We start from the raw sequence: 57671 nt of genomic DNA, 5'->3' as shown, positions 1-57671 counted from the left end.
CCGGTGACCTCGATGCGCAGTTGCGCATGGCGCTGATTTACGGAGAGCAGAAGGAATTCACGAAAGCCATCAACCAATTGACCGAGATCTTGAAGGCCAAGCCGGCTGAACTTAAAGTGCGAGATTACCTCGGGTACTTGTACGAAGAGACGAAGGATTTCCCAAAGGCGATGGAAGCCTATCGCTATAACGTGCATCTCGATCCGAAGTTTGCCGACAGCCATATACATCTGGGCGTGCTTCTCTATCGGCTCAAACAGTTTCCGGAGGCGGTGACTCATCTCGATGAAGCCGTCCGCCTCACGCCGAAACAACCTGAGCCCCATATCGTCCTCGGGTTGGCTCATTTTCAGAACGAGCAATTCGAAAAGGCTTCACAGGCGTTTGAGGAGGGAATTCGGCACAATCCGAAGAATGCCGATCTTCATTTCAACCTCGGCACGGCCTACGACAAACTGAATCGGTTTGACGACGTGGTACGTGCCATGGAAACCGCCCTTTCCCTCGACCCCCATCACGCCGATGCCTTGAACTATCTCGGCTACAGTTATGCGGAGCGCGGCATCAAGATCGATCAAGCCTTGTCTCTGACGAAACGGGCGGTGGCGCTCAAGCCGGAGAACGGCTACTACGTCGATAGTCTGGGATGGGCCTTTTACAAGTCCGGCATGCTGGCCGAGGCGCTCGCGGAAATCAAGAAAGCCGTGGCGTTGGTCGGCGATGATCCCGTCATCTACGAGCATTTGGGTGAAGTGTACTTGAAACAGCAGAAGGTCTCCGATGCGCGTGACGCGTGGCTCCACTCACTGGAGATCGACCCATCCAATGAAAAGCTGCTCCAACGCTTCCGCGAGCAGGGCCTGGCCAACCCAGCCTATGAAGATCGGATCCAGCAAGCCAAGCGCCGCGTGGCGGAGAAGACGCCGAGTCCACCGGTCGCCACTCCCTAAAACTCCACTCCTGAACCATTCACCAGTCACCTTATCCAGCGTCGGTCGGTTCTCATGCCGGAAGACTCGATTAGCTAGCGAAAAGTGTCAATTCTCGGCGATCCGGAGCAGATTTCGGAGGGAACGTGGGCCCCTCCAGGACCAATCACGTGCCGATTTCTCGTAAGTTGTTGCATCATCGATGATCTTTGGTAGGCTAGCCTCTGTCATTGATCGGCACCAAACCTGCTTAAGGGACCGGTAGGCGGCAACACAGGCGCCGCAGGTTATGAAAGGGGCCGTCAGTGAACCATCAACAAGGAGGCAGGACGATGTTGAAGGCAATGCGGAAACAAGAGGGGTTCACCCTCATTGAGTTGATGATCGTTGTGGCGATCATCGGGATCTTGGCGGCCATCGCCATTCCCAACTTCATTCAGTACCAGATGCGGTCTCGGACGTCGGAGGCCAAGACCAACCTGAGCGCGATCAAGACGGCGGAATTGGCTTTCCAGGCAGAAACCCGCTGCTTCTTGACATCAAGCGAAGTCGTGCCGACTGGAGGTGTGCCCAACAATGGTGCGCTGGTTGCTTGGAACGGTGCGGCGGCAACTGCCACTCAGAAGTGTTTCGATAACGCCGGTGCGGCAATTACAAACGTGGGTGTGTTTAACGACATTGGGTTCATCCCTGCTGGCCAAGTTCGGTATCAATACTCGCTGGGTGCCAATGCACTTGCAACAGCGGCCAACGCTGTCGTGAAGGGTACTTGCCCTGCGGTCGGTAACGCTAACACAGCTCCAGCGCTTGGCTTCATCGCTCGTGCAACTGGCGATCTTGATGGCGATGCAGCGGGTAACGCTGCCTTGCAGGGCATCTATGCCGTGCCAGAAAACGCCAATGTCGCTCAATGTAATTTGAGTGACAACGTGTTCTAAGGCCGGTTCGCGTAAGCACCGGGCTTATGTTGCCAGCCAGGGTTGGGAATGCCCTAACCCTGGCTGATGCATTTCAGAGGGGAACGCTTGATCTATCTGAACTTGAGGTTGCTCGGACAGAGTATCCGTCACTATATCCTGTAGATCGCATTGAATCAGCCAATGGGCATGACCGATAACACCGTTCCTAGCTACAGACATCAATCTTTCATCGTAGTATGCCTCATTACTCTACTAGGCCTTGTTGTCCTACTGCAACAGACGATTGATCAACGTGGAGATGAAGACAAAGAGAGAATCGAACAGCTCCGGCTTCTTCCACGTGGAGAAATTCTCAAGCCAACGCTCTTGGGGTACCATCATCTCGGCGCCGATCTCATCTGGCTCCGCGCTATTCAAGTCCTCGGCGACAAAGTGGTCCGAGATCAAGACTATCAATGGCTTTACCATGCACTGGATGTTGTCACAACCCTCGATCCCCAGTATCTTTATGCCTATGATGTCGGCGGCACTGTGTTGGCTGAACTCGCAGGCCGCTACGACCTCAGTAATCAGATTCTTGAAAAGGGGCTGAAGCCGAATCCCCCATCTTGGCGCCTACCGTTTTTGCTGGGATTCAACCATTTTTTTCATCTTGGTCAGCCTCGCCAGGCGGCAGATTACATGGCTCGTGCTGCCGGGGCTCGCGGGATGCTCCATGAAGGGCCTCCGCCTCCGTATATTCCAAGACTTGCTTCACGCCTTTACGCACAGGGGAAGAGTCCAGAGGTCGCTATCGAATTTCTTGAGGCGATGTTGTTGCAGACCACTGAGCCACTGATTCGAGAGCAGTTGCAGCGCCGAATCCGTCGAGTTGGGTTAGAGCGGGATTTACAGATGATCGAGGGTGCCGTTCAACGGTACGAACAGGCGCAACGAAAGAAGCCGTCGTCGCTCGATGAACTTGTTGCAAGTGGTCTCCTCCGTACAATCCCAGAGGAACCTTACGGCGGACGCTACCTATTCAATACCGCGACTGGCGAAGTATTTAGCAGCACACATACCGAGCGCATGCGCGCATATCGTCAATCAGACAGCATGGTTCGAAAGGGAGATGTGGAATAGGTGCAGACATGAACGGACCAACAGAATCAATTCTCAAAGCACAGGGACTGAGTAAGATCTTTAAGGTAGGATTCTGGGGGCGTTCTGCCACGGCTGTCCAAAACCTTGACCTTGACGTTCAGAAAGGTGAGGTCTTCGGCTTCTTGGGTCCCAATGGGGCTGGTAAGACAACGACGATTAAGATGCTGATGGGACTAATCTATCCTACGAGCGGCCAGGCTTGGCTCTTTGGTCGCTCTATCAGGGATAAAGAATCTAAAGCACGACTTGGATTTTTGCCAGAATCCCCTTATTTTTATGATTATCTCACTAGCCTTGAGTTTCTCAAATTCTATGGCCATCTCTTCGGGATTCGAGGTGCGGCGTTAGAGAAACGTATCGATGAATTGTTGGAGTTAGTCGGCATGTCCCATGCCCGCCATCTTCAGTTACGAAAATTTTCGAAAGGGATGTTGCAGCGCGTAGGGATTGCTCAGGCGCTCATCAACGACCCGGAGTTGGTAGTGTTGGATGAGCCGATGTCTGGCCTTGATCCGATCGGACGCAAAGAGATTAGGGATTTGATCCTGCGTCTGAAAGAATCCGGGAAGACGATCTTCTTCAGTTCCCACATCCTGCACGATGCCGAACTCCTTTGCGATCGGGTGGCCATTATTCTCAAGGGTAAACTTGTTGCTTGCGGACGCGTCAGTGAACTGATCGATGAAGGTGCGACCCACTCGGTAGAAGTTGTGGCTGAGGGGCTAGGGTCGGAGGGGGTGGCGCGTCTACGTCAACTGGCTGATCGCATCATTGTGCAAGGTACTCAGGTCCTGGCAGTACTGCCCAACCGCCAGCAAGTAGGGGCTACTCTTGACATCATTCGAGGAGCCAAAGCGACGCTGGTTTCACTCACCCCACAGAAAGGATCACTTGAAGATTTGTTCATTCGAGAGGTTAAGAGCAAACAGCCTGAGTTGAGGGAAGCCGTATGAGAATCCTCTCCATCGCTATGAACACGTTCCGGGAAAATCTACGTGAGAAACTGCTGTACAATTTATTATTTTTTGCTCTGCTCATGATCGGGAGTTCGGTGTTACTTTCAACCTTGACCTTGGGTGACTGGAACCGCTTGATCCTTGATTTAGGAATATCCAGCATCAATTTCTTCGGCGTCCTGATCGCCATCTTTGTCGGGATCGGACTGGTGAGTAAAGAAATCGAGAAGAAAACCATCTTTACGATCGTCTCGAAACCGGTGCCTCGTTATGAATTTCTGCTGGGGAAATATGTTGGGCTGGTCGGGACGTTGTTGATCAATACAGCCATTATGGTTGTGGGGCTCCTGCTTGTCCTGTACTACCGAGAAGTGGCCGTCAATATGATGTTGTTCAAGGCGTTGTTGCTCATCTTCCTCGAGTTTATGGTGATCACTGCGGTGGCGATACTTTTTTCTACATTTACTAGCGCCACGTTGAGCGCCATTTTTACTCTAGCGGCATATGGGATTGGTCATTTATCCGGTGATCTCAAGGTCTTTGGAGAAAAAATGGACGCAATAGGTCAGGCGGTGCTCAATGTCGTTTACTATGTGCTTCCGAACCTCGAACGATTCAACCTCAAAGGACATGTCATCCACCATCTCGATTTCGGCATGACTGACATGGCCCTCACCTTGGCCTATGGGTTGACCTACGCGGCGTTCCTGCTCCTTCTGGCGAGCGTGATCTTCCAACGGCGGGATTTCCAGTAATAGATCGAGAAGCCCTTCCTCAGCGGTTACGTGTATGGTTGGCGCGAGGAAGGCAACAACTGTCTTCTGAAGATCGGGTAGGGATGGCTGTTGAAAAACTAATATAGGAGCCCTCGAACGGAATGACGATAGATTGCAGGGTGGTCAAAAAGGCCGTCCAGCAAGGCCGCAGCGAGCGAAGAGGCGAAGCATACTTCGTTCCGTATGTTGAGCCCTCTGAGCGACGCGAGAACGAAGCTGGAGGACTTTTTCAGCATCCTGCTAGCTGGTGATGGCGCCTTCTGATGCTGACGAGACGTGCCGGGCATACTTTCCCATCACGCCTGAAGTGTAGCGAGGGACAGGCAGTTTAACCTTCTTGAGCCGAGTAGCGATTTCCTTCTGCGAGATGGCCACGTCCAGTCGGCGTTTGGGAATATCGAACGTGATCGTATCTCCGCTCCTGATTGCCGCGATCGGTCCACCTTTGGCCGCTTCCGGGGCCACGTGCCCGGCCATCAGGCCACGTGTCGCGCCGGAGAATCGACCGTCGGTGAGCAGTGCCACGGAATCACCAAGTCCGGCACCGACGATGGCCGCCGTCACGCCCAACATCTCGCGCATCCCTGGTCCTCCTGACGGACCTTCGTACCGAATGACGACGACATCACCGGACTTGATTTGCCCTGCTTGAACCGCCACGAACGCGTCTTCCTCTCGATCAAAGACTTTTGCCGGTCCTTGGAACTTATTCATCGAGTGGCCGGCCACCTTCACTACGCAGCCTTCCGGCGCGAGATTACCTTTTAGGATAACGAGTCCACCCGTCGGTTTGATGGGGTGGGTGAGGGGACGCAAAACTTGTTGTCCCGGCGTTTCACGGGCGCCGGAGGCTTCTTCACCGATCGTTCGACCGGTGACGGTCGGTTGATTGCCATGGAGGAGTCCCGCATCGAGCAATCGCTTGGCCACGAGAGTTGTGCCTCCTGCGGCATAGAGATCGGCTGCAGCAAAGCGGCCCCCTGGTTTGAGGTCGGCCAATAGAGGGACCTTGCGATTGATCTTGTCGAAGTCGTCGATGCTCAACTTGATCCCGGACTCACGGGCGATGGCGAGGAGATGCAGGACCGCGTTCGTCGAGCCGCCGGTCGTGGCCACGGCAGCGATGGCGTTCTCCAATGACTTTCTGGTGATAATCCGGCGAGGGCGCAGATCCTGCTTCACGAGCTCCATCACCATCTTGCCGCACTCAAACGCGACATCGTCTTTCCGACCGTCCATGGCGGGCACTCCATTGCGACCCATCGGCGATATGCCGAGGAACTCAAACGCAATGGCCATGGTATTGGCTGTAAACTGGCCTCCGCAGGCTCCAGGCCCTGGACAGGCGTGATCTTCCAAGTCCTTCAGTTCGGCGTCGGTCATCTTTCCCGCCGCATGTTTGCCGACCGCTTCAAAGACATCCTGAATCGTCACATCATGTCCCTGAAACTGCCCCGGCATGATCGAGCCGCCATACAGCATCAGCGACGGTACGTTTAATCGGGCGAGCGCCATGACGGTTCCGGGGATCGTTTTATCGCAACCCGACAGCGCGACGACGGCATCGAACAAGTGTCCCCGCGCGACGAGTTCAATCGAATCCGCGATCACTTCGCGGCTGATCAGCGACGCGCGCATTCCTTCGGTGCCCATCGAGATCCCATCGGACACCGCGATGGTGTTGTACTCGATTGGGGTTCCGCCGGCTGCTCGGATCCCTGCCTTCACTCGTTCGGAAAGCCGCCGTAAATGAAAATTGCACGGCATGATCTCGATCCAGGTATTGGCCACGCCAACGAGAGGTTTGGACAAATCATCGTCCGTGAATCCGACGGCTTTTAACATCGCTCGTGCCGGGGCACGTCCCGCCCCGACGAGCAGATCATGACTCTGTAGGCGCGTTTCTTTTTTCATAAGCCTTCGTCGGTCCTCTTACTGCACGGACATGTTGCTTGGTGGAGTGGGGGGTACGGCCTCATGGGGGTTTTTGCCCTGCGGCTTACCGCCATGGGGATAGGCACCGTGAGGATTGGCGCCGTATGGCATGGCGCCTCCATGATGTCCCCCGGAACCTTTATGCTGTTCCATCACCTTGTCGTGCTCGGACTTTTCCTTGGCCCGTTGTTCCGGAGTGAGCAAGCCCATGACCTCGCGACGTGTTTTGATCGACGTCATCCGTAGCCCGACTTGCAGATCTTCACTTTGCTTCAGCTTGGCTTCGATCGCGGCGAGATCCGACTGCTCATTATCGGTCAGCGCCTTCAGTTCGCGCTCTGCGATTTGGATATCGGCTTCGGCGTTGATACGGGCTTTGTCAAGGTTGAGCTGAACGTCTTTCAGTTTGGTGACTTGATCGGCGGTGAGTCCAATGTCCTTCTCATGTTTCAGGAGGTGTCGGATCAGGTGCCCGGTTCCGCTGTGCATCATCCCTTTACCAAAACCATGTCCTCCTCCAGCAGCGCCGTGGATGCCTCCTCCATACCCATAGCTCGGATCATTTGCCGAAAGATTTGGTACACCTATCGCCAATAGACATGCCGACGCGACGGCAAAAGCCGCTGTCGTCTTGGATAGAAATGTCATGAATTCCTCCTTGGTTGAGAGGCCCCGAAGTCAAAGCTTGCCATAGCAGTGTTTGCAACGCAAGCGAGCAGTCGTCCGGACATCGGTTGTATTGAGTTCAACGCCGCTGGGCGTGATAGAGAAGTTCCATGCGAGGATCTGGATGCCGTTGCTTGCTCAAACGTTCGTACAACGCCCGTTCGTCATCGCTGATACCGGGTGGCACGACGATTTGTAATGTCAGGAACAGATCGCCATGCCCACCCGTGGCAGAGGGAAGACCCTTTCCTTTCAGTCGTAGTTTCCCATCGGCCTTGCTGCCCGAGGGAACTTTGACCTTCACCGGTTCAGTCAAGGTCGGTGCGGTCACCTCAGCCCCCAAAACGATTTCCCAAGGGTAGACGGGCAGGGTGACATGCAAATCAGAGCCCTGCCGGTGAAAGATAGGATCGGAAGGAATGACCACATGGAGATAGAGGTCTCCGCGTTTCCCGCCATGTTGCCCTGGCTGTCCTTTTCCGGCCACACGGACCCGGGTTCCATCTTGCACTCCCGCGGGAATGCGCACTTCAATGGTCTTGTATTCGGTCGTCATTCCGGTTCCCTGGCAGGTCGTACAGGTTCGGCCTCGCACGGTACCATTCCCTAAACAAGTTGAACAGGTTCGAGGTTCCCGCAGGTTCACGCGCTTGGTGACACCTGTTAGCACTTCGCGCAGCCCCAACCGGACTTCGGTCTCGATATCCTCTCCCGACATGCCGGATGCACCGTGCCCGGCCCCGCCGCGCTCGCGTTTGCGATTCCCAAAGAGGCTCTCAAAAAAATCGGAGAAGGGCTCGCTTGCGGATTCTCCGCCTTGACTACCATAGCCGCCTTCGAAGCCCCAAGGCCCTCCAAATCCCTGTGACTTGGCCTGCTGACGAGCGTTCTCGAAAGCCTGTGCGCGATCCCAGTCGGTCCCGTATTGGTCGTATTTCTTTCGCTTTTCCGGATCGGTCAGGACCTCCTGGGCCTCGTTCAGTTCTTTAAATTTCTTCTCCATCTCAGCTTTCTTTGAGCCTGTATGGAGATCGGGATGGTATTGACGGGCCAAGCGTCGAAAGGCTTTTTTGATGTCGTCGGCAGAAGCAGTTCGAGGGATACCGAGAATCTGATAGTAATCGCGTGGGGGAGTTGCCATACGTGATACGAGATGCGAAACGTGATGGTAAGCATCAGCTTACGGAGTGTAGAAACGGTTTGCAAGGGCCGAATGGGTCAATGAGCGGTCGAAGTCTTGGCGCGGGCCATGAGTTTACAGTAGGAGCAGGTATCGGCTGTGGTGGGTTGGCCACAAGAGCGGCATGGATGGAGCGTGGCCTGGTCTTTTTCAGTCATGCTCGTGGTGGCAGAAACTTTCTTGCGCTGTTTTTCCAGAAAGCCCCAATAGAAGTACTGCTTGGTTCCTGGGGATTCGGTCTCCAGACGGTTCAGGACTTCCTTGTAGAGCAGCGTGCGGGCACCCTGAGCCATGGGGCATTCGTCCACGATGTATTCGATCTTGTTCAGTACGCAGTATGCCGCGAGTTCCCGCTCCGTCAGTCGATAGAGTGGTTTTACTTTCTTGGCGAAGCCTTCCACTGAAGCAGGGAGATTTGGGCTCTGCTTGTCGAGATAGTCTTCTTGCCAATGCAGTACGTTGCCAAGGAGGCGAGCCGCTTCATCGTCGAGGTTATGGCCGGTCGCCATCACATCGTAGTCCTGCTCGATCGCGATGCGGTTAAACTGGTAGCGTTTGAGCGTTCCACATGTACTGCACGTCGGGCGATGGACGATCAACGACAATTCTTTGATGCCGGCGCCTTCTTCCTGTTCGACTGTGTGGGTGTGCAGTGTCGCGCCAAGCGGTGACGCAACGTTCATCGCATAGCGGCGAACCTTTTCTTGCGAGCGATCCGAATACCCGGCGATGCCGAGGTTGACGTAGAGCGCATCAGCCTTGTAGCCGAGCTTCAAGAGAATGTCCCAAAGCGCCAGACTGTCCTTTCCGCCGGAGACTGCGACGAGGATCCGGTCATCTTTTTCAAGCATCCTCAGCGATTTAATCGCTTTAATCACTTGATCATGAATAAAGTTGTTAAAGCAGCCCTTGCAGAACGCCGCATTATGACGCGGCAACTTAAACACGGCTTTGGTTTTACATCTCGTACAATTCATTGTTCAGTTCCGAGTTCCGATCATACGAGTGTGTCAAGATGATTGCAAACTGACTTTATTTGTCGGGCCACCTGCTGAATAGAAGCGCCGACCGATTCATCGGCACTGCGGCAAGGTGGAGAGCGTCAGACAAACGGATTGAGTTAAGTGGTGGATGGAGTGAGACAATGGATCCTACGCACTTCAAGTTCCGCGTGATGTTTGACCAGGGCAGGGTAATAGGCTATGAATGAGACAGCAGGCAATCGGCGGCGAGGCTGAACCTAAGCCGATGAAGCAAGCAATGAAAGTTTACATAATATGTCTTATCAGACTATAACGCTCGAGCTGCTTGGCCGCATCCATAAAGAACTCTCGCTTACCGGACATGCGTTCTACGAGACCATTCTGGCTATTGCGGAGCTGGTTAATCGAAAGGTTCAGGTTATTCGCCTGCATTGGCAGGCGTCGACCCTGCTCCAACGTATCGACGATATCACGGCCACGGTTGGCGAGCAGATCGTCGCGCAGATCTCTGATCGACTACGATATCCAAACCCATCCGATTCCGTCGTGGGTGTCATCGACGACACGTTGAACAGAGCCCTCGCTCGTATTCAGGACTTGAAACAAGCATTGACTGGAGTTGAGGCTGAAATTCGTGGGCTCAAAACTGAGGCGGTTCATCAAGATCTGCTCTCCCTCCAACATGACTTGGCGCTTCGTTCCGGCGGAATCGAACGGTTGACCGTCGTTCGTGGTGCTGCCGCTGTCGGGCAGGCACTCAGTGCGCTCCCGCAGCGGACTTCCGTCTACGTCGCCACGGTCTTGCGAGGTCCATTTCTATTGGCTCCAACCAACGATCTTGTGTTCCGGCCCGACGATATCGTCGTCTTGATCGGTACTCAAGCGGAGCTCAACCAATTTGTGGCATGGTTTACAGGCCAACGTCCTCTCACCGCTTTGGCGAAGCCTGCGCCGGAGAGTAGGCACACCGACCGAGATCGGATACAATAAGATTCGATGTTAGCTCCGAGATCCGCTTTAGTCCGTGTTCTTTCGAGCGCGCTCACCACATTCTCTTTCTTTGTTGTCTCGTTTGCCGACAGCAGTTTGTCCGGGGCTGTCTCGGCCGACTCGCCCGGCATTCGCATGCTGGAAGAGATCCAAACCGTGATTACCGAACTCGCTGAGCAGGCCAAACCTTCTGTCGTCAATCTTTTCCCCATCACCAGCGCCGGGCGATTACGGGAAGGGGGCGGCGACCGCGCGCCAAATGCGTCAGGTTCCGGCTCGGGGCTGATCGTGGATGAAGAAGGCCATATCGTCACGAACAACCATGTGATCGGTGATGCGACGGAAATCGAAGTGCGGTTCTCCGACAAGACCAAGCTGATCGCGCATGTAATCGGCAAGGATCCGGACACCGATTTAGCGGTGCTCAAAGTGACCACGGATCATCCCCTGCCCAGCGCCCGGTTCGGCGACTCAGCCGGCGTCAAGGTCGGCCAATGGGTATTGGCCGTTGGCAATCCGTTCGGACTAGATCGGACCGTCACGCTCGGTGTGGTCAGTGGCATTGGTCGCGAGAACATCAATCTCTCTCGGTACGAGAACTTCATTCAGACCGATGCCTCGATCAACCCGGGCAATTCCGGGGGACCGCTATTTAATCTCCGAGGTGAAGTGATCGGGATCAATACGGCGATCATCAATTTTGCACAAGGCATCGGTTTCGCCATTCCCTCAAACATGGCCAAGCAGGTCATCGAACAGTTATTGGCCAAGGGCAAAGTTGTGCGAGGCTGGCTCGGTGTGGGAATTCAACCGTTGACGACCGAGTTAGCGAAAAAATTCGGGGTGGCTGAAGGGGAAGGGGTTCTCGTGAATGAAGTCTTCGAGACAGATCCCGCGGCCTTGGCGGGAATCAAGCCGGGGGACGTCATCGTCCGTATCGATGGCGCCGTCGTCGATTCACCGAGTAAGTTGTCTCGTTTGATTGCGACGAGTCCTCCCGGTGTGGCCTCGAAGATTGAGGTCGTCCGGGATCTGAAACACCTGACGATCGATGTGCCGCTTACAGAGCGTCGCGAGGCGGCCGTCAGTGCATCGTTCCCTCGACCGGAGGAGAAGTTCGACGTCAAACTTGGTCTTGATGTCCAAGACGTGACCCCTACCTTAGCGGAGCGGTTCAAGCTTCGTGAGTCGAAAGGCGTGCTGATCGCGAAGGTTGAGCCCAACAGTTTGGCTCACACGGAGGGCCTTCGGGAAGGCGATCTCATCAAGGAGGTTAACCGGAAAGAAGTGTCTTCTGTAGGAGAATTTACCGCCGCCATCACGCGATCAAGGCGCGGAGATACCCTTTTGCTCCGCGTGCTGCGGGAAAACAGAGCATTTTATGTCGTGCTCAAAGCCTCCGACTGACCGTCTCAGTGGGTTGTGGCGGCTTGTCCTTCCGCCTTGTGCCGCTCGACGACCCTGGCAGCCAGTTCTTTCGGCACCTCATCGTACTGGGCGAACTCCATGACATAGCTGCCACGTCCTCCGGTCATGGCGTTGAGGGCTGTCGCATATCGAAGCAGCTCGGCCAGCGGAACCAGCGCTTTGATCTGTTCGGCATGGTCCTGCGCGTTGACGGCTATGATTCGACCCCGTCGGGCGTTCAAGTCTCCCATGACCGCTCCAACCGTTTCGGTCGGCGTGTCGATTTCAACCGTCATCACAGGCTCAAGTAACACTGGATGTGCGGTTTCCATAGCCTTCTTGAACGCCATCGATCCCGCGATTTTGAACGACATCTCCGACGAATCGACCACATGATAGGATCCGTCATAGACGGCCACCTGCACATCGACGACTGGAAACCCGCCCAACGGTCCTTCATGCATGGCTTCAATGACTCCTTTTTCCACGGCGGGGATGAAATTTCTCGGAATCGCTCCTCCGACCACGCGATTCTCAAACACGTAGCCTTTGCCGCGGGGAAGGGGCGCCACTTCAAGCCAGCAATCACCGTATTGCCCATGGCCGCCGGTTTGTTTCTTATACTTGCCCTGTGCCTGAGTTTTTGCCTTGAGCGTTTCTCGGTACGGGACCTTCGGGGTGTGAAGCGTGACATCAGCTCCGAACTTTCGATGGAGTTTCTCGAGGGCTAAATCGATATGGAATTGTCCCATACCGCTGAGCACCATCTCTTTGGTTTCGGCGTTGCGTGCGAACTCCAAGGTTGGGTCTTCTTCGATGAGCTTGTGAAGGCCCAGGCTTATTTTATCGATATCCGCCTTAGACTTGGCCTCGATCGCGAATGACAGGATCGGTTTTGATAGGCTCAGCATGGGATAGCAGATGGGGGCAGTCTCCTGACAGAGCGTGTCACCGGTATGCGTGTCCTTAAGTTTCCCGATCGCCACGATGTCCCCTCCTTTTGCGGAGTCGATGGCCACATGACGTTTGCCCAAGACCGTGTAAAAATGGCCGAGCTTTTCCCGCACCTGTTTTGAGGCATTTAGCACCGTGGCATCGGCATGGACCGTTCCCGACAACACACGGCAATAGGATAGCCGACCGACGAAGGGGTCGATGATAGTCTTGAAGACGTAGGCCGAAAACGGTTCCTGCGCACTCCCCTTCCGTTCACACCCTTCGTGAGTGTCCGGATGGATACCGTGCCATGGATGGGTCACGCCACGCTCGGAGGGTGACGGTAGCAACGTAACGATGGCGTCCAATAGGGACCACACTCCGACGTTTTGCGTGGCGGATCCACCATACACAGGGAGAAATTGTCTTGTCTGGATAACGTGTCGAAGTCCTTCCAGAAGGTCTTCTTGGCTCAAGTCTCCTTGACGTAAGTAGGTCTCCAACAAGGCTTCCCTACTTTCGGCGACCGCCTCCACGAGTTGCTTGCGCGTTCCACTGAGAATGCTTTCCAGGTCGTTTGAAATAGGGGCGTGTTCGACTTTCGCAGAACTCTGCCCGGATCGCACAAGCTTCTCATGCCGCACATCCACCACGCCGTCCAAACCCACCCCAGGGTGGAGAGGCACCGTCATTGGTATTGGAGTACAGCCAAGCTGCTTGCGGCAAGTCTCCAGCGCGTTCTCGAACAATGCGCCTTCCTTATCAAGTCCATTGACGAACAGGAGACACGGAAGGTCCAGCTCTTTGATCCTCGCCCACAGCCGCGCCAGCTCCGTCCTCACCCCCATATTTCCGCTCAGTAGAAGGATGACCGCATCGACGGCCTGTAATGCGGCGAGCGGTTCGCCGAGAAGATCAAGGGCACCGGGAGTGTCGATCAGAGTGATGTTGGCATGATTCCACGTGAATTGAAGGAGGCTGGTACTGGTCGACGTGCGATGACGAAGTTCTTCCGGTTCAAAATCAGAAACGGTGGTACCCTGTGTCACGGAACCGAGCATGGGAACGGCTCCGCCGACGTACAGCAAGGCCTCACTGAGCGAGGTCTTGCCCGTACCGGCGCTGGATACGATCGCCACGTTTCTGACGGGTTCCACACGGGGGGTTGTTTCCATGGTCTACCCTCCTTATAGGATATGGGGTTTACGCCATTCGTTTCCTCATATTTCTCATGCCGGTGTTTCTGGTCAATATCACCTTAGGAGTCGCCGGATTCATTTCGCTGCCCTATCAGCCATCCTTCGTCGGCAAAGCTGACGTACCGACCGTCTCCAATGATCACGTGGTCCAATACGCGAATTCCCAGCAGATTACCGGCAGTCACGAGTCGATCGGTCAGTCGCCGATCCTCCGGGCTTGGTGTCGGATCTCCGCTGGGATGATTGTGCAGGAAGATGACGGCGGCTGCTGATTCACGAACAGCGAGCGAGAAGACTTCGCGTGGATGCACGATGCTGAGCGTGAGGCTTCCTTCCGAAACCGTGATCTCTTTGATCACTGTATTTTTGGCGTCCAACAACACGACCTTGAAGAGTTCATGTTTCACATCACGGAGCGCAGGGTGAAAATGTTTGAACAGTTGCGCACTCGATGAAATACGCGTTCCAGTGGACATTGGGACAGCGAGAGACCGTCTTCCTATCGCCAACGCCGCCTTGAGTTGAGCCGCTTTGGCCGGGCCGACGCCCGGGATGGCGCAGAGTTCCTCAATACCGCATGCCGCCAGTCCTCCCAGTCCACCTACCAGATCGAGGAGTTCGATAGCCACCTGCACGGCGGAGGAATCCCGCCGGCCGGTTCTTAACAAAATGGCGAGAAGGTGGGCATCGGATAAGGCCTCCGATCCTTTAGCAAGGAGACGTTCACGGGGGCGTTCCGTCTTTGGCCAGGATACGATGCCTTTTTGCCGCCCTTTGCTTATCATGAAACATCCTTGGCGTGACAAAAAATTGACGGCCCGGACTCTTTTGTACTGACGAACAAGAAGAAATTACCAGCCTAAGGCAAATACGTAATTCATAACCCATTGAAATGCTGGACTATGACAAATTGGTGCAGCTTTTGCTTGACATTGTCAACAGCTGTGAACGTAGCCACCTTGGGAGGGATCAATGGAATGTCCGAAGTGCAAGGGGATGATGATGTTGGAACGGTTTTCAGATTTCTTTCTCGTGTTTTATGCATGGAAATGCATCAATTGCGGTGCCATCATTGACCGCACCATCTCTAACAACCGCAGAAAGAGCCTGGCTGCCCGTGAATCTCAAACCGTCACGGCTCGGTAAAATCATCATCGTCAGACAAGGAGCCCTGACCTTCTCATGAGGTCCCTGTCGGATCCTAAGGTGAGGGTGTCTAGCCGAACGTACAAGAAGAGACAAGAGTATTATAATCTTCCGCTGCAAGACGGTCAAAATGAGGAGCGCCAAAGCTCCTTCCGCAGTTTAAATTTTACTTGGCCTACCGTTCCCCTTTTCCTTTACATTTCTTGACCCCTTCAAAAACGCTATGTTAGAGTTCCGCACCTAGTCGATGTTGTCTGGTATGCGTGTGATCGCCGGTATCCACCGTGGTCGCCGACTCTACGGGCCAAATAAGCTTGCTCTTCGCCCAACCTCTGATCGGGTTCGTGAAGCGCTGTTCTCAATTCTTGGCCATCGCCTGGCAAATAGCCGATTTTTGGACCTGTATGCAGGGACTGGAGCGGTGGGGATTGAAGCCATAAGTCGTGGAGCCAGGCACGTGACCTTCGTGGAGTCGAACCGACAAGCATTGACGTTGCTGCAGCAAAACCTGGCGCTCTGCCATCTCGGTGATGAAATAGTTGTATCAGGTCGGACCGTCCAACAGTTTCTGAACCATTCTGATCAATGGAATGGTCCCTATGACATCATCTTTGCTGATCCGCCCTATGCCGAGGCGCCGGAGTTTCCGGCATTGCTCGCTGAACTACGGAGCGATGAGTTGTTTGCGTCGGACTCGTGGCTGGTCATCGAACATGCGACAAAGGCTGTTTTGCCGATGTCGATGGGATGCACTCGATTCTTACGGCGGTATCGCTATGGCGATACCGCTTTATCCCTCTACTTCCGTTCCGACGCAGCACAGGCATGAAAATCGGTATCTGTCCAGGCACCTTTGATCCTATTACGCACGGCCATACTGACATCATTACGCGCAGCCTGCGCGTATTTGATAAGGTGGTCGTGGCCGTCGCTCCAAATCCTTCCAAACACCCACTCTTCAATTTGGCAGAGCGACTTGATATGGTACAGCTGGTCATGAAGGACGTCGGTCAAGTGGAGGTGACTTCGTTTGATGGATTGTTGGTCGACTATGTCGAGAGATCAGGAGCCCATGCGATTATCAGAGGCTTGCGCGCTATTTCTGATTTTGAACATGAGTTTCAGATGGCGCTTGTCAATCGAAAGTTAGCGAAGACGGTGGAAACTGTTTTTTTGATGCCTAGCGAAGAGTACTCATATCTGTCCTCGACGATCATCAAAGACGTGGCCCAACACGGTGGAAATTTGACGGGGTTCCTTCATCCTGAAGTAGCACGCCGTTTACAAGAGCGTGTTCGGAGTCTCAAATCATGAAACTGGCCGCCCGGGTTAGCCGTATTGCTCCCTCCCCCACCCTCGCAATGGCCGCTACAGCCAAGGCCATGGTCGCACAAGGGATTGATGTAGTAGATTTTTCAACGGGCGAACCGGACTTTGATACACCGGAACCGGTCAAAGCTGCGGCGGAAGCGGCAATACGTGAGGGGTTTACAAAGTACACGCCTTCGTCCGGAATCGATGAGTTACGAGGAGCCATTGCCGACAAACTCCAGTCTGAACTCGGGATTCGGTATGAGAAGTCTCAAGTCCTGGTCTCCTGCGGAGCGAAACACTCGCTCTACAATTTAGCAGAAGCTTTTCTTGAAGTCGGTGATGAGATTATCATTCCGATTCCCTATTGGGTCTCTTACTCGGATCAGGCGCTTCTCAATGATGCGAAACCGGTGCTGCTACCAACCAAGGAGGAGGACGGTTACACAGTCCATACATCAGAGTTGGAACGACTCATTACGCCGAGAACCAAAGCCATCATTGTGAATAGTCCGTGCAACCCGACTGGTGCAACCTACGATCGCGTGGCGCTGGAACAGATTGCCGCGGTTGCGGTCCGACACGACCTCTTGGTCGTTTCGGATGAGATTTATGAAAAGGTGTTGTACGATGGGGCGAGGCATCTCAGTATTGCTTCATTGGGATCGGAGATCGCTGCGCGAACCGTCATTATCAATGGAGTTTCAAAGTCTTATGCCATGACCGGATGGCGAATTGGGTACGCGGCCGGTCCGAAGGACCTCATTACTGCTATGGCCAATATCCAAAGCCAAAGCACGTCGAATCCATGCTCGATCTCGCAGAAGGCTGCCCTTGCCGCGTTACGCCTGGGTGAACCCTTCACTCGCAAGATGGTGGACGAGTTTTCCCGCCGCCGGACCACCATCGTCGAGGGATTGAACAAGATTCCCGGTGTGTCATGCCGAATGCCAAGTGGGGCCTTCTACGCCTTTCCGAATATCAAAGGCTTGTTGGGGAAACGCGGGCCTTCCGGGGTGATAAAGACTCCGAACGATCTTGCCCAGTATCTCTTGAACGAAGCGAGAATTGCAGTCGTTCCAGGTGAACCCTTTGGAAGCTCGGAGCATCTCCGGCTGTCCTACGCCACCAGTATGGTGAACATCACTCGTGGGCTTGAGCGACTTCAGCAAGCGTTTGCGAAATTGGTGTAACGGAGGACTCACTCAGCGAGCCGTATGTAACGATAGAAGGGAGGAATACGGTGCCGATTTACGAATATCAGTGCGACAGCTGCTCGTATCGTTTTGAAGTCAAGCAGAGCATCAAGGATGATCCACTTTCGACCTGCGAAAGGTGCGGGAAGGCGGTCAGGCGGCTGATTTCATCGCCGGGGATCATGTTTAAAGGGAGTGGTTGGTACGTAACCGATTATTCCGATAAACTCAAACCGCCGTCGGCGGCCGGAAGCGAAAGCAGCCCGACGAAGGCGGAAGAGAAGAAGGAATCAACTTCCGCAGCGCCTGCGGCATCTTCGACTGCTCCTGCGACACCAGCAGCCTCCACCAGTTCGTCACCCGCCTCATCCAGTTCGACGACCTCCTCCTCTTCATAGCCTGCTTATCGAACACCGACTGCCTTGGGAACCGACGCTCTGGCGCCGCTCTTGGCGGATGGTTTTCCCGCGGTCTTCACAGTCGGCTTCGTCTTTGTTTTATGCGGCGATGCGTTCGAACCCATCGCCTTCAACGCCCTGGCTCGGGCTGTGTCCAACTGATTTTGGAGGCTAGTGATCATCCCCGTTTTTTCCCGGTTGAGGCGGGTAAGTTCATCGATTTGCCCCTGCACATCTAGTTTGGCCCTGGTTAAATCGATGACTTGAGCTTGGAGCTGAGCCTTCTCGATCGTCAGGGTTTGTATGTCGGATCGCAATTGTTCGATCTCAGCCTGCAAGGCGGGAGGCCAATAATCACATCCCACAAGGGCCAGTGGGAAGCTAAAGGCGATTACAGTACCGAGTAACCGCATCGAGTGGCTTGTCATGGCCCTCTCCTTCCATCGGTTCGATCAATTCCCCATCGTATGTTCGGTGTAGAGGTTGCGCGTCGCCGGTCTTTTGTTCGCACCCTATTGAGATAAGGTATTCTAACAGATCCGATGAATTGGCTACGAAAAAGATCGGCCCTGGCTGTTTGGATCTAGGCGGTGCGATGGAGGAAAGCACGCCCTTTGCGTGGGCGAGTCTTCCCGATGCGATTGTGGATGTATCTCAGATTATGCCTTGAGTGCCCGATGTGCGATGTCGGTCCGGAAGTGGCATCCCTCAAAAGAGATTGCCTTCGCGACTCGATAGGCCTCGCGTTGTGCCTCGGATAACGTGTGTCCTCGACCGAGAACACCGAGGACGCGGCCTCCCGCTGTCACGATATCCTTGCCTTGCCGGCCGGTACCTGCATGAAAGACGACGGGAAAGGGTGACGTTGTCCCATCTGTGGGGAGTCCTGAAATTACCATCCCAGACTGGTAAGGTCCAGGATAACCCCCTGAGGCCATCACGACACAAACTGCGGCGTCCTGATGCCATTCAACTGTGAGGTGGTCAAGCCGATGATCGACGACGGCGTCAATGACATCGAGGAAATCGGTCTTGAGCAAGGGCAGCACAACTTGTGTCTCGGGATCGCCCATACGAGCGTTGAATTCGAGCACGTAGGGCGTCCCCTTCACGACCATGAGTCCTGCGTAAAGGACACCTTGAAACGGCGAGCCGAGCCGTGCCATGGCATCCACCATCGGCTGCAAGATTTCATGACGGACTCGCTCCTGGATCTCCACGGTCCCTAGCGGTGCCGGGCAGTAGGCTCCCATCCCGCCGGTATTTAAACCTGTGTCACCATCGCCAACCCGCTTATGATCTTGCGCCGGCGGCATCGGTACCACGGTATTGCCGTCGGTAAATGCCATGATCGTCAGCTCTTCTCCATCGAGAAATTCTTCGATCAGCACCTGTTTGCCGGCTTGGCCGAACACCGCCTTTTCCATCGAATCCACGACAGCTTGCCTTGCCTGCTCGCGAGTGGTCGCGATGATGACGCCCTTTCCTTGAGCCAGCCCGTCCGCTTTGATCACAACCGGCAATGCATGGCCTTCGGCATAGGCCAGTGCATCAGAAGTTTTTTCGAAACTCTTGGCGTGAGCCGTCCGAACCTTCGCTTGTGCCATGATCTCCTTGGAGAAGATCTTGCTGGCTTCCAGGCGGGCGGCGTTCCGGGTCGGTCCAAACGTCCTGAGCCGTGCCTTGCGGAATTCGTCAACAAGACCCGCCGCAAGAGGCGCTTCAGGTCCGATTATCGTCACATCGATCTTTTGTTGGAGCGCGAAGTCTTTCAGGCTGACAATGTCGTCCGATTTGATGGGGATACATGTCGCCGATGACGCAATCCCCGCATTGCCTGGGGCACAATAGAGGACTGGTTTGCGAGGACTCTGCGCGAGCTTCCACACCATCGCATGCTCACGCCCTCCACTGCCGACAACGAGGATGTTCACGTATAGACCTTTCCTTGATGGGCCTAGACGGCGGGAACGTACACTGGTCCGGCGATGTCAGACCGAGGCTAAGGTTGAGGCTGAGATAAGCGACACATCTTGATGCGCTGCTTTTGGCCTGAACCTCCACTCGGGCTCAGTGCCTAAAATGCCGCATGCCTGTCAGAATCATCGCCATCCCATGTTCATCCGCGGCCTTGACGACTTCCGCATCGCGGATCGATCCCCCCGGTTGAATGACGGCTGTGATGCCGACCTCGGCTGCAGCATCGAGGCCGTCGCGGAACGGGAAGAACGCGTCCGAAGCCATGACGCACCCCTTGACCGGCATTTGCGCCTTCATGGCCGCCAATTTGACGGAGTCCACTCGGCTCATCTGTCCCGCCCCGATGCCGACGGTCTGGCCCGGCATCGCATAGATGATGGCGTTGGACTTCACATGCTTGCAGACCTTCCATGCGAAGGCACAAGCGGCGTATTCATCATTCGTCGGTTTACGGATTGTCGGCACGGTCAGTGCGCGAAGGTCCGCCAAGACACCGAGATCGCGATCCTGTACGATGAGACCTCCCACGAGTTTCTTCAGATCGAGCCCGTCCTGCTTCACCTTCGTCAACGCTCCCACGTCCAATAACCGTAAATCCTTCTTCCGCTTCAACTCGGCTAATGCGTCTTCCGCGAATCCCGGAGCGATGACCACTTCGACGAACGTGGACGTGATTTCCTTGGCGGCCGCCAAATCCACCGGCCGGTTGAAGGCGATCACTCCGCCGAACGCTGATACGGGATCGGTCTCTCTCGCCTTGACATAGGCCTCCACCGGTGTCGCTCCGAGCGCCGCCCCGCAGGGATTGTTATGTTTGATGATCGCGACGGCCGTCTCCTCATATTCCTTCACCAACTCGAGAGCGGAATTCGCATCGAGAAAGTTGTTGTAGGACATCGCCTTGCCATGCAGGATCTTGCCGCGAGAAACCGATGGCTCTTTACTGTCCAACTCCCGGTAGAAAGCACCTTGCTGATGAGGGTTTTCTCCGTAGCGGAGCGTCTCCGCCAACTCAAATTGCAGGGACAATACCTTCGGGAACTTGACTTCCCCGCCTCGCGCGTGCTTTTCCAGGTAGCTGGCGATCAGTGCATCGTAGCGCGCCGTATGCTGGAACACTTTCATCGCCAGTTCGCGGCGCAGCGCCGGCGTGGTCATGTTGGTTTTCACAGCCTCCAGCACTCTGGCATAATCGGCCGGATCGACCACCACCAAGACATCGTCATGATTCTTCGCGGCGGAGCGCAGCATGGACGGGCCGCCGATATCGATATTTTCAATGGCGTCCTCGAAGCGGCAATCAGGCTTCGCGATCGTGGCTTCAAAGGGGTAGAGATTGACGACGACGACATCGATCGGACCGATTCCATGTTGCGTCATCTGTGCGACATGCGCCGGCAGCGAACGCCGGCCCAGCAAGCCGCCGTGGATCTTGGGGTGGAGCGTTTTTACACGACCATCCAGAATCTCCGGCGACCCGGTATAGGCCGCGACATCCGTAACGTTCACGCCGGCGTCGCGAAGCGCTTTCGCCGTTCCTCCCGTGGACAAAATTTCCGCGCCCAGCGCTTCCAGCCCCTTCGCCATTTCGATGATTCCGGTCTTATCTGAAACACTGATCAACGCCCGCTTGATGCCGGCCATGTGAGTACTCCTTAGAATCGTATGTGAGGTGGAAGAATTCCGTCGACCACGAAAGGCGAGCGAAGGATAACAAAATGAGTCGGGTAAGTTCAAGGCGACATCTTACTGACCGCCTCATCAGGGAGAGACTTGAAGTCAATCCATCGGTGGCGGCCGAGGCAGTCAGATTGGCGGTTTCTTCGCTCGGCCTGTTTTTGTCCATCGCTATGAGTCAGAGGCATCAGCCGGTCCCAACCAACGTGTCATTGACGTTGGCGCTGCCATTCGAGTAATGTTTCCTCGGCGATGCGGTGAGGAGTCCCCATGCATTCCCCTACATAACCATTCACTATGGAGGTGCGCTATGCTGGCTGGTCGATTGGTGAAACTGATCGAGAAAAATTCCGAACAGCTTGCTCGAGAACTCAGCGAGAAAGTGTGGAACTCTCCACGTTGTAGCGACCTCCGTAAAGTCCCACCAGATGAACTCCGCGCCCGTACCCGCGAGATCTACCAGAATCTGAATAACTGGCTGATGGACATGACCGAAGCGGAAGTCGAGCAGCGTTACACGGAGCTTGGCGCGCGCCGCGCGACGCAAGGTGTGGCGTACAGCCACTTTCTCTGGGCCATCACCGCTACGAAGGAGCACATGTGCGCCTTCGTCCAACGGGAAGGCTTATCCGATAGCGCCATCGAACTGCACGGGGAGTTGGAGCTGATGCATCTGCTCAACCAATTCTTCGACCGCGCTTTGTACTTCACCGCCGTAGGCTACGAGCGGGAGCGAACCCGAATCGGAACAAATTTAAGAAGACGCAAGGATGACGTCCAGAAGGTATACCTCTAATGTCTTCTGGAGGGAAAATTCGTACCGTCCTGTCTACTGACGGGCTCACCGCATGAGGGTGGGCCCATACTTACGTCCTCCTACCCGTATCGTTCTCTCCACTGTTTCAGAGCTTTGAGCACGGAATCTACATCCCTTCCTTTCTCCGTCAAGAACAGGCCACTCCGGTGGATGGTCGCTGCGGGTGACGGGTGATCGGTGCTCGGCTATATCGGAAACGATTCCCAACGCATGTTGTCTTCACCCACCCACTTCACCAATCCGCGCCCAGCCGGTCAATGACGATGCGATGCACCACGGCGTATTTTCCAAGTGTTGAGAGATACACTGCTGCCTCCGCCACATCGAATGGATCGATCTTTTCACTGCGCTCGATGTCTGCCGGAGAGGCATCCACCAACTCGTCCGCCACTGCCGCTGGACAAATGGCGCTGACCTTGATGTGATGGTGACGACCTTCGTCAGCCAATGATTCGGTCAGCGCCATAATGCCGTGTTTCGATGCACTGTAGGTTCCGGTGCCCGCCCAAGCTTGCAACCCGGCCACGCTCGACATGTTGATGATCACACCGCCGCCCTGCCGTTTCATCTGTCGGAAGCCAGCCCGGCAGCAAAAGAACGTGCCGCGCAAGTTGATGTTCATCACATCATCGAATGCCTGCGTACTCGTCTCAGCTAGACGCCCTCCTCCGCCGATACCGGCGTTGTTGACGAGAATATCGATCCGGCCATAGTGGGCTACCGTCTGCGAGATCAGCCGTTCTACCTGCTGCTCGTCGGCCACATTGGTTTGCATAGCCAAGGCTTCTCCGCCATGTTGCCGTATCTGTTCAACTGTCTGCCGACAGAACGCCATTCGTCGAGCGGCAACGATCACCTTCGCCCCTTCCTGGCCGAACCGAAGGGCGATGGCCTTACCGATTCCGCTACTGCTGCCCGTGATAATCGCAACTTTGTCCTTAAGTCGCGATGGACCTGGCATACTTTCTGTCATAACGTTATACCGTAACGGACTTTCAGCACTTCTCGTCGTGCCATGCCGCCAGCGCTAATCTCGGTCTTCTTTTATTACCCATGTTATCCATCAGACAGAGGCCAACCGTAGACCGACTTCATCGAGATGTCTCAGTAGGTCCGCCGGATCGTGGTACACGCGGTAGGCGCCCGCCCGTTCCAATTCCTCTTGTCCATAGCCGCCCGATAAGAGGCCGATCGAAAGAGCAGAGGCACGACGAGCCGCCAACAAATCCCATACGCTGTCGCCCACGATCACACAACGACTCATCGGCACTTTCAACCGTTTCCCTGCCTCTAAAAAGAGGTCGGGGTCAGGTTTGGCGAACCGGACATCGTCCCGCGTGACAATCGGCACATCAGAATGGAGTTTCAAAAGAGTAAGCGCGTGGCGGGCATTCTCCAGGCGCCCACTCGTCGCGATGGCATACGGAATGCCGTGACGTGCCAATGTAGCCAGAAGATCGTGCGTGCCGGGTAAGACTCGCAGGGAGGGTGCCTGCCTGGCATAAGCATCACGGTGAACGTGCTGGATGTGCCTGGCTTCTGTTTCGGACAGCGGTCGGCCGGCCTCACGCAACAGTGCGGAAAGCATCAAGCCGCCGCTCATGCCGATCTGGCGATGAATGCGCCAGACGGGCAGCTCGATATCCGCCGCCTGTGTCGCCTCCCTCCAGGCCAATACATGTTGATACACGCTGTCCACCAGTGTTCCATCCAGATCGAAAAGGAACGCCAGGACATCGGGATCGGAACGAACAATCATCATGATCAGCGTTCGAGCTTGGCATCCATCGTGATCGTCGCGTTCAAGAGTCGAGAGATCGGACAACCGGTCTTCGCCGCTTCGGTCGCTTTGTTCCACGCCGCCTCATCGGCGTTGGGCACCTTGCCTCTGACGTCCAAGAGAATGGTGGTCACGGTCCACCCGGCCTCCACCTTATCGAAGGTGACGGTGGCCGTCGTGTGGAGCTTCTCTGGTTTCAGGCCGGCTTCTCCCAACTGGACCGAGAGCGCCATGGTGAAACAGCCGGCATGGGCGGCAGCGATCAGTTCTTCGGGATTCGTTCCTTTGCCGTTCTCGAATCTCGTCGAAAACGAATAGGGAGTTTGGGATAGGACACCGCTCTCAGTCGACACCGTGCCTTTACCGCTCTTGAGATCACCTTGCCATATCGCCGATCCCGTACGTTTCATAATACCCTCCATACATTGATATTGAACCGATACCAAGTAGCGAATAGATCGCTCCTACGGATCTCCGTATCAGCGACGTGCCATTATGTGTAGGTGATGGGGTGAACAGAGCTAGGGAATATCCGAGGCGTGATCGTCAGCTGGAAAATGCGAAGAGCCTGCACCAGAATCTCTGGACCGTCGAACTTCTACGCTCAATCGATTCATTTTTGGACAAGGTCTTCGAGCTGAATGAGAAAGGGTCTCTGGCCCGGAAGGATCTTTCGATGGGCAGTGGGGAGATCGAACCAATCAGCGCGGTCAACCTCACGGAATTCTTGATGCATACCTGACTTCGGTGGCCATTCCATCCGAAAACTGTTGCTCCGAATTGATCGTGCATCGACTTCCCCCTCAACGGCCCAAGCGGAAATGACTTTTCCACTCGGTTGACGCAAGGGGCTCAGGGGAACTGTCTCACCGGAAATTCCAAAACCGGTTTCTTCATGAAATTCTCGCTTGGCAGCCTCCAGCGCATCGGTCCCTTCATCATACTCGCCTTTCGGAATCGACCAGGCTCCATCATCTTTCTTCGCCCAGAAGGGACCACCGGGATGAACCAGCAGGACGTGGATAGTCTTGTGCCGTATTCGATAAAGCAGAATCCCGGCGCTTAGTTCTTTCCCCATGCCACGGCTTACGCCGAATCGTACGTCATGTCAGTAAGAAAATTCGACGTTGAACGAGTGGCGCTTATGCGGCCATCTGGGCAGAGGATGGACGATCCCGATTCTGACGGGTCCGCAGGCGCAAACTCAAAGCAATCATGAAGCCGCCGAATACCATCGCATAGGTCCCGAGATACCAGACTAATCCGATGGTACCGGCATCAGGAAAAAATGCGAGAAGAAAGCCCAGGACTATGGACAGGATGCCTGAAAGGGCTAACAGCCATTCACCCTCGATTTCTTTACGCAGCTTTACCGCAGCCGCGACCTCTAATCCCCCCGTGATGAGCGCCCAAGCCGACACCACGTAGACTAATGCGAGCGCCGTGATGCCGGGCCATACAAAGCTGATGATAGCCGCACCGATTCCAGCGATGCCCGACAGCAACAGCGCCCACCATGGTTTTTGCCGGGTCGTTTGCCGCCATGCGGCTACGAGGTTGAAGAGTCCGTCCAAAAAGGCATAGGCGCCGAACAGATAGACGAGCGCCAGCAAGGTGGAAAGCGGCATGAAGAACGCGACGACACCGAGGAGAATACCAAGCAATCCCCGGAGCGTCATCGCCCACCATCGCATCGGAAGTTTATCCAGCTCTTTTTCAGATGGAATCGCAGTCGGTATAACCATACGAGAAGGATATCGCTCCTCCCTTGGGGATAAGACAGGGAGATTCCCCAGGTTGGTCGTACTTCTGTAGAAAAGATATTGGACGGAGGGCATCGGCCAAGTTCCTCATCGAGTCGTAAAGATAGTCAATATATTCTCTACTTCACCGCTCGGCTGGCCAAATTTCACCCTAGTACATGCCTCATCAAGTGTGGTACGGTCACTTCGCACCCCAGTCGCCGTAACCATCTACAGCGGACTGAGCTCATGAGGCATGCGGGTATTCTCACGGGCGGTATGGTGGTATTGATGCCCCACGTCGGGACCTGCATCCCCATCATTGTGCCCCTTCACCTCGAACTCACGACTTCGTTGACTGTGACCGGTTCTGGTTCGGCATGTTCTTCGCAAAAATGTCAACCAAACCTTCAATGAGATGCCGTAAAAACGTGTGATGCAAGGATGTTAACATCATGAGCAAAATGAGCAGGTGGCTGCAGCCTCCGTCCAAGGATTCTCTGGAACAACAATACCAAGAGCTGGCCAATCTCTTGCGGGCCAAGGAACGGCTGCTCGAGACGACGTCTCATGACTTGAAGGTGAAGACTGCAGCGATGCAGGTGCTCGAACAGAAAGTCATGTCGTCCGAGACCCAGTTCTCTTCAGCCCAACGGGAGTTGACTGCTCGTGGCGAACAATTGAAGGCGCTCGAAGCAGAACTGGCTCTACGGTCAAGACGAGTGGCCGACCTGGAGGCTGAAGGCGTGGCGGCACGTCAACATGCAAGCGAGCTCAATGCGATCATCGCCACTCAAGGGGATGACCTTCGCGGGGCCCAACAGGCCCGTGAAGTCCTCAAGGAGGAAATCCGGGTGTTGCGCGACCATGTCACGCAACTCAACGAGGGCCTGGCCGACCGGGACCAAGTCCGAGCCCGCATGGAAAAACTAGAATCGGCACAAGATCGCGTGCATCTGCTAGAGGTCGAACTGAGCGATCGAGAAGCGGCCCATCGCCGTAGGATTCAGCAACTCGAACAGGTTCTTGCGGAACGTGACCGGCGCATCGGTGAGTTCGATGCCGCCGCCGCGGCGCAGCTGGATGAGCTCCGTGGGGCGCAACAGGCCTCTCAGACCGCCGAGCAGGCCCGCGAAGTCCTCAAGGAAGAGATCCGGGTGTTGCGCGACCACATCGCCCAACTCAACGAGGGTCTCGCGGACCGGGAGCACCTTCGTGCTCAGGCGAAACAGCTGGAGGCAGTGCAAATCCGCGTCAATCAGCTGCACGTCGAACTGAGTGATCGGGAGTCGGCTCATCGCAGCGCAATTCAGCAGCTCGAACAGGCCCTTGCGGAGCGCGACCGGCGCATCGGCGAGTTCGATGTGGTCGCGGCTGCGCAGATGAACGAACTTCGCGGGGCCCAACAGGCCGGCGAGGTCCTCAAGGAAGAAATCCGGGTCCTGCGCGACCATATCACGCAACTCAACGAAGGCCTGGCCGACCGGGACCAAGTTCGAGCCCGCATGGAGAAACTGGAATCGGCACAAGATCGTGTCCATCGGCTGGAGATCGAACTGAGTGATCGGGAGTCGGCTCATCGCAGCGCAATTCAGCAGCTCGAACAGGCCCTTGCGGAGCGCGACCGGCGCATCGGCGAGTTCAATGCCGCCGCCGCGGCGCAGCTGGATGAGGTCCGTGGAGCACAGCAGGCCTGTCACACTGCCGAGCAGGCTCGCGAGGTTCTCAAAGAAGAAATCCGGGTGCTGCGCGACCATATCGCCCAGCTCAACGAGAACCTGGCGGACCGGGATCGGCTCCGGACCCAGGTGAAGAAACTGGAATCCGTGCAAGCCCGGGTCCATCAGCTGGAAGTCGAACTGAGCGATCGGGAGGCGGCTCATCGCGGTACGATTCAGCAGCTTGAACAAGCCCTTACGGAGCGCGACCGGCGCATCGAGGAACTGATGCCGGTTACGTATCTCCTTCGCGAAAAGGAGGCAACGATCAAAGAATGGGAACGCACTCACGCGCGCACCGTGCAAGAGTTGGAAGCCGAGACGGCGAAACTGCAGGAACAATGGACGGCACAGGAACAACTCCGCGCGCAGCATGAGCTTGACGAGCAACATCTGCAAGAACGAGATGAACAGATTGCACATCTCCAGCGCGAGCTGCACGACCTCCAAGCGGAACGTCACGCCTTACAAACGGAAGTCCAGTGTATTCCGGGGAAAGACGAGCAGATCGATCGTCTGCAAAAGCGACTCAAGGAACTGCGGACCTCACTTCGCGCGACGCCGGCTTCTGCAACCGTCCTGTCTCATAAGCCTCGCCAGAATGGAGCTGGATCGGATGCTCCTGTCAGACCGCCGAAAGTCGGTAAGAGCGTACCGGAAGACGATCTCAAAAAGATCTATGGGATCGGGCCGGGGTTTGCACAGACTCTTCAGAAGCTGGGCACCCGCACCTTCATCCAGATCGCCCGTTGGAAACCGGAAGATATCGAGAAGATCGCCAAGAAGCTCGATACGGATCCCGACCGCATCAAACGGGAGAATTGGATTGCCGACGCCAAGAAGCAACATTACCGAAAGTATGGGGAACGGATCTAGCCATCTCATTAATGCACCTTGTGTCCGGTGTCCCGCTGAGTGACTCCCCCACCCTGTCCCGTGACGTTCATCGACCATCCCATGTGCCTTGGCCGATCAAGCCAAATGAGTTGGCGTGAAATCTTGTTGAGATGCGAATATCTCTGTGGATGTGTCTTGATCGAACAACCTTGAGGAACCAACGGAGCTGCGTCACCCCTGGTCTGCTTGATCGCCCACTCATACCCTAGTACAGATGGCGTCAAATATGGTACCGTGGCGCCTCGCGAGCCGGTAACCACGTCATCTATACCAAGTTGATCCCATGAAGCGTGCGTGGATTCTCAGCGGAGGTGCAGTGGCGCTGATCCTGCTCGCCCTGGTGTGCATTCCACGGCATCTCGCCTCATGGTCGCGGTCCACCGCCGTGACCCCCGCCTCATTCCATGCCAGTTTTGAACAGGGCCGGTTGGTCTTTCGCGGCTCGTTGCCCAATGAGCGCAGCAGGGCCACGATTCTTGAGCAGGCGAATATTCTCTCGGCAAAGACACGAACGCGTGTAGTCGACCAGTTCATCGTCGATAAGCAGGTCACGGCGGCCGCCTGGGTCGACACCGTTCCACAGATCTTGCCGATCTTGGGCCTGATGATCGAGCGCGGGTCCATCATGATCGACGGACGGTCGCTGGTCGTGATCGGCCAAGTGGCCGGTCATCGCGAGAAAGCCGATGTCCTAAAGGCTCTGGCTCCGGCGATACGCGCAGGTTTAAAGATTGAAGATCGTGTGCAGGTGGCATCGGCGACCGCGTCGGCATCCGCCGTTGTTCCTCTGTCGGCGCTCCAACTGTCGCTGAACCAAGTTCTGGCAAAATCACCCCTCGAGTTTGAGCCCAATAGTGCCAGGATCACGACCAACGGACAGGCGGTCCTGGACCAAATCATCGTTCTCTTGCGGAAGGCTCCCCACGCGCCGATTGAGATCGCAAGCCATACCGACGCTGTTGGTCAGACGGAACTCAACGTCCAACTGAGCCTGCATCGCGCCGAAGCCGTCAAGCAGTACTTGACACGTCATGGGCTCACGAATCCGGTGACCGCAATCGGCGCCGGTTCGATGCACCAGCCCTCACCGGGGAGGCAGGAAACCGGTCTCCCACATAATCAACGGATCGAATTGCTGATGTAAGGAGTGGAGAACGTATGATCACGCTGATCAGCCAGATGGTCGGATGCCTCCTCACCGCGGCAGGTATCGGTGTCGCGGTCGGCTGGTTGTTGCGGTATCACCTCAAGAATTCGCCGGATCAACAAAGCCCGGACCTGGCCAATCTGTTGCGGACCAAGGAACAGATGTTGGAAGCGACCTCGCATGATTTGAAGGTCAAGATCTCCATGGTGCAGATCCTCGAGCAGAAGCTCCATTCATCCGAGGCGCTGTACTCCTCGGTCCAACGGGAGCTCACCGCACGCGGCGAACGGCTGAAGGTGCTCGAAACAGAACTGGCCGGGAGGTCGAAACAACTGACGGACTCGGAGGCTCAAGGAGCGTCCGCACGCCGGAGCGTGAGTGAGATGGAGTCCATCGTGGCGGCACAGGCGGAAGAGCTGCGCGGGGCGCAACAGGCCTGCCGGACTTCGGACCAAACCCGCGAGGTGCTGGAGCAGGAAATTCGGGTCTTGCGCGAACATATCGCTCAGCTCAACGAGAACCTGGCGGACCGGGACCGGCTCCGGGCGCAGGTGGAGAAGCTCGAGTGGGCGCAGGGCCGCGTGCATGAACTGGAAGTCGAACTAAGTGACCGGGAGGCCGCCCATCGCGGCACGATCCATCAGCTCGAACAGTCCATCACCGAACGAGACCACCGCATCGGCGAGTTCGATGCCATCGTGGCGGCGCATGAGGAAGAGCTGCGCGGGGCGCAACAGGCCTGTCGGACTTCGGACCAAACCCGCGAGGTGCTGGAGCAGGAAATTCGGGTCTTGCGCGAACATATCGCTCAGCTTAACGAGAACCTGGCGGACCGGGACCGGCTCCGGGCGCAGGTGGAGAAACTCGAGTGGGCGCAAAGCCGCGTGCATGAACTGGAAGTCGAACTGAGTGACCGGGAGGCCGCCCATCGCGGCACGATCCATCAGCTCGAACAGTCCGTCACGGAACGAGACCACCGTATTGAAGAGCTGGTGCCGGTCACGCATCTTCTGCGTGAGAAGGAATCAGAGGTCAAACAATGGGAGCGAACACACGCACGCACCGTTCAAGAACACGAAGTCGAGGTCGCGAAGCTTCGCGACCAATGTGCGGCCCAGGAACAACTTCATGCGCAGCATCTTCGGGATGAGGAACAGTTGCGGGAACGGGACGAACAAATCGCCGCTCTCCACCGTCAACTGGGAGACCTTGAGGTCGAACGTGAAGGTCTACGGCAAGAGGTGCAGGCTATTCCAGGAAAAGATGAACAAATCGACCGTCTGCAAAAGCGGCTCCGAGAGCTGCGAGCGTCACTTCGTGCCACCGCAGCCCCGACAACCGTAGGACCTCGTCAGTCCGGCCAGAATGGAGGTGAACGGAGTGTTCAGGCAGGATCGTCCAAGACCAGTAAAGAGATGCAGGAGGACGATCTCAAAAAGATCTATGGGATCGGGCCGGTGTTTGCACAGACACTCCAGAAGCTGGGCACCCGCACCTTCATCCAGATCGCCCGCTGGAAACCGGAAGACATCGAGAAGATCGCCAAGAAGCTCGATACGGATCCCGACCGCATCAAACGGGAGAATTGGATTGCCGATGCCAAGAAACAACACTACCGAAAGTATGGGGAGCGGCTCTAGCAGGATGCTGAAAAAGTCCGCCAGCTTTGTTTTCCCGGAGTATGATTCGCCTCTTTACTCGCGGTGGCCTCGCTGGACGGCCATTATGAGCATCCTGTCTGACTGTTTGGTGTCGTCTCACACATCAAGATTCATGATGGCTTGAGGAGTCCAAGGGAGTTTTGGCGCAGCCTGCCAGTCATCTCACAAGAGGTGGTTTCGAGGTGTCGTTGTATGATGTGGCTGATGTGCCAAGCCCCTCGTCGTTGACTCCTTCTCATGTCCTGACTACAATCAAACAACGAGGTCTATCTTTTCGTGGCTTCCTCTTTCGTTCATCTGCATCTCCATACCCAGTTCAGCCTTCTCGACGGCGCGAATCAAATCGAGCCGCTGGTTCATCAGATTAAATCCTTCAACCAGCCGGCCGTGGCGATGACCGACCATGGCAACATGTTCGGCGCGATCGAATTTTATCGCAAGGCGAACGAGGTGGGTATCAAGCCCATCATCGGTTGTGAAGCCTATATGGCGCTCGGCAGTCGCCATGCGAAGAAGGACAGCGGGCTTGCGCACAACGATTACTACCATTTGATCCTCCTCGCCAGAAACCTCACCGGTTATCAAAATCTTATCAAGCTCGTCAGTAAAGGATATCTTGAAGGCTTCTACTATAAACCTCGTATAGACAAGGAGCTGTTGAAATTGCATCACGACGGCATCATCGCTCTCTCCGGCTGCCTGAGCGGTGAGATTCCCTATCTGATCGGCCAGAACGACATGGAGGGCGCCCTGGCGGTGGCGGGCGAATTTCAAGAAATCTTTGGGAAGGATCACTTTTATCTCGAGGTGCAGGCAAACGGGCTCGACCATCAGCGGATCGCCAATGCCGGACTGATCGAGATCCATAAAAAGCTCGGAATTCCCCTGGCCGGCACCAATGATTGCCACTACCTGAAGAAAGAGGATGCGCGGCCCCATGAATTGATGCTGTGTCTCCAGACGGGAAAGACGCTCAGCGACCCGAGCCGGATGAAGTTCGATACGGATCAGTTGTACGTCAAATCCACGGAGGAAATCGCTCCGGCATTTGCGGAGTTCCCAGGCGCCGTGACGAATACCTGTCGCATCGCCGATCATTGCTCGCTCGATCTCCCGCTGAACAAGACGCATCTCCCTCAATATCGCATCCCGGACGGGTTTACGGATCGCGAGTCCTATCTGGAACATCTCGCGCTCACCGGATTGAAGGAACGGCTGACGGAGCGGCCCGGCCGGGTGGCTTCCGCTGTCTACGATCAGCGCCTTCGAGAAGAGCTGATGGTCATCTGCTCGATGGGATTCGCCGGGTACTTTCTCATTGTCTGGGACATCATTCGGTTCGCACGGTCCAAGGGGATTCCGGTCGGTCCAGGGCGAGGGTCTGCCGCCGGGAGTCTCGTGGCTTACGCCTTGCGCATCACCGATCTTGATCCGCTGGTCTATACCCTTTTGTTCGAGCGTTTCTTGAACCCGGAACGCGTCTCCCTGCCCGATATCGATATGGATTTCTGCATGGATCGCCGTGGGGAAGTGATCAACTATGTGGTGGAGAAATACGGCAGCGATCATGTGGCTCAAATCATTACGTTCGGGACACTCGGGGCGAAGGCCGCGATCCGCGATGTGGGGCGTGTGTTGGAACTGTCGTATGCCGATGCGGATAAAGTGGCGAAGCTCGTTCCCAATCAATTGAACATCACGCTGCAGCAAGCGTTGGACACCGAGCCTCGTCTGCGTGAGCTGGTGGAGACGGATCCCAAGGTCAAGGAGCTCATGACCAATGCGCAATCGCTCGAAGGTCTGGCCCGTCATGCCTCCACCCATGCGGCCGGCGTCGTCATCTCCGAGGGACCGCTCACCGACCACGTGCCGCTCTATAAGGGCGCCAACGACGAAATCGTGACCCAGTACTCGATGGGAGACGTCGAAAAGATCGGTCTGGTCAAATTCGACTTCCTCGGGCTCAAGACCCTCACGATGATCCGGCGCGCCGAGACCCTCATCAACGACACGCATCGCGACTCCCCTCCCTTGGCGATCGATCGGGTCCCCTTTGATGATCCGGCGACCTTTGCCCTGTTGAGCTCGGGGAAAACGACGGGACTGTTCCAGCTGGAAAGTTCCGGCATGCGGGATCTCCTCACGGGCCTCAAGCCCGACCGGTTCGAGGACATCATCGCCATTATCGCGCTCTATCGCCCGGGACCGATGGATCTCATCCCGGATTTCATCAAGCGAAAACAGGGGAAGGTGCCGATCACCTATGACCTTCCGGAATTGGAACCGATCCTGAAGGACACCTATGGCGTGATCGTTTACCAGGAACAAGTGATGGCGATCGCCAATAAGATGGCCGGCTTCTCATTGGGCCAAGCCGATATTCTTCGCCGGGCGATGGGGAAAAAGAAGCCGGAAGAGATGGAGAAGTTGCGCGTCAAGTTCCTCGATGGCGCGAAGCACAAGCACATTCCTGAGAAAAAAGCGGAAAAGCTCTACGAACTGATCCAAAAGTTCGCCGGGTATGGGTTCAACAAGTCGCATGCGGCCGCTTATGCCGTGTTGTGCTATCAAACCGCCTATCTGAAAGAGCACTATCCGACGGAATTCATGGCGGCGCTCATGACGACCGACATGGGCAATCAGGACAAGCTGGTCGGGTATTTCACCGAATGTCGGGATCTGGGTATTAAAGTTCTGGGGCCTGACGTGAACGCCAGCCAAACGCATTTCGCCGTGGCCGACGGGGCCATTCGGTTCGGCTTGGCGGCCATCAAAAACGTCGGGGAAGGCGCCGTCGAATCGGTCTTGGCGATCCGCTCCCAAGCCGGTCCCTTCCGCTCGTTCTTCGACTTCTGCCGGAGGGTCGATCTTCACAAGGTGAATAAACGGATGTTGGAAGGTTTGATTAAAACCGGCGCGTTCGATTCGACCGGCGCCAAACGGGCCCAATTGCTGGCCGTGCTCGATCAAGCGGTGGACGAAGGCGCAGCGGCTCAACGCGAGCGTGAGCAGGGACAAATCAGTATCTTCGGTGTGGAACTGAACGGGCACAGCACCGCAACCGCCTTGCCCGCGCCTCCCCTGCCCACGATTGCGGAGTGGGACCAAGCGCAACGATTGAAATACGAGCGGGAGCTGACGGGGTTCTATATTTCCGCCCATCCCCTTGCCCGCTACGAGGCGACGCTGAGTGCCTTGTCAACCACGACGGCGGCGGGATTGAAAGATTGCGCGGACGGCGGCGAAGTGAAGATCTGCGGCATCATCGCCGCGATCAAATCGATGTTGACCAAGAAGGGCGATCGGATGGCGTACCTCACGGTGGAAGACCTGCAAGGGACCACCGAGGTGATCGTGTTTCCCGATTTATTCAGGACCGCGGGTGAGCTGATCGCACCCGAGCGGATCGTCCGCATCACCGGCACGATCGATCGTGGAGACAAGGGCACAAAAATCCGCGGGAGCAAGATCGAACCGCTGGCCGACGTCCAGGTGCAGGCCATCAAACGCATCCGCATCCGATTGAGCGATGGTCCCGAGGTTCGCGAGCGATTGCCTCGTCTGTTGGACGTCTTTCGGCGGCATCCGGGCGGTACCACGATCTCGATGTCGTTTCGAACCGAAGACACCTTGGAAGCGGAGACGGCGCCCCTCCCGCATCTCACGATCTGTCCCAGCGACCATTTTGTGTCGGATGTTGAGGAAGTGCTAGGCAAAGGGGCTCTCTCTTTGCTATCTTAGGGGCTGTGGCTGGACCGATTGGCTGATCCTTATACGGAATCGAACAGGACGATGCGCGATTACCTCGAATTCGAAAAGCCGATCCGAGAGATCGAAGAGAAGATCGAGAAACTTTCCGCGACGGCCTCCAGCGGCAAATCCTCTGTCCAAAACGACATCCGCAAGCTTCGAACGAAGCTCGCTCAAACCGAACACGAACTCTACAAAAATCTGACCCCCTGGCAACGAACGCAGGTGGCCCGCCACCCTCAACGGCCCAGCACCCTGGACTATATCAATGAGCTGACCCGAGACTTTCTCGAGCTCCATGGCGACCGGGTGTTTGGAGACGATCGGGCCATCGTGGGTGGGTTCGCCCGATTCAACGACCGCCCCGTGATGATCATCGGTCATCAGAAGGGCAAAACGCTCAAGGAGCGGATGCAGCGGAACTTCGGTATGCCTAATCCGGAAGGGTATCGCAAGGCCCTGCGCCTCATGAAGATGGCCGAAAAATTCCACCGTCCGATCCTGACCTTTATCGATACCCCCGGCGCCTATCCTGGTATCGGCGCCGAGGAACGCGGGCAAGCGGAAGCCATCGCCCGCAATCTGTTCGTCATGTCACGATTAACCGTCCCGATTATTTCAGTGGTCATCGGTGAAGGGGGAAGCGGAGGCGCCTTGGCCCTCGGCGTCGCGGATCGTGTCCTGATGTTGGAACATTCGATCTATTCGGTCATTTCACCGGAGGGCTGTGCCGCCATTCTGTGGGACAGTCCGGAAAAGGTTCCGGATGCCGCTTCCGCATTGAAAATGACCGCCGGTGATCTGCTTGAATTGGGCGTGATCGACACGATCGTTCCCGAACCGCTGGGCGGCGCCCATCGCGAGCCGAGAGCCATGTACGATTTGGTCGGGAAGGCACTGACCAATCAGTTGTTCGATCTGATTGATTTACCCGTCGAACAACTCATCACGCAACGGGATCAGAAATATCGAAAGATGGGGGCCGTCAGCGGTCTTCTTCCCGTTCACGCCTGACCGACATCGCGGCCGCACCCTACCCCTGCAGAAGTCCCGATGCATCGAATCGCCGTTCAATAGCCACGAGGATCCGTCGTGCCAGCGGCTGCCGATACGGCTCGAGCGCCGTCGCATCGAGATAGCGGTCCACCGTTCGCGGCAATTTTCGCCACCACGCACGTGCGGAGATCCGAGCTTGTTCGGCATCGACCCCCTCGACCTGGATGATGCGGCGAATCTCTCGCTCAAAGAACTCCACGTGGACCAGTTCATCCTCGCGGATCAAAGTCAAGTCCGGCCGCAGCGCCACGAGCAATGTCGCGAATTCGAGTCCCAGCGACTCATATCCATAGAGCTGGACGGCCAGCGCGGGCCATTGCCTGGGCACGGACGGAAGCCGTTCCCGTTCACGAGGTTGGCGGCCGATCATGGCTTCGAAGCGCGCCAGATGCTCTTGTTCATCTTCTTCGTGTTTTCGGAGAAAGACCGAGACGTTCAGAGGAACGTCTTGCACACGCGCCGATCGTACGGTCCACAGCGCCATGGCTTCCGCCTTGAGAAACCGTTCCAGAAGAGCGGTCTCGCACTCCGGTGGGAGCCGAATGGACATGGCCGTATCAGACGACATGATGACCGCATAGTACGCAACCTCCGGCCAGTTATCCACGCCCTTTCCCGACCGGACAGTGCGGAGGGTTGACTGACACCTGTCAACTGTGTACATCTTACACGTAGCTGCTCACCCGACCCGCTGCAACCCTCCGCGCGAGGGTTTCGGTCGGTCAACCCAATGAGGCTGCACGTATGACACGTCCTACCGCCACGGGATCTCCAATCGCTCAACGGGTTGCCCTGTGCATGCTTGCCTCGGTCCTGCTCTTGGAGGTTGGGTGTGTCAGTCGGCGTGTGTACGACAAGGTGAAGGCGGACACGGTGGAACAGACCCAAGCGTTGGAAACGGTACGCGAAGAAGTCAAGGAACTGGATCGGGAGATCGCCGGATGGCAGGCCTCGAACCGACGTGAAGATGCGGCGGTGTCCGAATTGCGTGCTGCCATTCAGCGTGAAGAAGAACAGTTGCCTGTCATGAGACAGCAGGCCGAGGACACGCTGTCGTTCCTCAAGACGCAGGTGGCGACCTTAATGAATCAGAGTTGGCATCTGGCGCGCAAGATCGCGGATATCCGACAGGAGAGTACATCCTTACAAGCCAAGGTCGCTCAGTATAAGGATGAAATGGAACAACCGCGATCGTCTGTCATGGTGGCGGCGGAAACGGAAAAGCCTGTCCTGACTCAGACCCTGATCTCCGAAGAGTCCATATCAGAGTCTCCGCTTGCCATTGAGCCTTCCCCAGATGGCGAACCGACACAGGTGGCACAAGCGGCCTCTCCTGCTCCAAACCACACACCCGTCACTTCCTCCGTGTCGTCGCCCTCCGTGAAGGTCGACCCGCCTTCGACAAACGATTCATGGATTGCGATGATTCTCAGCTGGCTCTCTGCCTTCTGGAAATGGTTACTGAGTTAGCGAGCCGCACTTCCGAGCACTTCTGATTGAACGAGGTCGAATGTTCAGTTATTACCAGGCTGCTCCTTGGGCCCATGCGGCGGCCGCACGTCCGGCGAGACGTCCGGTCGCCAGACAACCCGTGAGCAGATAGCCTCCCGTCGGCGCTTCCCAGTCCAACATTTCTCCCGCGCAAAATACTCCCGGCAATGATCGCAGCATCAAGTTGCCATCCAGCGCCTCAAACAAGAGGCCACCGGCCGAACTGATCGCTTCGTCCAACGGACGAGCACTCTCGAGAACAATCGGCAGAGCTTTGATCGCCTCAGCCAAACGTGCAGGATCGGCCAATACTTCGTTCGGTACCGCTTCGCGCAGAAGACCTGCCTTCACGCCTGCGATTCCGGCATGCCGTTGAAGATGCGTCGCGACTGAGCGTTTACCCCGTGGCCGAGAAAGATCTTGTAACAGTCGCTGCAGTGAACGATCCGGAGCGAGATCAAGCCGCAAGGTTGCGGATCCAGTCCTTTCAATACAATCTCGGAGATGACTTGATACGGCGTAGATGACACCACCCTCAACGCCAGTCGCGGTAACGACGAACTCTCCCCTATGTTGAACCAGGGTACCGTCGATGGTCTTGACGGTGATTCGAACCGTCTTCACCGGATGTCCGGCGAACTTCGTGCGAAAGTGCTCGCCCCACCGGACGTCGAATCCACAGTTGGCCGGCTTGAGCGGAGCGATCGGGATCTTGTGTTCTGCAAGAATGTGAACCCACGCAGCATCGGAGCCGAGGTGCGGCCAGCTGCCACCTCCCAACGCCAACACCACCGCGTCGGCATGGACGTTCCGCGGCCCTTGCGGACTGGTGAACAGAAGCTTCCCTTCTTGATCCCACCCGCGCCATCGATGTCTGACATGGAACTGTACACCGGCTTGTCGTAAACGACGCAACCATGCGCGCAAAAGCGGGGCGGCTTTCAGATCGGTGGGAAAGATCCGACCGGACGTCCCGACAAACGTGTCCACACCCAGCTCATGGGCCCACGCTCGCAGAGCGGCGGGTGGAAATGATCTGATCACCGGTTCGAGTTCGGTTCGGCGAGGGCCATACCTCGGAAGAAAGGACTCCATGGGTTCTGAATGGGTAAGGTTCAAACCTCCTTTCCCCGCCAGCAGGAATTTTCTACCGACCGATGGCATGGAATCATAGATCTCCACGTCGGCGCCTCCGGCCACTGAGGCTTCTGCCGCCATGAGCCCGGCGGGGCCACCGCCGATAATGACCACTAAACCCATCGACAGCCTCATGCCCAGGAGTGACAGCATTCCTCGTAGCGTGGAATGCCTGTATTCAAAGTCAGTCTTTATTCTTAAGAATATTAATCTGGTGGAGCAAGGCTACAGAAATACAACTCTGCGCGCGCGCGGGACATTCTCTTGTATGGATTGCGCGGATTTCGCTTCGCGCGACGTGGTCCGACTCTTGCTCGGAGGAGATCGCTGCAACGGCGATGGCCATCGGTCAACAATGTTCATCGTGAACGTATTCACATGGTGTCTCATCCAACACTTGCCACAGGAGGACGTGTAATGCGTGTTCGAGCGACATGTTGCCTTGTGCTGGGCCTTGTCGGTTTATTATCCGGCGAGGCCGAGCAGGCCTTTGCAGCCGATGATCTGTCGGAAAGAAACAACCTCCATGTGACCAAGCCCACACGTTCACGGTTTCCCGATGATGTGTTTAGCCGTATGTTTCCTGGTCTTCCGCCCTATGCTCCACCGACCGATGAGGCACGGGAGCAGGCGAAAAGGCTGGGGGCCAAAGGGGGCATCATCGACGCTCTGGATCTCCTCACGGATCCGATCCAGTCAATCATCGATCCCGGCGCCCACAGTCCAAACAATCCGGATAACCCCAGCATGACGGCCGGGGTCACCTTCTTCGGGCAGTTTTTGGACCATGACCTCACCCTGGCGTTGAAAGCTCCGATTCTTGAGCAGACTCAGCCGAGACGCACCACAAACTTTCGCACGGCCGAATTCGACCTCGACAGCCTATACGGTAATGGTCCGGACGGATCACCTGAACTGTACGACACCAGCTCAGGCGACATCAAATTCCGTGTCGAAGCCATTCCGGGCTCCGAGCAGGTGTCCCGAAAAGGCGCGGTGCGATACGATCTTCCGCGTGATCCACACAACAATGCGATCATCGCAGACAGTCGGAACGATGAAAATATTCTGCTCGCTCAGTTTCATCTCGCCATGCTGAAGTTTCACAATGCCGTCATTGATCGATTGCGCGCCGATCCGACGCAGGCTCATCGCTCCCCGAGGGATATTTTCCGAGAGGCGCGCCGCCAAGTGACTTGGCATTACCAATGGATCATCGTCAATGAGTTCCTACCGATGACCATTGGGCAAGATCGGACGGTTGAAATCTTACGGAACGGTCCGCGGTTCTACAGAGTTCACGACCGAACTCAAGATTCTCTCTTTCGGAGCCCTCGACGAGAACCGTTGATTCCGGTGGAGTTTGCCGTAGCCGCGTATCGATTCGGCCATTCACAAGTTCGTCCCAGCTACCGGTTGAATTTCGGATCGGCCCCCGGTCAAGAGTTCTTCGCCTTCATCTTCGACGATTCAGCCGATCCGAATGATCCCGACCCAAACGACATGCGCGGCGGCAAGCGGGCCGCCCGTCGGTTCGTCGATTGGCAGACCTTCTTCAAGTTCGACGATAACTTCAGGTTCAACAAGCGGATCGACGCGAAGCTGTCCACTCCCCTCCTGCATCTCCTTGGGTCACGCGGACCAGCACCCGGGATGCCGGCGGACGGCATTCAGTCCCTGGCCTCTCGTAATCTCATGCGTCACGTGAACTTTGGTGTTCCGTCAGGGCAAGCGATCGCGAGAGCCATGGGTGTTCCGGTTTTGACTCCGGCCCAACTCGTGGAACTGGCGTCATTCGGCATGGATAAGAGTACCCCGCTGTGGTACTACATCCTGAAGGAAGCTGAAGTTCTTGAGCAGGGCTTGCGGATGGGGCCGGTTGGAGGCCGTATCGTCGGCGAAGTATTCATCGGCTTACTCAAAGCCGATAAGGACTCATACCTGGTCGTGGATAAGAACTGGAAACCGACCCTGCCGTCCGAGAAATCCGGCGATTTCGAGATTACCGATCTCTTGAAGTTTGCTGGCGTCGTCCATCCTCTCAATTAGACCTTGCTCATCTCGATGGGTATCCTCTCAGCAGAGGGTACCCATCATAAGTCTTCATAGGTTTGTTTCCGGCATGTTCGTGGTCAGTGTCCCTGTAATCACGTTCGGCACACAGCAATCATTGCGCTCCGGATCACCTGCCTGTACTTTGGGTTTAATGAAACAGCCGTTGAGATGGTCGTCCACCATACCCACTGCCTGCATGAAGGCATGGATGATCGTGCTCCCAATGAAACGGAACTCGCGTTTCTTCAGATCCTTTGAAAGCGCATCGCTCTCCGAACTCGTGGCCGGTACACCGGCCCTGGTGCGCCTGCGATTCAGCTTTGGTTTTCCGCCCTTGACGGTGGGTGAAGTGTTTTCCGTCATGGGGAGGAACCGCTGAATTCACATCCTCTCTCTGCATTCAAGCTCTGATTGACGGTTGATAATCTTGTGCGCTTGTCATCGACTTCTACGAAGGATCCTTCCAGCACCCGGCGGGTAATGAGAAGCCCCGCCAAATGATTGCCCGCCGCATTCAGATGGGGATCGTGGGCCCAATACAAGTCTTGAGGATTCGCTCTCGAACTACCGGCGCAGTCCGCATACCGTCTGAATTCAGGCAAAAGGTCTATAAACGCGATATGTTCCTGTTGAAAGAACTCCGCCAGTCGTTGATTCGGATACTCCCACTGGAGATTGCGTTCTCGAGGTCGCATGGACTCATAGACCTGACTATTGTCTGGAAATATCACTACGAGCATAGTGGCCCCAACCGCTTCTACAGCTGAATTCAACTGTCGCAGGTTGTCGAGATGCCCTTCCCAAGCGTGTTTCAGCCAAGGAAACTCAGTAATGGACCGATACGCTTCTACTTCACTCAACGGAGGAGGCGGTTTGGTAAGACCAAGATCGGTAACTACACGGCGCAATGGAACTTCAGCTTTACTCAACAGGTCGTATAAAGTCGAATGCGCGGTCAGCCAAACTTTCGCGCGGTCGATGATGTCAATCGTGTTCGGTTCTAGAAATCTCTTTAACCGTGCACGTAATTCTTCATCTGAGCGGACGCGACGACCGCCACGCATGACACTGGCCAGCACCACCTTGTTAACCATGTAACCGTCCATCACCGTTCGAGCAGGGAACAAGTAGTCATCAAGCAGGTCATTCATCACGTACCCAACAATAACGAAACGCGGGCGCCCGGCGCGCCTAACGACGGTTTCCAGCTTGTGCCGCTCCTGGCGAGGACCGTATCCTGAGACACCGCACTTCAGGACCCTGACACCGATGAGCTGTTCGAGCGTTGCCCCCCAGGTTTGCTCAAGCTCGACATATCCCCAGGTAGCACTATCTCCAATCAGCAATACATAGCCATCTTCTTGGTCGAATGACCGATCGCGGCAACCTACGCTGTTCGAAGTGACTGTAAACGGAGCACCGTACGTATGGATGTAGTCCGGAAGTGAGAAAGAATCACCAGTAAAATTCTTAGAAATATCATAGCCGTTGATCAAATCACCTTCAAAGTAAAACCGGGGATAGAGACCCGTGCGAGGTATGTTGAAATTGCCTGGAGTTGCAAAGCCGGTCATCCGCAGGACTAGCTCACAAAATAGAGCGGCAGCCATCACGCTCAGCACTACGAGAGAGGTGTTGAAAAATACCTGCTTGAAGCTTCTCATTCCGTAAGAGCTCCCGCATGGGCCATAACGTCCTTCAATTCAGAAACAGTACGCCGCCCGCTCCAATCGCATCTTCCCGTCAGTTGCCACATGTCGATCAAAGGTAATGATGATGATTACCACGGCTCCTTGGCTATAGCCAAAAGAAACAAGAAAATTTTGAACCTTACATTCCCTTCTAGTTCTAGGATTCACTCACCCGTCACTCTTGCTGTCCTCAGCTTCATCTCTATCGTTTGGAGCCCATGACATGAGACCTATATTGCCTATCGACCGCTTGGTCAAGCAGCAAAGGACTTCTCGGACCTTGCGCCCCTGATGAGGTACAGAAGAGCTTCGTGGCCTGCATTCACGGAGTTAGGGACTCAGGTGCGTCCCGGTTCTCCTTGCCGGCGAGATTGGTTCGTGAAGGGAGCCGCATCATCCACCATCTGGATCAGGCCGGTGGGATCCGTCGCCTGATCGCCTGCGAACCAGGTACAGATAGTACCCCGGAAACCGTCAAGACCCGGTTGCGTCCAGCATAACGAGTGACAGGCCGTGCCGGTACGCCCTGGGCTCACTCCTCGGTAGACCGAGGCGTGCCGGTCGCCGACAGTGCCGCCGCACGCAGCCATAGGGGTCGGGTCTTGAACTGTGCATGGCGCAGAACTGCAGGTTCGGCCTCGTTCCATTCCTACCGGACAGCCCCCACGTTTGCCGACGTTATTCTCCTCATTATGCCGCGCCTTTGACGCGAGTCTCGATGGAGTGCTTTGGCCACGGCACGTGGATTGTGCGCTGCCACGCGCAGCAGGCCAAGGGCCGGGCCGTCAGGCATGCGACGTCCCTGCTCCCAGTTACGCAAGGTTGCGACGCTGCCCCCAATCATGAGGGCAAACTCGGTCTGCGACGCGTCAAACTTTTCGCGGATGCTTTTCACATCAGTCGGCCGAAACGTAGCGATGCGCGCCGGCTTCACATGGTGTTCCAGATGAGTGAGGGCGGTATAGAGCCGCGCTTCGCATCGCTAGGAGGAGGGGTCGGGAGTTTTATTCTGGCTGCCGAGGAATCCCATCCCACCTTACCCCCGAATAACAGGACCCACACCTAACGCACCACGACATGTTTATCCGCTGCCATACTGCAAATCAAGATCGTGCCCTAGAAAACGCATTGTATGTAGCGCCTTCTCTTAGTCCCCTTGGTCCCTCGCAAAGACCAGAATGCTGTTCGCGGGAATGACGATGGATGCAACAGACGGCAACCCATGTCTGCCGTCGCCGCCCGCAAAGACGCCGCCCTGATTGCCTGCCGTCCAGGGGTTGACCCAATTCTCGTACACATCGCTGTTGAAGACTTCGAGCCATGGACCTCCTTGAGGAAATCCCATCTCGTAGGACCAAAAGGTGGACTCATTGAGACTGCACACGACGACGACATCTCGGCCGACTCCGTCGATCCACCGGTGAAAGGCGATGATCCGATTGTCTTCGTGGACATGAAAGACATTGAGGTTTTCGCCACGCAAGGCCGGCTGCCGGCGGTGAAGCCACACCAACTCCTTCATGAACTGGAAATAATCTTTCATCGTCTTGTTGGATGCGAGCCCTTCCCAATGGATCAAATGTCCGGGATGCGCCTGCTCATTGTCGCTCCAGAATTTGTCTTCTAAAAATTCCTGACCCATGAACAGTATCGGAATACAGGGAGCCGTGAGGAGGAGTCCTGCCGCGACTCGTGATCGGCTCGTCGCATACCAGGAGTGCGGATTGTTGAAGTCTGCCAGCTTCGGGATGCGCGGTTCCCGATCGTCATGCCCGAGGTCGATGACATCATGGCTTTCAAGATACTCGACGGCCTGCCACCGGAATGGAACGTTGTGGATTCCATGTCGAAGCCGGCCGGCCAACTCCTCCATGTGGACGCGAGAGTCCCGACCGGCGGCGGCTTGGGCGATCATTCGCCGAATCGTCCGACGCAGACCATCGTGCCACACGGCATCAAAGCCCAATCCATGCGGCGGAGGCACGACAGCCTTGAAACGATCGTTGTGCCAAAATTCAGCAATGTGCGGCTTCCGCCGATCGAGATCGCGCGCCTTCTCCACGAGTCTCTGCGCAAAAAACCAGCCGCCATGTTCATCGATGACGGTCACCTGATCGTAGCGGAACCCATCCACCTTGTATTCCTCGATGAAGAATCTGGGGTTGTTGAGGAGGAATCCTTGGACATCTCTCGTGAAGTCGTTTTCCTGTCCTTCCCAAAAGGCAAAGACCGGGCCCGTATGGTCTTTATCGGTGAAGTACAGACTGTCGTTGGGATTGCCCCGCGGCATTTCATCGAAGAACCAGAGCCCGCTATTCTGATCCCGCACCGCGCCGCCCGCGTGATTGTAGACCACATCGAGGAGGACGGCGATGCCGTAGAGATGGCAGACATCGATCAACACTTTGAGCTGATTGATGGAGGTCCGGATCTCATCCAGAGTGAGTTCTCGCGCGCTGCGATTGCGAAGCAGCCGGTTGATTTTGGTCAGATAGTGGGCCTGCTCGACGGCGTTGGTTTCGCCGTAATCCATTTCCGGCGAAAACAAATCGATCCCATCGTAGCCTCGGCTGATCGGACTCGCGAACTCATGGATCGGCAGCAGTTCGATCGCGTTGATCCCTAAGTCTTGGAGATGCTCCAGGCGGTCGAGCACGTCGAGATATTGGCCGCCTCGCGTCGCTCGGCGATCGCGATTGGACGAATCCATCGCGAAGAACGTGCCGATGTGCAGCTCGTAAATGATCAGATCGTTGAATGCCGGCGGCCGAAAGTCCGTGACACGCCACCGGTAATGGCCGGGATCGCGGACGATGCAATTGCAGAGGGGATACTGAAACGTACCGGGATGGGTCTCGGGAGTCGTCAACTCGCGCGCGTACGGGTCGCGTTTGAAATTCTTACGGGTCGGGTCGCCCACCACGTAAAACAAATATTGATCGCCGTCCCGCACGCCATGGAGAAAGCCGGCCCAGTAGCCGCGATCATCTTTCTTCAATCGTAGCTCCGGCTTCTCCTTATCCCAGAGATCGGTCGTCCCAAAACGGCCGTTAAGATAGACCGCCTGGGCCCGCGGTGCCCATACGCGAAATGTGGCACCGTCCGCGATCAGGTTCGCACCCATCTTTGTGTCTTGAGAAATATGATCTTGCGTGACTTTCATAGAGAGCCTCTTCATCTGCCGCTGTTCCCACGCTTGGATTTCAACTTCTCGCTGTGTGATGAGGATCGCCGATTCAACAGAAAACTCCGAAGTGCGATCGCCTGGTTGTGTTCCTCATCCTTAGCAGAGTAGAGCAATGTCACGGAACCGGTCTTTGCCTGCTCTATGATCGTCGCCAGGAGCGCCGTCTTTTGTTTCAGCTCGGCATGGTAGCGACGCTGGAACTCCGCCCACCGCGCGGGATCGTGGTTGAACCATTTCCGGAGTGTCGTCGAGGGACCGATCTCACGGAGCCAAAGATCGATATGCGCATCCTCCTTCGATAAACCGCGCGGCCAGAGCCGGTCAACCAGGACACGGAATCCATCGGATTTGGCCGCCGGTTCATAGCCCCGTTTGACGAAGATCTTCATGCGACCGCTATTGTCCGATGGTCTCGATGACCGCCAGTTCATCCGGCGAGAGCGTGAACCGTTCACATTCGAGGTCTTCTTTCATGTGTTGAGGGTTCGTCGTGCCGGTCAAGGGCAACATGCCGATCTGCTGTGAGAAGCGAAACACGATCTGGGCCAGCCCGGTCTGATACTTGGCCGCCATGGTACGGATGGTTGGTTCAGCGAAGATCGCTCGATTGGCGGTGAGGAGCGAAAATCCTTGATAAATAATCCGGTTTGATTGGCAAATCTCCCGCACTTCTTTATCCCACCCGAAAGCCGCATAGCAACGGTTCTGCACCACCATCGGCTTGTGCTTGGCTTTCATGCACAGCAAGCTCAGTTGATCAGCCGTGACGTTGCTGATCCCGATCATCTTCGTCCTGCCCGCTTCATAGAGAGATTCGATCGCGGCCCAGACCTCCCAATCCTCAGCCCCTAAGCCACGCAGAGAATAGGGACCGTGCAGCACGTACGAGTCGAGATAGTCCGTGTGAAGATGCGCGAGTGAACTGGAGAAAGATTGTTGTACCTGTGTGGTGATACTTGCTCGGGCATCGTAGGGAAGACGATGATCCTGGCCGTTGAGTGGCGTGAACTTGGTTTGCAGAAACAGCTTGTCACGAGTGATGCCTTGCTTGGCCAATTGCAGCAATGCCTCTCCGACCCGTGCTTCATCATAATGGACGAGTTGATTCGCCGTATCGATCGCGGTGAACCCGGCATCGACCGCCTGCAGCACCAGCCCGGTGGTGGCCTCTTTCTTCCAGGCCGTGCCGTACATGAAGGAGGGAATTGAGACGTTATTATAGGTCGTCAATGGCATAGAAGAACTCCTTGATCGGTTCTCCTACCATATACGGTTCATGCCGGCGGTCTCAACGTGAGAATTGGGAGGTGTCACCTCTTTCCCGCTGGATTTGATTGATTCGCTGGCCTCCCGCAAGGGAGATGCTATTCTGGGAGCACGAGTCAGCCGCCCGGAACCGTCACGCTCTATACGAGTGGCGTATTTCATCCCTGGACCGGAGGAGCGCTAAAACCCTCTCGGAACAGCAGGGAGAACGGTCTCGGCATCGACGAATCCTTCACGATTCCCGGCGGACGCAGCAAACGGCATAGCCTCCGCCACCTATGCAGTTGAATTCATGGCGACCGTAGGCCGGATGCAAGCATGCTCGCATCCGGTGAATGAACAGCTCCTCCGCGAGTCCCAGATCTCCATGTGCCGTAGGGTCATGAAACGGCACACGAAAATGGAGGGAAAAGATACTGCTCGGGTCGTCGCGGGTGTGAAAACAGGCCTGGAGAGCTTGAAACATTACCTCTGGTATGGCATGGTCGCCGGCCATGGTCACGCTGTTGGCGGTGTCACAGGGTAAACCTACATTCCCACCGATCGCCACTTCAGTCCGAACTTCGCGGAGTGGTACCGGCAGGACGACACCGTCAGTACAGATTTGTCGAATCGCCGCACCACGACAGGACCAATCCAATCACAGCGTCCATGATGATCAGAATTAAAAAAGGACTGGATGTGCCGATCAGTGGAAAACCGGAACAGCGTGTCCATGTCGCCAAACCTATCCGCCACGTTGGCGTGCTGGGCGTAGATCATGTCGGTCTCAAACCAGCCATGCTGGTCGCCGAAGGGGACAAGGTGAAGATCGGCCAAGCGCTGTTCGAGCACAAGAAGTTACCCGGTGTACGCATCACGGCACCGGGTGCCGGCACGGTGCGCGCAATCCATCGTGGGGCGCAACGCCTGCTCCAGTCGGTCGTCATCCGGCTTGACGAAACCGAAGACGAGGAGACATTTGCATCCTATCCTATCGACCAACTGGCCAGCTTGACTGAAACGCAAGTGGTGGACAATCTGTTGGCATCGGGTCTATGGGTGGCCTTACGTACGCGTCCTTATAGCAAAATCGCTGACCCGACCACTCGACCGGCTGCCATCTTCGTGACGGCGATGGACAGCAACCCGCTGGCCGCCGATCCTGTTCCAATTATTACTGCAGAAGCTGAGTCGTTCTGCCATGGCTTGACGGTGCTGTCGCGCCTGGGCACCATGCCGCTGTGGGTGTGCAAGTCGCCCGCAGCTGAACTGCCGTTGCCACAGGGGGTAGGCCACGTGCGCCAGGCAAGTTTCGACGGCCCCCACCCAGCCGGTTTGCCGGGGACACACATTCATTTTCTGGAACCGGTCGACGCCGGCAAGGTTGTCTGGCACCTCAACTACCAAGAGGTGATTGCGATCGGCAAGTTGTTTACCAGCGGCCGGATATGGCCCGGACGCATCGTCGCGCTCGGCGGGCCTCAAGTCAAACAGCCACGCCTGTTGCAGACTAGGCTCGGCGCCTGTATCGAAGAGTTGATCGAGGGTGAGGTTCAGGACGGTGAGAACCGCGTCATCTCCGGCTCGATCTTGTCGGGGCGTCACGCCGCCGGCTGGTCGTCCTATCTGGGGCGCCATCATGTACAGGTCTGTGTGATTCAGGAAGGGGTCGAACGAACGTTCATGGGCTGGTTCACGCCCGGGCGGAGAATCTTCTCCCAGAGCAACGTGATGCTGTCGAGTCTCTTCCGTCACCGCCGAGAGGAGTTTGGGCTGACCACCGGATTGAACGGAGGTCTGCGTGCCATGGTGCCCTTCGGCAACTTCGAGGACATCATGCCACTGGACATCCTCCCGACGCAGCTGCTGCGCTACCTGCTTGTGGGCGATACCGAGATGGCACAACAACTGGGCTGTATGGAACTGGACGAGGAAGACCTCGCCTTGTGCTCCTTCGTGTGTGTCGGCAAGAACGACTACGGCCCGGTGCTGCGGAACGTGTTGAGCCAGATTGAGAGAGAAGGCTGATGGCAGGTATGAAACGCTATCTCGATCGTCTCAGGCCCCTGTTTGCAAAGGGCGGCCGGTATGAAAAGTACTATCCCGTGTTCGAGATGGTCGATGGATTTCTGTATTCAACTCCCGAAACAACGCACCACGCGCCGCATGTGCGGGACGGCATCGATCTGAAACGATTGATGGTGTACGTGGTGGTGGCGCTGATTCCCTGCATCCTGTGGAGCTGGTTCAACACCGGCTATCAGGCCAATCTGGCCCTCGCCAAGATGGGTGTGGCCAAAACCGGCTGGCGGTACGATCTCCTGACGGCTCTCAATCTTGGGTTCGATGCCGGCAGTATTTTGGCCAATACGGTCCATGGCTTCTTGTATTTTCTGCCGATCTATCTGACGACCTTAATCGTCGGCGGTGTATGGGAAGTGGTCTTTTCCACGGTGCGTCAGAAAGAGATCAATGAAGGCTTTCTGGTCACCTCCATGCTCTTCACGCTGACGCTGCCACCCGATATGCCGCTCTGGATGGTCGCCATCGGGATCAGTTTCGGCGTGGTGCTCGGCAAAGAGATCTTCGGCGGAACCGGCAAGAATTTTCTCAATCCCGCCCTGACCGCGCGGGCGTTTCTGTTTTTCGCCTATCCCGCCGAAATTTCCGGTGACCGGGTGTGGGTGGCGGTGGATGGCTATTCGGGCGCGACCGCGCTCAGCCTAGGGAAAGTGGGCGGCGTCGCGGAGATCGTCCGCGGAGGCACCACCTGGTGGGATGCCTTTATCGGCCTGATGCCGGGCTCGATGGGAGAGACCTCCACTCTCGCCTGTCTGCTCGGCGCGGCGTTCCTGATCTATACCAGGGTCGGTTCCTGGCGCATTATCGTCGGGTGCTTTCTGGGGATGGTCGGGGCCTCGCTCCTGTTCAATCTCGTGGGCAGCGACACCAATCCCATGGTGACGATGCCTTGGTACTGGCACCTGGTACTGGGAGGGTTTGCCTTCGGCATGGTCTTCATGGCCACCGACCCGGTGTCGGCCGCGATGACGAGTGCCGGGCGCTGGGTTTTTGGTATTCTGATCGGGGCCATGACCGTGCTGATCCGCGTGGCGAACCCAGCGTTTCCCGAAGGCGTGATGCTGACCATATTGTTTGCTAATGTGTTCGCGCCCCTGATCGATTATGCGGTCGTTCAGCTGAACATCCGACGGAGGCTACGCCGCCATGTCCGCGCCTGAATCTGACTCCGCCGTATCTGCTGCACCAGCTGAGAGTCCGAGCAGGACGCTGCTGATGACGCTTGTCGTCTGTCTGGTCTGCTCGGTGGTGGTCGCCGGCGCGGCGGTGCTCCTTCGACCGATTCAGGAAAAGAATCAGAAAGCCGATCTCATACGGAATGTGATTGCCGTCTCCGGTCTCCTCAAGGAGGGACTCACGGAAGAACAAGCGCTCAAACGGATTGACGCGCGCATGGTCGAACTGGCCACCGGTGATGAGGTGAAGGGGATCGATCCTGACACCTTTAATATCGTCAAGGCCGGGAAGGATCCCGAGATCTCCACCGAACTCACCCGCCGAGAGGATGTAGCGGGAATCAGGCGCGAACCGCGCTATTTGCCGGTCTATCGGATTGTCGGCGCCAACGGCGAGTTCAAAAAACTGATTCTGCCGGTGTACGGCTACGGGCTCTGGTCCACGATGTACGGCTTTCTTGCGCTGGAGGACGATCTGCGAACGGTTCAAGGCCTCCGCTTCTATCAGCATGCCGAGACCCCGGGGCTGGGAGGAGAGATCGACAACCCCAAGTGGCGGGCACAATGGACGGGCAAGGTCCTATTCGACGACCAATGGAGAGTGCAGGTTGAAGTGACGAAGGTCGCGGTTGACAGTTCCACTCCCGACGCTCGACATCAGATCGACGCACTCGCCGGCGCCACCATCACGTCGCGTGGCGTGGAGAATTTGTTAAAATTCTGGCTCAGCGACAAAGGGTACGGACCGTACCTGTCCCGTTTGCGTCACGAAAGGAGCTAACGCTCATGTCGTACGAACACAAAAAAATCATTTTCGACCCCATCGTCGATAATAACCCGGTCATTTTACAAGTCTTAGGGATTTGCTCAGCGCTGGCCGTGACGTCGAAGCTTTCAACGACGATCACGATGTGCATCGCGCTGACCGTCGTCACCGCCTTCTCCAATGCCGCCATCAGTCTCGTCCGCAACCATACCCCGAGCAGCATCCGCATCATCGTGCAGATGACCATTATTTCGTCGCTGGTCATCGTCACCGATCAGTTCATCAAAGCCTATGCGTTCTCCATCAGCAAGGACCTCTCGGTCTTCGTCGGATTGATTATCACCAACTGTATCGTCATGGGGCGCGCGGAAGCCTATGCGATGAAACATCCCCCATTGCCCAGCTTCCTCGATGGGCTTGGCAACGGCCTCGGCTATAGCGCCCTCTTAATGGTCGTCGGGACCATACGCGAACTGTTGGGATCCGGGTCCCTGTTCGGGTATCCGATCCTCCCTCTTGATCGGGATGGCGGGTGGTATGTGCCAAACGGCTTGCTGCTCCTGCCTCCGAGTGCATTTTTCCTCATCGGCATGATCATTTGGGTAGTGCGTTCCTGGAAGCCGGCGCAAGTCGAGGAGCCTGAATACAAGATCTATCACGCGCCTCGTCCGGAGGTGGCCTCATGATGGATCTGGTCAATCTGTTTATCAAATCGGTCTTCGTCGAGAATCTGGCGCTGACGTTTTTTCTCGGCATGTGCACGTTTCTGGCCGTCTCGAAAAAAATCAGCACGGCGCTCGGACTCGGCATCGCGGTGATTGTCGTCCAAAGTTTGACCCTCCCGATCAATAATCTGATCTACCAGTTTCTGATCCGTGACGGCGCACTGGCATGGGCGGGGCTTTCAGAGTTGAGTCTGGATTTCCTTGGGCTCATCACCTACATCAGCGTGATTGCGGCAGTCGTCCAGGTGCTGGAAATGTTTCTCGATCGATACGTCCCGTCACTGTATAACTCGCTGGGGATCTTTCTGCCGCTGATTACCGTCAACTGCGCCATTCTCGGAGGCACTCTGTTCATGGTCGAACGGGACTATACCTTTAGCGAGAGCGTCACCTATGGGGTGGGGTCAGGTGCCGGATGGGCGCTCGCGATTGTGGCGATGGCAGGGGTGCGTGAGAAGCTCAAGTATTCGGACATTCCCGCTGGGTTGCAGGGACTGGGCGTCGCATTCATCACCGCAGGGTTGATGGCCCTCGGGTTCATGGCCTTTTCCGGAATTCAACTGTGAGTGTGATGAGGGGCTGCGTATGATCGAGATCCTGCTGGGAGTCGGTGTGTTCACCGGGTTCGTCCTCCTTCTCGTCGTCTTCATTCTGAGTGCACGGTCGAAACTGGTGGCCAGTGGCAACGTGACGATCACGATCAACGACAAGAAATTTATCGAGACGCCCATTGGAGGCAAGTTGCTCGGTGCACTGGGCGACGCCAAGATTTTTATCAGTTCCGCCTGTGGCGGCGGCGGGACCTGTGGCGTGTGCCGGGTCAAGGTCTTCGAAGGGGGTGGGGTCATTCTGCCGACAGAAACCTCGCATATCAACAAGCGTGAAGCGCGCGAGGGCTACCGTCTTTCCTGTCAGGTGGCGGTCAAGCAGAACATGAAGATCGAGGTTCCGGATGAGGTGTTCGGTGTCAAGAAATGGGAATGTATCGTCCGCTCCAACCACAATGTGGCGACGTTTATCAAAGAACTCATCCTGGAGCTACCCCAGGATGAATATGTCGATTTCCGTGCCGGAGGATACATCCAGATTTTTTGCCCTCCATATGAGCACTCATTCAAAGATTTTGACATTGAAGAGCGGTTTCGCAGCGACTGGGACCGGCTGAACCTCTGGGAGCTTGTTTCGAAGGTCAATGAGCCTCTTGAGCGTGCCTACTCCATGGCCAATTACCCTGAGGAACGTGGCATCATTATGCTCAATATTCGGATTGCCACTCCCCCACCGCGTACTCAGAACGTGCCTCCGGGTAAAATGTCCTCCTATCTGTTCGGACTGAAACCGGGCGACAAAGTCACCATCTCCGGGCCGTTCGGCGAGTTCTTTGCGCGTGACACCAATAACGAGATGGTCTTCATCGGCGGAGGCGCAGGGATGGCGCCGATGCGTTCGCATATTTTCGACCAGCTGAGTCGCATCAAGACCACACGCAAGATGTCCTTCTGGTACGGGGCTCGATCGAAGCGCGAGATGTTCTACGTCGACGATTTCGACAAGCTGGCAGCAGCGCACGACAACTTCGAGTGGCATGTCGCCCTGTCCGATCCTCTGCCTGATGACCAGTGGAGCGGCTATACCGGCTTCATCCATAGCGTGCTCTATAATGAGTATCTGAAGACCCATCCGGCCCCCGAGGACTGTGAATACTACCTCTGCGGACCGCCGATGATGAATACTGCCGTGATCAAGATGCTGTTGGATCTGGGTGTGGAGCGGGAAAACATCATGCTCGATGACTTCGGAGGATGACCATCCATGCATCCTTCCATTTTCCGCCCCCGTGCACTGATTGCCTTGGTAGTCCTGCTGGCTGCCGGTACCGGCTTCGGCCTGCTTCGTCCTGAGCCGCCTGTCGCAGAGTTGCACATGAGTGGTCGGACTATGGGAACCACCTATAACGTGAAATACCGCCCCACCCAGGATGCTCCGTCTCTGAAGGCAATGCAGGTCGAAGTTGACGCCTTGCTGGCCGAGATCAATCACACGATGTCCACCTATGACCCGGAATCGGAACTGTCGCGTTTTAACCATCTGCGCACCACCGATTGGGTGCCCGCATCCGCTTCGCTGTTGACCGTGCTGAAAGCCGCGCTAGAAATCGGAACTCAAAGCGAAGGTGCGTTCGACATCACGGTCGGCCCCCTGGTCAATCTTTGGGGTTTCGGCCCCGAGTTTCATCCGGACCGCATTCCCCTTGAACGCGACATCGCCGCTGCGCGTACGCGCAGCGGACTTGATAAAATTACACTCAGTGATACCCAACCAGCGATACGCAAACACCGCCCTGATGTTTTCCTGGATCTTTCCGGCATCGCCAAGGGATACGGGGTGGACCGGGTTGCTGAACTCATGACAACACACGGGATTGAACATTATATGGTTGAGATCGGCGGCGAGATACGGGTACGCGGGTTCAAGACGCACGATACACCCTGGCGGATCGCGATCGAGAAACCGTTGCCGGGCGAACGCTCCGTGCATACGATGCTGGCGCTCAGCGACATCGCTCTCGCCACCTCGGGCAATTATCGGAATTTTTTTGAAATCGCCGGGCGACGCTATTCCCACACCATCGATCCGACCACCGGATGGCCGGTCGATAATCATCTGGTGTCGGTGACGGTGCTGGCGGAGACCAGCATGCGAGCCGATGCCTGGGCCACCGCGTTTCAAGTGTTGGGGCCTGAGCGTGGCATGGCCATCGCTGAACGGCTCAACCTTCCCGTCCTTTTCGTCATTGAACGTGATGGACAATTTGAAGAACGTGTCTGCTGTGCCTTCCAACGGTACCGAAGACAGGAGCTGTCATGACACTTTTCTTGGTGACCTTTCTTGTCATGGTGATTGCGATCCTGGCGATGGCGGTGGGTGTCTTGGTCGGTCGCCGTCCGATCGGCGGCAGTTGTGGCGGTCTTGAACGCATCGGCCTGGAGTGCGATGCCGGCTGCGACAAGCCTTGCCCGGAACGTCTTGCCCGCATGCAGTCTGAAGGCAGCGAGTAGTCGTCAGAGGGCCTGTCTGCGTGACCGGCCTCACATCTTCGGACCTCATTCTGTTCTTTCTTGCCTGATTCCCTTTCTGCTATTGGGGTGATGGAACCGCAGATTCAACTTCCCAGTGCATAATCTTCAGCCCCGTGTAGCCAGCGCGTGAAAGACCTCGTTGGGCGTGTGAAAGCCGAGCGACTTGCGGGGCCTTCGATTGAGCAGGCGCTCCACCTTCGCGTGATGGATTGCAGAAATCCGTGCCTTTGGGAAAGAAGTCTCGGAGGGGCCATTCGTGTTCTCGTTCACCCGTGTTCCCACGCGTGATAGGGGGTGGCAAAGAAGACCTAGGGGTGCAGGGAGGTTTGCCAGTGTCCGGCGAACTCCTTCCCGTTATCGTACGTAATCGTATGGACCTGGGCGCGCAAGGGTTTGAGCCGCTGCACTGTCGAACGGTGCGTCGCCTGGGCCGTGGGCCGGGACAACCACGCCGTCGGTGAATTTATGCACTGGCTACTTGCATTCGCGAGATATAAGATATACCGATCTTATAGAATTGGTCGCCACTGGCTTGAAAGAGGCCGTTATGCCTAACACAATCTTGGTTCCGGTCGACGGCTCGGAGAGCGCGATGCGTGCACTACATCTTGCCGTTGAGCGAGTACGTGAAAAACCACAAGGTCGCGTGCATCTCGTGACTGTGCACTCCCCGCTACGGGTTTACGGCGAAATCCAGGTCTACATGGGCGACAAGAAAGCAGCGGAAATGGCAGCGCAGTATAATCGCGAGATTCTTGAGCCGGCGGAGCAAGTGCTGCGCTCGTCGGGCGTGGCGTTCGAGAGCAGTACGGCGGAAGGCGATGCCGCCGAAAAGATTGTGGAGTGTGCCAAGGCAGTTGGGGCCGACGAAATTGTCATGGGATCGCGTGGACTTGGACGTATTGCTGGGCTCGTGATGGGCTCGGTCACCACCAAGGTCGTCCATCTGTCCCAGGTCCCCGTCACGCTGGTCAAATGACTCGAGTTTGGACGCAACATTTTAAGCCAATCGCACTCATTGAACGGAAAGCCGGGTGATAGTGATGTCCCCTCTGTATCTCCAGTAAAGCGCCTTTCAGAAGTCTCGCCGAGTTGTCTTCGACATATTCCCCTTCGAGTTCTCTTCATCACACGCCTTGCAGAGGTTCCCGTACCTGTGGTGGAAACGGTCTCGGATTGAAGCCCACAAACAGTTTCGCCATCGTGTGATCATGAAATGTCGTATCTGTAATTGTTGCTGTCGACACTCGCCGAAATAGAGAACGCGCGAAGGATGAGGCTCATGCGCGCCTGATATCTCGGGCGGCTTAGGTAGTCAATTTCTTTGAGAATTACGATCACGTGCGATACGCCTCTCAGGACAGATCCGTTTACCTCGATGCGAAGAGTTTTAAAGGCCGTTCGGCCTTATTGACATTGAGTCATAATTGGCCTATTAAGCAATACTAATTATACCTATTTATAAGTAATAGGTTGCCGATTGAATGCTCACGACACCTCCGGAGTTAGAAGCGAGGGAAGAACTGACGACAATCCATCATCTCCGAGTGTTCTAAGAGACTGAGCGTACGCAACCCAAAAAAAGAAATGGATACGAGTGAACATGTGTCGTGCTGGCGACTGCGGGCTAACACGAAAATGGTTGCTCCATCTGTTCTTCGTGGTCGTTACAGGCGTCAGTTGCACGCAGAACGATACGCCTTCCCTGCCGCAGCTAACCATTCCTGCGGGTGAGTTCTCACCAACATCTCACAGTCCAGCGTTCTAAGCCATGGAGCAGGGCTTGCCCGGAAAGGTCGCCTCTGATCGTCCGAAACCCAACAGCAGCGTGGTCGTGAGTGATATCAGTTTCATGCAAGCCGATACAGACGGAGACAAGGTACTGGATGCGGTCGAAATCTGCCACAACAGCAAGGTCTGCATTTTGCGAGGACGAACCAATGAACACATCGTTTATTCGGAGCCAAATTGGATCGGCGTTCGCATCCTCGACGTCCAAGATACCGATGGACGAGACGGTGCAGAAGTGATTCTCCAAGCGCTGGATGGTGAGGGAAATCTCCTGTGCTTGTGCGTCGTGCATGATGCCAATCGCACAATCGCGACCTATCAAGACACCGGATGGAAATCCATTGCCGTCCATGTGGTTGAGGATACCGATGGGCTTGCGGGAAAAGAGCTTGTCCTGCTGGTGAAAGATCCCCAAGGAGCCCTGGGCTGTGTCTGTGTCGTTCATGATCGAAACGGAGACATTTATTCCTATCAGGATTCAGGGTGGTCCTCGGTCAAATCACTACGGCTTGAGGATACCGATGGCAGACCCGGCACGGAACTCGTTCTTGAAATTCAGAACGTAGGGGACACTTTGCATTGCGTATGCGTCATTCATGACGCTACCCAACAGGTCACAAAGTATTCCAACTCCTCCTGGATCGACGGTCGCGTTGTTCTTCTGACCGACACCGATGGTCACGCTGGAAACGATATCGTTTTGGAGTATCGATCGTCGTTTGGAAGCGGGATTGACGTCATTCATGACCGAGACGGGACGGTGCGCACGTATACATTCCGCGGAGAGCTTCCTTCCATAGAACGGGTTGGACCATCTCCCCATCGTCAAGGCAATGATCTGTGCGTTCTGGTTGAGCAGGACGAATTGGTGGTATTGACGGAGCACAATCAGGCGCCTGTTCCGGTCGAATCCTGCGATTTGCGTCAAAATCAACCAAGCACAACTT

The 57671-nt window shown here is 56.0% G+C and carries 51 protein-coding genes and 1 pseudogene (2 of these 52 only partly in view); 30 read left to right on the top strand and 22 right to left on the bottom strand.

All coding sequences use genetic code 11. From position 1 onward, the window contains the following. From A4E19_13280 to A4E19_13260, 5 genes are all read left to right on the top strand, one after another. Positions 1 to 950 carry the 3' portion of a hypothetical protein gene (locus tag A4E19_13280; protein ID OQW37641.1) on the top strand. 832 nt of this gene lie to the left of the window's left edge, so 950 of the gene's 1782 nt are visible here — the last part of the coding sequence; the start codon falls outside the window, past its left edge; it ends in the stop codon at positions 948 to 950. 311 nt (positions 951 to 1261) lie between these two features. Further along, positions 1262 to 1867 carry a hypothetical protein gene (locus A4E19_13275; protein OQW37640.1) on the top strand — a complete coding sequence of 202 codons (606 nt, stop codon included), beginning with the start codon at positions 1262 to 1264 and terminating at the stop codon, positions 1865 to 1867. A gap of 162 nt (positions 1868 to 2029) precedes the next feature. Further along, complete coding sequence (locus A4E19_13270) at positions 2030 to 2971, top strand: hypothetical protein (GenBank protein OQW37639.1); 942 nt, start codon at positions 2030 to 2032, stop codon at positions 2969 to 2971. Between the two features lie 8 nt (positions 2972 to 2979). After that, positions 2980 to 3945, top strand: a complete 966-nt coding sequence (locus tag A4E19_13265) for an ABC transporter (GenBank protein ID OQW37638.1) — start codon at positions 2980 to 2982, stop codon at positions 3943 to 3945. After that, positions 3942 to 4703 carry a hypothetical protein gene (locus A4E19_13260; GenBank protein OQW37637.1) on the top strand — a complete coding sequence of 254 codons (762 nt, stop codon included), beginning with the start codon at positions 3942 to 3944 and terminating at the stop codon, positions 4701 to 4703. Before A4E19_13265 ends, A4E19_13260 begins: the two co-directional genes overlap by 4 nt. Positions 4704 to 4964: 261 nt before the next feature. Here the strand turns inward: A4E19_13260 and A4E19_13255 are convergent, their stop codons facing one another. The 4 genes from A4E19_13255 to A4E19_13240 form a co-directional block, all read right to left on the bottom strand. Further along, positions 4965 to 6638: a dihydroxy-acid dehydratase gene (locus tag A4E19_13255; protein ID OQW37636.1), complete on the bottom strand. Its 1674-nt coding sequence runs from the start codon at positions 6636 to 6638 to the stop codon at positions 4965 to 4967. 18 nt (positions 6639 to 6656) lie between these two features. Next, positions 6657 to 7307, bottom strand: coding sequence for a hypothetical protein (locus A4E19_13250; GenBank protein OQW37635.1), 651 nt, complete (start codon positions 7305 to 7307; stop codon positions 6657 to 6659). Between the two features lie 97 nt (positions 7308 to 7404). Continuing rightward, the gene (locus A4E19_13245) at positions 7405 to 8466 is read right to left on the bottom strand and encodes a hypothetical protein (GenBank protein ID OQW37634.1); all 1062 of its coding nucleotides are present in this window, start codon (positions 8464 to 8466) and stop codon (positions 7405 to 7407) included. A 77-nt stretch (positions 8467 to 8543) separates the two neighbouring features. After that, positions 8544 to 9482: an ATP pyrophosphatase gene (locus A4E19_13240; GenBank protein OQW37633.1), complete on the bottom strand. Its 939-nt coding sequence runs from the start codon at positions 9480 to 9482 to the stop codon at positions 8544 to 8546. 300 nt (positions 9483 to 9782) lie between these two features. Between A4E19_13240 and A4E19_13235 the strand changes: the two genes are divergently transcribed. Next, positions 9783 to 10478 carry a hypothetical protein gene (locus A4E19_13235; protein OQW37632.1) on the top strand — a complete coding sequence of 232 codons (696 nt, stop codon included), beginning with the start codon at positions 9783 to 9785 and terminating at the stop codon, positions 10476 to 10478. Between the two features lie 117 nt (positions 10479 to 10595). After that, positions 10596 to 11885: pseudogene (locus tag A4E19_13230) on the top strand (serine protease). Positions 11886 to 11890: 5 nt separating this feature from the next. Here the strand turns inward: A4E19_13230 and fusA are convergent. Further along, on the bottom strand, positions 11891 to 13996 hold the full coding sequence (gene fusA, locus A4E19_13225; protein OQW37631.1) for an elongation factor G: 2106 nt from the start codon (positions 13994 to 13996) through the stop codon (positions 11891 to 11893). An 83-nt stretch (positions 13997 to 14079) separates the two neighbouring features. Continuing rightward, positions 14080 to 14805 carry a hypothetical protein gene (locus tag A4E19_13220; GenBank protein ID OQW37630.1) on the bottom strand — a complete coding sequence of 242 codons (726 nt, stop codon included), beginning with the start codon at positions 14803 to 14805 and terminating at the stop codon, positions 14080 to 14082. A gap of 620 nt (positions 14806 to 15425) precedes the next feature. Between A4E19_13220 and A4E19_13215 the strand changes: the two genes are divergently transcribed. Genes A4E19_13215 through A4E19_13205 form a run of 3 tightly spaced genes read left to right on the top strand, consistent with a single transcriptional unit; the run spans position 15426 to position 17670 of the window. Then, positions 15426 to 15995, top strand: a complete 570-nt coding sequence (locus A4E19_13215) for a hypothetical protein (GenBank protein OQW37629.1) — start codon at positions 15426 to 15428, stop codon at positions 15993 to 15995. Further along, complete coding sequence (coaD, locus tag A4E19_13210) at positions 15992 to 16480, top strand: pantetheine-phosphate adenylyltransferase (GenBank protein ID OQW37628.1); 489 nt, start codon at positions 15992 to 15994, stop codon at positions 16478 to 16480. The genes A4E19_13215 and coaD overlap by 4 nt, the downstream gene beginning before the upstream one ends. After that, entirely contained in the window at positions 16477 to 17670 is a 1194-nt protein-coding gene (locus A4E19_13205; protein ID OQW37627.1) for an aspartate aminotransferase, read from the top strand. Before coaD ends, A4E19_13205 begins: the two co-directional genes overlap by 4 nt. Before the next feature lie 406 nt (positions 17671 to 18076). On the opposite strand, the gene A4E19_13200 is transcribed toward A4E19_13205, so the two are convergent. The 3 genes from A4E19_13200 to purH form a co-directional block, all read right to left on the bottom strand. Beyond that, on the bottom strand, positions 18077 to 18499 hold the full coding sequence (locus A4E19_13200) for a hypothetical protein (protein ID OQW37626.1): 423 nt from the start codon (positions 18497 to 18499) through the stop codon (positions 18077 to 18079). 231 nt (positions 18500 to 18730) lie between these two features. After that, a complete protein-coding gene (locus A4E19_13195) occupies positions 18731 to 20005 on the bottom strand; it encodes a phosphoribosylamine--glycine ligase (protein ID OQW37625.1) in 1275 nt (424 codons plus the stop codon). Between the two features lie 136 nt (positions 20006 to 20141). Beyond that, complete coding sequence (gene purH, locus A4E19_13190; GenBank protein OQW37624.1) at positions 20142 to 21695, bottom strand: bifunctional phosphoribosylaminoimidazolecarboxamide formyltransferase/inosine monophosphate cyclohydrolase; 1554 nt, start codon at positions 21693 to 21695, stop codon at positions 20142 to 20144. Positions 21696 to 21769: 74 nt separating this feature from the next. Here purH and A4E19_13185 point away from each other — a divergent pair, with 74 nt between their 5' ends. Continuing rightward, positions 21770 to 21967 (top strand): hypothetical protein, encoded by a 198-nt coding sequence (locus tag A4E19_13185; GenBank protein OQW37623.1) that lies wholly within the window; start codon positions 21770 to 21772, stop codon positions 21965 to 21967. Positions 21968 to 22038: 71 nt separating this feature from the next. After that, positions 22039 to 22524 (top strand): hypothetical protein, encoded by a 486-nt coding sequence (locus tag A4E19_13180; protein ID OQW37622.1) that lies wholly within the window; start codon positions 22039 to 22041, stop codon positions 22522 to 22524. Positions 22525 to 22777: 253 nt separating this feature from the next. Here A4E19_13180 and A4E19_13175 read toward each other — a convergent pair whose 3' ends face one another. The 5 genes from A4E19_13175 to A4E19_13155 form a co-directional block, all read right to left on the bottom strand. Next, positions 22778 to 23506: a hypothetical protein gene (locus A4E19_13175; protein OQW37666.1), complete on the bottom strand. Its 729-nt coding sequence runs from the start codon at positions 23504 to 23506 to the stop codon at positions 22778 to 22780. A 102-nt stretch (positions 23507 to 23608) separates the two neighbouring features. Beyond that, positions 23609 to 24304 carry an HAD family hydrolase gene (locus tag A4E19_13170; GenBank protein ID OQW37665.1) on the bottom strand — a complete coding sequence of 232 codons (696 nt, stop codon included), beginning with the start codon at positions 24302 to 24304 and terminating at the stop codon, positions 23609 to 23611. A gap of 5 nt (positions 24305 to 24309) precedes the next feature. Continuing rightward, a complete protein-coding gene (locus A4E19_13165) occupies positions 24310 to 24735 on the bottom strand; it encodes an osmotically inducible protein OsmC (protein ID OQW37621.1) in 426 nt (141 codons plus the stop codon). 203 nt (positions 24736 to 24938) lie between these two features. Further along, positions 24939 to 25403, bottom strand: coding sequence for a hypothetical protein (locus tag A4E19_13160; protein ID OQW37620.1), 465 nt, complete (start codon positions 25401 to 25403; stop codon positions 24939 to 24941). A gap of 64 nt (positions 25404 to 25467) precedes the next feature. After that, positions 25468 to 26019, bottom strand: coding sequence for a hypothetical protein (locus A4E19_13155; protein OQW37664.1), 552 nt, complete (start codon positions 26017 to 26019; stop codon positions 25468 to 25470). A gap of 503 nt (positions 26020 to 26522) precedes the next feature. On the opposite strand from A4E19_13155, the gene A4E19_13150 reads away from it, so the two are divergent. From A4E19_13150 to A4E19_13130, 5 genes are all read left to right on the top strand, one after another. Next, positions 26523 to 28661 carry a hypothetical protein gene (locus tag A4E19_13150; protein OQW37619.1) on the top strand — a complete coding sequence of 713 codons (2139 nt, stop codon included), beginning with the start codon at positions 26523 to 26525 and terminating at the stop codon, positions 28659 to 28661. A gap of 304 nt (positions 28662 to 28965) precedes the next feature. Beyond that, positions 28966 to 29826 (top strand): hypothetical protein, encoded by an 861-nt coding sequence (locus tag A4E19_13145; GenBank protein ID OQW37618.1) that lies wholly within the window; start codon positions 28966 to 28968, stop codon positions 29824 to 29826. 14 nt (positions 29827 to 29840) lie between these two features. After that, positions 29841 to 31469, top strand: coding sequence for a hypothetical protein (locus A4E19_13140; GenBank protein OQW37617.1), 1629 nt, complete (start codon positions 29841 to 29843; stop codon positions 31467 to 31469). 297 nt (positions 31470 to 31766) lie between these two features. After that, positions 31767 to 35231: a DNA polymerase III subunit alpha gene (gene dnaE / locus A4E19_13135; protein OQW37616.1), complete on the top strand. Its 3465-nt coding sequence runs from the start codon at positions 31767 to 31769 to the stop codon at positions 35229 to 35231. A 51-nt stretch (positions 35232 to 35282) separates the two neighbouring features. Then, on the top strand, positions 35283 to 36254 hold the full coding sequence (locus A4E19_13130) for an acetyl-CoA carboxylase carboxyltransferase subunit alpha (GenBank protein ID OQW37615.1): 972 nt from the start codon (positions 35283 to 35285) through the stop codon (positions 36252 to 36254). 19 nt (positions 36255 to 36273) lie between these two features. Here A4E19_13130 and A4E19_13125 read toward each other — a convergent pair whose 3' ends face one another. Further along, positions 36274 to 36903, bottom strand: a complete 630-nt coding sequence (locus tag A4E19_13125; protein ID OQW37614.1) for a hypothetical protein — start codon at positions 36901 to 36903, stop codon at positions 36274 to 36276. Positions 36904 to 37040: 137 nt separating this feature from the next. Between A4E19_13125 and A4E19_13120 the strand changes: the two genes are divergently transcribed. Further along, the gene (locus tag A4E19_13120) at positions 37041 to 37766 is read left to right on the top strand and encodes a hypothetical protein (GenBank protein ID OQW37613.1); all 726 of its coding nucleotides are present in this window, start codon (positions 37041 to 37043) and stop codon (positions 37764 to 37766) included. Positions 37767 to 37817: 51 nt separating this feature from the next. Here A4E19_13120 and A4E19_13115 read toward each other — a convergent pair whose 3' ends face one another. Continuing rightward, positions 37818 to 39077 carry an NAD(FAD)-utilizing dehydrogenase gene (locus A4E19_13115; GenBank protein ID OQW37612.1) on the bottom strand — a complete coding sequence of 420 codons (1260 nt, stop codon included), beginning with the start codon at positions 39075 to 39077 and terminating at the stop codon, positions 37818 to 37820. Positions 39078 to 39341: 264 nt separating this feature from the next. On the opposite strand from A4E19_13115, the gene A4E19_13110 reads away from it, so the two are divergent. After that, positions 39342 to 40973 carry a hypothetical protein gene (locus tag A4E19_13110; protein ID OQW37611.1) on the top strand — a complete coding sequence of 544 codons (1632 nt, stop codon included), beginning with the start codon at positions 39342 to 39344 and terminating at the stop codon, positions 40971 to 40973. Between the two features lie 54 nt (positions 40974 to 41027). On the opposite strand, the gene A4E19_13105 is transcribed toward A4E19_13110, so the two are convergent. Together A4E19_13105 and A4E19_13100 are read right to left on the bottom strand one after the other, a co-directional pair. Further along, positions 41028 to 41342, bottom strand: a complete 315-nt coding sequence (locus A4E19_13105; GenBank protein OQW37610.1) for a hypothetical protein — start codon at positions 41340 to 41342, stop codon at positions 41028 to 41030. Beyond that, positions 41339 to 42643, bottom strand: a complete 1305-nt coding sequence (locus A4E19_13100) for a hypothetical protein (GenBank protein OQW37609.1) — start codon at positions 42641 to 42643, stop codon at positions 41339 to 41341. Before A4E19_13100 ends, A4E19_13105 begins: the two co-directional genes overlap by 4 nt. A 745-nt stretch (positions 42644 to 43388) precedes the next feature. On the opposite strand from A4E19_13100, the gene A4E19_13095 reads away from it, so the two are divergent. Continuing rightward, positions 43389 to 43736: a hypothetical protein gene (locus tag A4E19_13095; GenBank protein OQW37608.1), complete on the top strand. Its 348-nt coding sequence runs from the start codon at positions 43389 to 43391 to the stop codon at positions 43734 to 43736. A gap of 81 nt (positions 43737 to 43817) precedes the next feature. Here the strand turns inward: A4E19_13095 and A4E19_13090 are convergent, their stop codons facing one another. From A4E19_13090 to A4E19_13075, 4 genes are all read right to left on the bottom strand, one after another. After that, the gene (locus tag A4E19_13090; GenBank protein OQW37607.1) at positions 43818 to 45833 is read right to left on the bottom strand and encodes a hypothetical protein; all 2016 of its coding nucleotides are present in this window, start codon (positions 45831 to 45833) and stop codon (positions 43818 to 43820) included. Positions 45834 to 45844: 11 nt separating this feature from the next. Then, the gene (locus A4E19_13085) at positions 45845 to 46246 is read right to left on the bottom strand and encodes a hypothetical protein (GenBank protein ID OQW37606.1); all 402 of its coding nucleotides are present in this window, start codon (positions 46244 to 46246) and stop codon (positions 45845 to 45847) included. A gap of 7 nt (positions 46247 to 46253) precedes the next feature. Beyond that, a complete protein-coding gene (locus A4E19_13080) occupies positions 46254 to 47093 on the bottom strand; it encodes a xylose reductase (protein ID OQW37605.1) in 840 nt (279 codons plus the stop codon). Between the two features lie 262 nt (positions 47094 to 47355). After that, positions 47356 to 47763 carry a hypothetical protein gene (locus A4E19_13075; GenBank protein ID OQW37604.1) on the bottom strand — a complete coding sequence of 136 codons (408 nt, stop codon included), beginning with the start codon at positions 47761 to 47763 and terminating at the stop codon, positions 47356 to 47358. A gap of 14 nt (positions 47764 to 47777) precedes the next feature. Here A4E19_13075 and A4E19_13070 point away from each other — a divergent pair, with 14 nt between their 5' ends. From A4E19_13070 to A4E19_13025, 10 genes are all read left to right on the top strand, one after another. After that, positions 47778 to 49133 carry an NADH:ubiquinone reductase (Na(+)-transporting) subunit A gene (locus A4E19_13070; GenBank protein ID OQW37663.1) on the top strand — a complete coding sequence of 452 codons (1356 nt, stop codon included), beginning with the start codon at positions 47778 to 47780 and terminating at the stop codon, positions 49131 to 49133. After that, a complete protein-coding gene (locus tag A4E19_13065; GenBank protein OQW37603.1) occupies positions 49133 to 50347 on the top strand; it encodes an NADH:ubiquinone reductase (Na(+)-transporting) subunit B in 1215 nt (404 codons plus the stop codon). Before A4E19_13070 ends, A4E19_13065 begins: the two co-directional genes overlap by 1 nt. Beyond that, entirely contained in the window at positions 50334 to 51143 is an 810-nt protein-coding gene (locus A4E19_13060; GenBank protein OQW37602.1) for an NADH:ubiquinone reductase (Na(+)-transporting) subunit C, read from the top strand. Before A4E19_13065 ends, A4E19_13060 begins: the two co-directional genes overlap by 14 nt. A gap of 5 nt (positions 51144 to 51148) precedes the next feature. Further along, positions 51149 to 51814, top strand: coding sequence for an NADH:ubiquinone reductase (Na(+)-transporting) subunit D (locus tag A4E19_13055; protein OQW37601.1), 666 nt, complete (start codon positions 51149 to 51151; stop codon positions 51812 to 51814). Further along, a complete protein-coding gene (locus tag A4E19_13050; protein ID OQW37600.1) occupies positions 51811 to 52419 on the top strand; it encodes an NADH:ubiquinone reductase (Na(+)-transporting) subunit E in 609 nt (202 codons plus the stop codon). Before A4E19_13055 ends, A4E19_13050 begins: the two co-directional genes overlap by 4 nt. A 19-nt stretch (positions 52420 to 52438) precedes the next feature. Then, positions 52439 to 53659 carry an NADH:ubiquinone reductase (Na(+)-transporting) subunit F gene (locus A4E19_13045; GenBank protein OQW37599.1) on the top strand — a complete coding sequence of 407 codons (1221 nt, stop codon included), beginning with the start codon at positions 52439 to 52441 and terminating at the stop codon, positions 53657 to 53659. 117 nt (positions 53660 to 53776) lie between these two features. Further along, the gene (locus A4E19_13040) at positions 53777 to 54721 is read left to right on the top strand and encodes a hypothetical protein (protein ID OQW37662.1); all 945 of its coding nucleotides are present in this window, start codon (positions 53777 to 53779) and stop codon (positions 54719 to 54721) included. Then, entirely contained in the window at positions 54718 to 54912 is a 195-nt protein-coding gene (locus A4E19_13035) for a hypothetical protein (GenBank protein ID OQW37598.1), read from the top strand. The genes A4E19_13040 and A4E19_13035 overlap by 4 nt, the downstream gene beginning before the upstream one ends. Positions 54913 to 55480: 568 nt before the next feature. Beyond that, positions 55481 to 55912 (top strand): hypothetical protein, encoded by a 432-nt coding sequence (locus tag A4E19_13030; GenBank protein OQW37597.1) that lies wholly within the window; start codon positions 55481 to 55483, stop codon positions 55910 to 55912. Positions 55913 to 56716: 804 nt separating this feature from the next. After that, positions 56717 to 57671, top strand: partial view of a hypothetical protein gene (locus tag A4E19_13025; GenBank protein OQW37596.1) — the 5' portion only. It continues 41 nt past the right edge of the window; 955 of the gene's 996 nt are visible here — the first part of the coding sequence; its start codon is at positions 56717 to 56719; its stop codon lies beyond the right edge, outside the window.

The sequence above is a fragment of the Nitrospira sp. SG-bin1 genome (assembly GCA_002083365.1).
GTDB lineage: Bacteria > Nitrospirota > Nitrospiria > Nitrospirales > Nitrospiraceae > Nitrospira_D.
Note: the sequence above shows the minus strand (reverse complement) of the source record. Positions and strands in the feature narration are given on the sequence as shown.

Coding starts and splice junctions, on each gene's coding strand:
- A4E19_13275 (OQW37640.1), top strand. CDS start 1,262: ATGTTGAAGGCAATGCGGAAACAAGAGGGGTTCACCCTCATTGAGTTG.
- A4E19_13270 (OQW37639.1), top strand. CDS start 2,030: ATGGGCATGACCGATAACACCGTTCCTAGCTACAGACATCAATCTTTC.
- A4E19_13265 (OQW37638.1), top strand. CDS start 2,980: ATGAACGGACCAACAGAATCAATTCTCAAAGCACAGGGACTGAGTAAG.
- A4E19_13260 (OQW37637.1), top strand. CDS start 3,942: ATGAGAATCCTCTCCATCGCTATGAACACGTTCCGGGAAAATCTACGT.
- A4E19_13255 (OQW37636.1), bottom strand. CDS start 6,638: ATGAAAAAAGAAACGCGCCTACAGAGTCATGATCTGCTCGTCGGGGCG.
- A4E19_13250 (OQW37635.1), bottom strand. CDS start 7,307: ATGACATTTCTATCCAAGACGACAGCGGCTTTTGCCGTCGCGTCGGCA.
- A4E19_13245 (OQW37634.1), bottom strand. CDS start 8,466: ATGGCAACTCCCCCACGCGATTACTATCAGATTCTCGGTATCCCTCGA.
- A4E19_13240 (OQW37633.1), bottom strand. CDS start 9,482: ATGAATTGTACGAGATGTAAAACCAAAGCCGTGTTTAAGTTGCCGCGT.
- A4E19_13235 (OQW37632.1), top strand. CDS start 9,783: ATGTCTTATCAGACTATAACGCTCGAGCTGCTTGGCCGCATCCATAAA.
- fusA (OQW37631.1), bottom strand. CDS start 13,996: ATGGAAACAACCCCCCGTGTGGAACCCGTCAGAAACGTGGCGATCGTA.
- A4E19_13220 (OQW37630.1), bottom strand. CDS start 14,805: ATGATAAGCAAAGGGCGGCAAAAAGGCATCGTATCCTGGCCAAAGACG.
- A4E19_13215 (OQW37629.1), top strand. CDS start 15,426: ATGCGTGTGATCGCCGGTATCCACCGTGGTCGCCGACTCTACGGGCCA.
- coaD (OQW37628.1), top strand. CDS start 15,992: ATGAAAATCGGTATCTGTCCAGGCACCTTTGATCCTATTACGCACGGC.
- A4E19_13205 (OQW37627.1), top strand. CDS start 16,477: ATGAAACTGGCCGCCCGGGTTAGCCGTATTGCTCCCTCCCCCACCCTC.
- A4E19_13200 (OQW37626.1), bottom strand. CDS start 18,499: ATGACAAGCCACTCGATGCGGTTACTCGGTACTGTAATCGCCTTTAGC.
- purH (OQW37624.1), bottom strand. CDS start 21,695: ATGGCCGGCATCAAGCGGGCGTTGATCAGTGTTTCAGATAAGACCGGA.
- A4E19_13185 (OQW37623.1), top strand. CDS start 21,770: ATGAGTCGGGTAAGTTCAAGGCGACATCTTACTGACCGCCTCATCAGG.
- A4E19_13180 (OQW37622.1), top strand. CDS start 22,039: ATGCTGGCTGGTCGATTGGTGAAACTGATCGAGAAAAATTCCGAACAG.
- A4E19_13175 (OQW37666.1), bottom strand. CDS start 23,506: ATGCCAGGTCCATCGCGACTTAAGGACAAAGTTGCGATTATCACGGGC.
- A4E19_13170 (OQW37665.1), bottom strand. CDS start 24,304: ATGATTGTTCGTTCCGATCCCGATGTCCTGGCGTTCCTTTTCGATCTG.
- A4E19_13165 (OQW37621.1), bottom strand. CDS start 24,735: ATGAAACGTACGGGATCGGCGATATGGCAAGGTGATCTCAAGAGCGGT.
- A4E19_13160 (OQW37620.1), bottom strand. CDS start 25,403: ATGGGGAAAGAACTAAGCGCCGGGATTCTGCTTTATCGAATACGGCAC.
- A4E19_13155 (OQW37664.1), bottom strand. CDS start 26,019: ATGCGATGGTGGGCGATGACGCTCCGGGGATTGCTTGGTATTCTCCTC.
- A4E19_13150 (OQW37619.1), top strand. CDS start 26,523: ATGAGCAAAATGAGCAGGTGGCTGCAGCCTCCGTCCAAGGATTCTCTG.
- A4E19_13145 (OQW37618.1), top strand. CDS start 28,966: ATGAAGCGTGCGTGGATTCTCAGCGGAGGTGCAGTGGCGCTGATCCTG.
- A4E19_13140 (OQW37617.1), top strand. CDS start 29,841: ATGATCACGCTGATCAGCCAGATGGTCGGATGCCTCCTCACCGCGGCA.
- A4E19_13130 (OQW37615.1), top strand. CDS start 35,283: ATGCGCGATTACCTCGAATTCGAAAAGCCGATCCGAGAGATCGAAGAG.
- A4E19_13120 (OQW37613.1), top strand. CDS start 37,041: ATGACACGTCCTACCGCCACGGGATCTCCAATCGCTCAACGGGTTGCC.
- A4E19_13115 (OQW37612.1), bottom strand. CDS start 39,077: ATGCTGTCACTCCTGGGCATGAGGCTGTCGATGGGTTTAGTGGTCATT.
- A4E19_13110 (OQW37611.1), top strand. CDS start 39,342: ATGCGTGTTCGAGCGACATGTTGCCTTGTGCTGGGCCTTGTCGGTTTA.
- A4E19_13105 (OQW37610.1), bottom strand. CDS start 41,342: ATGACGGAAAACACTTCACCCACCGTCAAGGGCGGAAAACCAAAGCTG.
- A4E19_13100 (OQW37609.1), bottom strand. CDS start 42,643: ATGAGAAGCTTCAAGCAGGTATTTTTCAACACCTCTCTCGTAGTGCTG.
- A4E19_13095 (OQW37608.1), top strand. CDS start 43,389: ATGGAGTGCTTTGGCCACGGCACGTGGATTGTGCGCTGCCACGCGCAG.
- A4E19_13090 (OQW37607.1), bottom strand. CDS start 45,833: ATGAAAGTCACGCAAGATCATATTTCTCAAGACACAAAGATGGGTGCG.
- A4E19_13085 (OQW37606.1), bottom strand. CDS start 46,246: ATGAAGATCTTCGTCAAACGGGGCTATGAACCGGCGGCCAAATCCGAT.
- A4E19_13080 (OQW37605.1), bottom strand. CDS start 47,093: ATGCCATTGACGACCTATAATAACGTCTCAATTCCCTCCTTCATGTAC.
- A4E19_13070 (OQW37663.1), top strand. CDS start 47,778: ATGATCAGAATTAAAAAAGGACTGGATGTGCCGATCAGTGGAAAACCG.
- A4E19_13065 (OQW37603.1), top strand. CDS start 49,133: ATGGCAGGTATGAAACGCTATCTCGATCGTCTCAGGCCCCTGTTTGCA.
- A4E19_13060 (OQW37602.1), top strand. CDS start 50,334: ATGTCCGCGCCTGAATCTGACTCCGCCGTATCTGCTGCACCAGCTGAG.
- A4E19_13055 (OQW37601.1), top strand. CDS start 51,149: ATGTCGTACGAACACAAAAAAATCATTTTCGACCCCATCGTCGATAAT.
- A4E19_13050 (OQW37600.1), top strand. CDS start 51,811: ATGATGGATCTGGTCAATCTGTTTATCAAATCGGTCTTCGTCGAGAAT.
- A4E19_13045 (OQW37599.1), top strand. CDS start 52,439: ATGATCGAGATCCTGCTGGGAGTCGGTGTGTTCACCGGGTTCGTCCTC.
- A4E19_13040 (OQW37662.1), top strand. CDS start 53,777: ATGAGTGGTCGGACTATGGGAACCACCTATAACGTGAAATACCGCCCC.
- A4E19_13035 (OQW37598.1), top strand. CDS start 54,718: ATGACACTTTTCTTGGTGACCTTTCTTGTCATGGTGATTGCGATCCTG.
- A4E19_13030 (OQW37597.1), top strand. CDS start 55,481: ATGCCTAACACAATCTTGGTTCCGGTCGACGGCTCGGAGAGCGCGATG.